The 57,671-nt window shown below is 44.8% G+C and carries 48 protein-coding genes (2 of these 48 running past the window's edge); 13 read left to right on the top strand and 35 right to left on the bottom strand.

Annotation, left to right across the window (positions count from 1 at the left end; all coding sequences use genetic code 11):
* From ACFO4O_RS00835 to ACFO4O_RS00870, 8 genes are all read right to left on the bottom strand, one after another.
* A protein-coding gene (locus tag ACFO4O_RS00835; RefSeq protein ID WP_382405336.1) for a hypothetical protein crosses the window boundary here: on the bottom strand, nt 1-479 show its 5' portion. 232 nt of this gene lie to the left of the window's left edge; the window shows 479 of its 711 coding nt (coding positions 1-479); it begins with the start codon at nt 477-479; its stop codon lies beyond the left edge, outside the window.
* Entirely contained in the window at nt 472-1,038 is a 567-nt protein-coding gene (locus ACFO4O_RS00840; protein WP_382405337.1) for an RNA polymerase sigma factor, read from the bottom strand. The genes ACFO4O_RS00835 and ACFO4O_RS00840 overlap by 8 nt, the downstream gene beginning before the upstream one ends.
* A 32-nt stretch (nt 1,039-1,070) precedes the next feature.
* Nucleotides 1,071-1,757 (bottom strand): TonB family protein, encoded by a 687-nt coding sequence (locus ACFO4O_RS00845; protein ID WP_382405338.1) that lies wholly within the window; start codon nt 1,755-1,757, stop codon nt 1,071-1,073.
* Nucleotides 1,758-1,869: 112 nt separating this feature from the next.
* Nucleotides 1,870-2,343 (bottom strand): DUF3592 domain-containing protein, encoded by a 474-nt coding sequence (locus ACFO4O_RS00850; protein ID WP_382405340.1) that lies wholly within the window; start codon nt 2,341-2,343, stop codon nt 1,870-1,872.
* A 138-nt stretch (nt 2,344-2,481) separates the two neighbouring features.
* Nucleotides 2,482-5,256, bottom strand: coding sequence for an ATP-binding protein (locus tag ACFO4O_RS00855; protein ID WP_382405342.1), 2,775 nt, complete (start codon nt 5,254-5,256; stop codon nt 2,482-2,484).
* Nucleotides 5,253-8,027, bottom strand: a complete 2,775-nt coding sequence (locus ACFO4O_RS00860; protein WP_382405343.1) for an ATP-binding protein — start codon at nt 8,025-8,027, stop codon at nt 5,253-5,255. The genes ACFO4O_RS00855 and ACFO4O_RS00860 overlap by 4 nt, the downstream gene beginning before the upstream one ends.
* A 69-nt stretch (nt 8,028-8,096) precedes the next feature.
* Entirely contained in the window at nt 8,097-9,530 is a 1,434-nt protein-coding gene (locus tag ACFO4O_RS00865; protein WP_382405344.1) for an HD domain-containing phosphohydrolase, read from the bottom strand.
* 383 nt (nt 9,531-9,913) lie between these two features.
* Nucleotides 9,914-10,681: a delta-class carbonic anhydrase gene (locus ACFO4O_RS00870; protein ID WP_382405345.1), complete on the bottom strand. Its 768-nt coding sequence runs from the start codon at nt 10,679-10,681 to the stop codon at nt 9,914-9,916.
* Nucleotides 10,682-11,549: 868 nt separating this feature from the next.
* On the opposite strand from ACFO4O_RS00870, the gene ACFO4O_RS00875 reads away from it, so the two are divergent.
* Complete coding sequence (locus ACFO4O_RS00875) at nt 11,550-13,226, top strand: amidase (protein ID WP_382405346.1); 1,677 nt, start codon at nt 11,550-11,552, stop codon at nt 13,224-13,226.
* A 152-nt stretch (nt 13,227-13,378) separates the two neighbouring features.
* Here the strand turns inward: ACFO4O_RS00875 and ACFO4O_RS00880 are convergent, their stop codons facing one another.
* The 5 genes from ACFO4O_RS00880 to ACFO4O_RS00900 form a co-directional block, all read right to left on the bottom strand.
* On the bottom strand, nt 13,379-13,669 hold the full coding sequence (locus ACFO4O_RS00880) for a high-potential iron-sulfur protein (RefSeq protein ID WP_382405347.1): 291 nt from the start codon (nt 13,667-13,669) through the stop codon (nt 13,379-13,381).
* A 227-nt stretch (nt 13,670-13,896) separates the two neighbouring features.
* Nucleotides 13,897-14,061, bottom strand: a complete 165-nt coding sequence (locus ACFO4O_RS00885; RefSeq protein WP_382405348.1) for a hypothetical protein — start codon at nt 14,059-14,061, stop codon at nt 13,897-13,899.
* On the bottom strand, nt 14,058-14,702 hold the full coding sequence (locus ACFO4O_RS00890) for a flavin reductase family protein (RefSeq protein ID WP_382405484.1): 645 nt from the start codon (nt 14,700-14,702) through the stop codon (nt 14,058-14,060). The genes ACFO4O_RS00885 and ACFO4O_RS00890 overlap by 4 nt, the downstream gene beginning before the upstream one ends.
* A gap of 21 nt (nt 14,703-14,723) precedes the next feature.
* Complete coding sequence (locus ACFO4O_RS00895; RefSeq protein ID WP_382405349.1) at nt 14,724-14,915, bottom strand: zinc ribbon domain-containing protein; 192 nt, start codon at nt 14,913-14,915, stop codon at nt 14,724-14,726.
* Between the two features lie 396 nt (nt 14,916-15,311).
* Nucleotides 15,312-15,434 carry a hypothetical protein gene (locus ACFO4O_RS00900; RefSeq protein WP_382405350.1) on the bottom strand — a complete coding sequence of 41 codons (123 nt, stop codon included), beginning with the start codon at nt 15,432-15,434 and terminating at the stop codon, nt 15,312-15,314.
* 284 nt (nt 15,435-15,718) lie between these two features.
* Between ACFO4O_RS00900 and ACFO4O_RS00905 the strand changes: the two genes are divergently transcribed.
* Nucleotides 15,719-15,985: a hypothetical protein gene (locus ACFO4O_RS00905; RefSeq protein ID WP_382405352.1), complete on the top strand. Its 267-nt coding sequence runs from the start codon at nt 15,719-15,721 to the stop codon at nt 15,983-15,985.
* On the opposite strand, the gene ACFO4O_RS00910 is transcribed toward ACFO4O_RS00905, so the two are convergent.
* The 7 genes from ACFO4O_RS00910 to ACFO4O_RS00940 all read right to left on the bottom strand — a co-directional run bounded on the left by ACFO4O_RS00910 (nt 15,982) and on the right by ACFO4O_RS00940 (nt 23,249).
* Nucleotides 15,982-16,173, bottom strand: coding sequence for a hypothetical protein (locus ACFO4O_RS00910; RefSeq protein WP_382405354.1), 192 nt, complete (start codon nt 16,171-16,173; stop codon nt 15,982-15,984). The genes ACFO4O_RS00905 and ACFO4O_RS00910 overlap by 4 nt on opposite strands.
* Before the next feature lie 38 nt (nt 16,174-16,211).
* The gene (locus ACFO4O_RS00915) at nt 16,212-16,766 is read right to left on the bottom strand and encodes a hypothetical protein (RefSeq protein WP_382405356.1); all 555 of its coding nucleotides are present in this window, start codon (nt 16,764-16,766) and stop codon (nt 16,212-16,214) included.
* A gap of 9 nt (nt 16,767-16,775) precedes the next feature.
* A complete protein-coding gene (locus ACFO4O_RS00920; RefSeq protein WP_382405357.1) occupies nt 16,776-17,276 on the bottom strand; it encodes an RNA polymerase sigma factor in 501 nt (166 codons plus the stop codon).
* Nucleotides 17,277-17,284: 8 nt separating this feature from the next.
* Nucleotides 17,285-17,992, bottom strand: coding sequence for a hypothetical protein (locus tag ACFO4O_RS00925; protein WP_382405359.1), 708 nt, complete (start codon nt 17,990-17,992; stop codon nt 17,285-17,287).
* Nucleotides 17,993-18,082: 90 nt separating this feature from the next.
* A complete protein-coding gene (locus ACFO4O_RS00930) occupies nt 18,083-18,922 on the bottom strand; it encodes a CerR family C-terminal domain-containing protein (protein WP_382405361.1) in 840 nt (279 codons plus the stop codon).
* A gap of 8 nt (nt 18,923-18,930) precedes the next feature.
* Nucleotides 18,931-22,092 carry an efflux RND transporter permease subunit gene (locus ACFO4O_RS00935; protein WP_382405362.1) on the bottom strand — a complete coding sequence of 1,054 codons (3,162 nt, stop codon included), beginning with the start codon at nt 22,090-22,092 and terminating at the stop codon, nt 18,931-18,933.
* Between the two features lie 11 nt (nt 22,093-22,103).
* Nucleotides 22,104-23,249: an efflux RND transporter periplasmic adaptor subunit gene (locus tag ACFO4O_RS00940; RefSeq protein WP_382405363.1), complete on the bottom strand. Its 1,146-nt coding sequence runs from the start codon at nt 23,247-23,249 to the stop codon at nt 22,104-22,106.
* A 556-nt stretch (nt 23,250-23,805) separates the two neighbouring features.
* Between ACFO4O_RS00940 and ACFO4O_RS00945 the strand changes: the two genes are divergently transcribed.
* From ACFO4O_RS00945 to ACFO4O_RS00960, 4 genes are all read left to right on the top strand, one after another.
* Complete coding sequence (locus ACFO4O_RS00945; protein ID WP_382405365.1) at nt 23,806-26,019, top strand: exonuclease domain-containing protein; 2,214 nt, start codon at nt 23,806-23,808, stop codon at nt 26,017-26,019.
* Between the two features lie 190 nt (nt 26,020-26,209).
* On the top strand, nt 26,210-28,075 hold the full coding sequence (locus ACFO4O_RS00950; protein WP_382405366.1) for a TonB-dependent receptor plug domain-containing protein: 1,866 nt from the start codon (nt 26,210-26,212) through the stop codon (nt 28,073-28,075).
* Between the two features lie 47 nt (nt 28,076-28,122).
* Nucleotides 28,123-29,169, top strand: a complete 1,047-nt coding sequence (locus ACFO4O_RS00955; protein ID WP_382405368.1) for a hypothetical protein — start codon at nt 28,123-28,125, stop codon at nt 29,167-29,169.
* 101 nt (nt 29,170-29,270) lie between these two features.
* Nucleotides 29,271-29,543, top strand: a complete 273-nt coding sequence (locus ACFO4O_RS00960; protein WP_382405369.1) for a TIGR03643 family protein — start codon at nt 29,271-29,273, stop codon at nt 29,541-29,543.
* Nucleotides 29,544-29,545: 2 nt separating this feature from the next.
* On the opposite strand, the gene ACFO4O_RS00965 is transcribed toward ACFO4O_RS00960, so the two are convergent.
* Complete coding sequence (locus tag ACFO4O_RS00965; protein ID WP_382405371.1) at nt 29,546-30,232, bottom strand: DUF4919 domain-containing protein; 687 nt, start codon at nt 30,230-30,232, stop codon at nt 29,546-29,548.
* 445 nt (nt 30,233-30,677) lie between these two features.
* On the opposite strand from ACFO4O_RS00965, the gene ACFO4O_RS00970 reads away from it, so the two are divergent.
* Nucleotides 30,678-30,896: a hypervirulence associated TUDOR domain-containing protein gene (locus ACFO4O_RS00970; protein ID WP_382405372.1), complete on the top strand. Its 219-nt coding sequence runs from the start codon at nt 30,678-30,680 to the stop codon at nt 30,894-30,896.
* A gap of 96 nt (nt 30,897-30,992) precedes the next feature.
* On the opposite strand, the gene ACFO4O_RS00975 is transcribed toward ACFO4O_RS00970, so the two are convergent.
* Nucleotides 30,993-31,937, bottom strand: coding sequence for an exopolyphosphatase (locus tag ACFO4O_RS00975; RefSeq protein ID WP_382405486.1), 945 nt, complete (start codon nt 31,935-31,937; stop codon nt 30,993-30,995).
* Between the two features lie 316 nt (nt 31,938-32,253).
* On the opposite strand from ACFO4O_RS00975, the gene ACFO4O_RS00980 reads away from it, so the two are divergent.
* Nucleotides 32,254-32,679, top strand: coding sequence for a glutathione S-transferase N-terminal domain-containing protein (locus tag ACFO4O_RS00980; protein WP_382405373.1), 426 nt, complete (start codon nt 32,254-32,256; stop codon nt 32,677-32,679).
* Nucleotides 32,680-32,741: 62 nt separating this feature from the next.
* On the opposite strand, the gene ACFO4O_RS00985 is transcribed toward ACFO4O_RS00980, so the two are convergent.
* A complete protein-coding gene (locus ACFO4O_RS00985) occupies nt 32,742-33,353 on the bottom strand; it encodes a fumarylacetoacetate hydrolase family protein (protein ID WP_382405374.1) in 612 nt (203 codons plus the stop codon).
* A gap of 146 nt (nt 33,354-33,499) precedes the next feature.
* Here ACFO4O_RS00985 and ACFO4O_RS00990 point away from each other — a divergent pair, with 146 nt between their 5' ends.
* Complete coding sequence (locus tag ACFO4O_RS00990) at nt 33,500-33,616, top strand: transposase domain-containing protein (RefSeq protein ID WP_382405487.1); 117 nt, start codon at nt 33,500-33,502, stop codon at nt 33,614-33,616.
* A 2-nt stretch (nt 33,617-33,618) separates the two neighbouring features.
* Here ACFO4O_RS00990 and ACFO4O_RS00995 read toward each other — a convergent pair whose 3' ends face one another.
* Nucleotides 33,619-33,837, bottom strand: a complete 219-nt coding sequence (locus ACFO4O_RS00995; RefSeq protein WP_382405375.1) for a hypothetical protein — start codon at nt 33,835-33,837, stop codon at nt 33,619-33,621.
* Nucleotides 33,838-34,394: 557 nt separating this feature from the next.
* Between ACFO4O_RS00995 and ACFO4O_RS01000 the strand changes: the two genes are divergently transcribed.
* Both ACFO4O_RS01000 and ACFO4O_RS01005 read left to right on the top strand, forming a co-directional pair.
* The gene (locus ACFO4O_RS01000) at nt 34,395-35,171 is read left to right on the top strand and encodes a hypothetical protein (RefSeq protein WP_382405376.1); all 777 of its coding nucleotides are present in this window, start codon (nt 34,395-34,397) and stop codon (nt 35,169-35,171) included.
* The gene (locus ACFO4O_RS01005) at nt 35,168-39,481 is read left to right on the top strand and encodes a COG1470 family protein (protein WP_382405377.1); all 4,314 of its coding nucleotides are present in this window, start codon (nt 35,168-35,170) and stop codon (nt 39,479-39,481) included. The genes ACFO4O_RS01000 and ACFO4O_RS01005 overlap by 4 nt, the downstream gene beginning before the upstream one ends.
* 113 nt (nt 39,482-39,594) lie before the next feature.
* On the opposite strand, the gene ACFO4O_RS01010 is transcribed toward ACFO4O_RS01005, so the two are convergent.
* Nucleotides 39,595-43,671 (bottom strand): response regulator, encoded by a 4,077-nt coding sequence (locus tag ACFO4O_RS01010; protein ID WP_382405378.1) that lies wholly within the window; start codon nt 43,669-43,671, stop codon nt 39,595-39,597.
* Nucleotides 43,672-44,993: 1,322 nt separating this feature from the next.
* Between ACFO4O_RS01010 and ACFO4O_RS01015 the strand changes: the two genes are divergently transcribed.
* Complete coding sequence (locus tag ACFO4O_RS01015) at nt 44,994-46,136, top strand: Fic family protein (RefSeq protein ID WP_382405380.1); 1,143 nt, start codon at nt 44,994-44,996, stop codon at nt 46,134-46,136.
* Between the two features lie 251 nt (nt 46,137-46,387).
* Here the strand turns inward: ACFO4O_RS01015 and zapE are convergent, their stop codons facing one another.
* Complete coding sequence (zapE, locus tag ACFO4O_RS01020; RefSeq protein WP_382405382.1) at nt 46,388-47,860, bottom strand: cell division protein ZapE; 1,473 nt, start codon at nt 47,858-47,860, stop codon at nt 46,388-46,390.
* Nucleotides 47,861-47,891: 31 nt separating this feature from the next.
* A complete protein-coding gene (locus ACFO4O_RS01025; protein ID WP_382405383.1) occupies nt 47,892-48,680 on the bottom strand; it encodes a CLCA_X family protein in 789 nt (262 codons plus the stop codon).
* Nucleotides 48,681-48,906: 226 nt separating this feature from the next.
* On the opposite strand from ACFO4O_RS01025, the gene ACFO4O_RS01030 reads away from it, so the two are divergent.
* Nucleotides 48,907-49,728 (top strand): M90 family metallopeptidase, encoded by an 822-nt coding sequence (locus ACFO4O_RS01030; RefSeq protein WP_382405384.1) that lies wholly within the window; start codon nt 48,907-48,909, stop codon nt 49,726-49,728.
* Between the two features lie 23 nt (nt 49,729-49,751).
* Here ACFO4O_RS01030 and ACFO4O_RS01035 read toward each other — a convergent pair whose 3' ends face one another.
* The 8 genes from ACFO4O_RS01035 to ACFO4O_RS01070 form a co-directional block, all read right to left on the bottom strand.
* A complete protein-coding gene (locus tag ACFO4O_RS01035; protein WP_382405386.1) occupies nt 49,752-50,762 on the bottom strand; it encodes an AgmX/PglI C-terminal domain-containing protein in 1,011 nt (336 codons plus the stop codon).
* Nucleotides 50,762-51,289 carry an ExbD/TolR family protein gene (locus ACFO4O_RS01040; protein WP_382405388.1) on the bottom strand — a complete coding sequence of 176 codons (528 nt, stop codon included), beginning with the start codon at nt 51,287-51,289 and terminating at the stop codon, nt 50,762-50,764. The genes ACFO4O_RS01035 and ACFO4O_RS01040 overlap by 1 nt, the downstream gene beginning before the upstream one ends.
* Nucleotides 51,286-51,879 (bottom strand): ExbD/TolR family protein, encoded by a 594-nt coding sequence (locus ACFO4O_RS01045; RefSeq protein ID WP_382405389.1) that lies wholly within the window; start codon nt 51,877-51,879, stop codon nt 51,286-51,288. The genes ACFO4O_RS01040 and ACFO4O_RS01045 overlap by 4 nt, the downstream gene beginning before the upstream one ends.
* A 10-nt stretch (nt 51,880-51,889) precedes the next feature.
* A complete protein-coding gene (locus ACFO4O_RS01050) occupies nt 51,890-52,555 on the bottom strand; it encodes a MotA/TolQ/ExbB proton channel family protein (protein WP_382405390.1) in 666 nt (221 codons plus the stop codon).
* Nucleotides 52,556-52,668: 113 nt separating this feature from the next.
* Nucleotides 52,669-53,100, bottom strand: a complete 432-nt coding sequence (locus tag ACFO4O_RS01055) for a hypothetical protein (RefSeq protein ID WP_382405392.1) — start codon at nt 53,098-53,100, stop codon at nt 52,669-52,671.
* Complete coding sequence (locus tag ACFO4O_RS01060) at nt 53,097-54,137, bottom strand: hypothetical protein (protein ID WP_382405393.1); 1,041 nt, start codon at nt 54,135-54,137, stop codon at nt 53,097-53,099. Before ACFO4O_RS01060 ends, ACFO4O_RS01055 begins: the two co-directional genes overlap by 4 nt.
* Nucleotides 54,127-57,660 (bottom strand): tetratricopeptide repeat protein, encoded by a 3,534-nt coding sequence (locus ACFO4O_RS01065; RefSeq protein WP_382405394.1) that lies wholly within the window; start codon nt 57,658-57,660, stop codon nt 54,127-54,129. Before ACFO4O_RS01065 ends, ACFO4O_RS01060 begins: the two co-directional genes overlap by 11 nt.
* Nucleotides 57,657-57,671 carry the 3' end of a hypothetical protein gene (locus ACFO4O_RS01070; RefSeq protein ID WP_382405395.1) on the bottom strand. Its footprint extends 2,433 nt past the window's final position, so 15 of the gene's 2,448 nt are visible here — the last part of the coding sequence; its start codon lies off the right edge, out of view; the stop codon is at nt 57,657-57,659. Before ACFO4O_RS01070 ends, ACFO4O_RS01065 begins: the two co-directional genes overlap by 4 nt.

The following is a 57,671-nucleotide window of genomic DNA, read 5'->3' on the forward strand; positions in this document are numbered from 1 at the left end:
GTGTAGTCTATTCGCGAGGCTTGCTGGCTAAGCATATCTTGCTTGGCTTTGCTGTAATTAAACGTGCGCTGACTAGTTGGTTCAGCTACTTCCGAGTCTAAGATATGCACCTGCACGCTAGTATATTTTGCCGTCATTGCAGGCTGGTTTGCTTGCACTAAATAGCTAGAATTGGGGACGTATTGATGATAACTGATCACCAATATTGCAACTGCTACAGCGGCGAAGGTAGCTGTTGTTTTTATACGGGCGCTAAGCGACTCAATCATATTGGCAAATGCATATCGGGTGGGTGAGGCAGCATTATCAAAGTGCGACTTTACACCAGCCGGTGATTTAACGCGCGCTTTGCGTGCCTGATAAAGTGCCTCAAGCGATGGCGTATTAGCTTTACTTGTGTAAGGCTCATGGTTTGTCCCGCGCTTGTTATGAGATTCCGCCTGCTCGCTATTTTGTTGTGCTGAATGTTTATCACTCATGAAGAGTCTCCAAACGGCGTTTTAAAAAACCTTTCGCATAGCGCAATCGGGTTTTGATGGTTTCTTTCGGGTCGCCACTTATTTGAGCTATTTGCTCTAAACTAAATCCCTCTTGTTGCAAGCAAAAGGCTTCTCGCTGCAAAAAAGGCAGAGCCATTAAAGCGCGGTCAAAACAAAGTTGAATATCTTGCTCCAAAATATCCTCTTGCCTTGTACCATCTTCTGTAAGGTGCTCTTCCAATAAATGACACACGCGATTTTGCTTCCTAAATTCGTCAATTAAGGCGTTGCGCCCCACCCGGAATAACCAAAACTTAAACCCGGCTTTGCCTTGGTACCGCTGAGGCTTTTCATACACCTTTAGCCATGTCTTTTGGGCGATATCTTGCGCCAAATCTTGGTCAGATAATGAAACCAAATAATGATACAAATCGTCAGCTAACTGGGCATAAAGCTGGTCAAACACTTTTTGCTTTTGCTTAATTGCATATTCGGCAATGAGCACATCAACATCATTTGTTTTGCTATCCAATAATCCTAGGCTGGTTAATAGCTTCAAATCCAAGCTCCTTAACTAGGGCTGAAAAGTGTTTACTGCTCTAGGGTAAAGTCGAGCGTTACGGCAAGGCCGCTCATGGCTACTGCCTTTCCTTGTTCTATTCTGGGCTGATACTTCCATTTACGCAATGCTCGCTTGGCCGCCTTTTCAAAAACGCCTTTGGGCTGGGCGTCTACAACAATAACATTCTCTACCTCACCTACTGCATTCACGCTAAACGAAAGCGTAACGTAACCTTCTATACCTTTGGTCGCTGCATTATTAGGATATTGCGGTGGCACCCGCACCATAGGACGAGGCTGCTTCTCAACAACAAGCCCCGGTTGAATAACCGATATTTGTACTGGCGGCACTGTCATAACTGGGTTTGTAAAGTCATTGTTGTGGCTTTCATCATCGGGCACCAATGGTTTGGACTGCGGCAGCTGTTTGGCTATGGGGGGCTCAGGCACCACGATTAAAGTGCGAATCGTTTCATCAAGTTCGGGCATCATGATATTGATCAGCGCAGCGGGTGCAGATTTAACTTGCCGCATATCGTCTTGTGCAACCATGGCCTGCATGCCAGCAAAAAGCGCAAAGGTAACAACGCCAGCGCAGACAATACTTGCCATAAAGCGCTTAACACTGCCTGTTGATTGATTAAGTAATGTATTAGACAATTTATTAGGTAAGTGATTATGTAACTGAGAAGTATGGCTAATAGAATCGATAAGCATAGGTCTTCCTTTTTGCCGCATTTACCCTACAAACGATGCAAAAAACAAAAAGGGGTGAATTATTTAGCGTGCCTCAACTAAACATTGTGTTTTGACATTAAAAACACAAAACCTAAGCCCTGCGAACAAACCGATAATACCCCATCGCGCCTGCTGCGCCCCAAAAGAGTACACACATTATTAGGCTTAACAAAAAGCTGCCCGACTTTTCAAGCACCGCATCGTTAGGCGATGCAGGGTCGTAGTGCACGGTAACGGGTTTTCCTACCGGATACTTTTGTAAATAAGCTGGAATGTCGTAAGCCCAAGCACCAAAGTCAATGTTGTTGCTAGTATAAGCCTTGCCATTTACCGCATAAGTAAATTCAATATACAAAGTATCGCTGTTCAAACGTCCGGTCTTATCTACTCTCGAGTGTACGACCACACCTGGCGTGCTCAACCAACTCCCTCCAGTAAGCATATAGCCTAGGTCTTTAGCGCTATACCAACCAATTACCAAAAAACAAATCATGACTATCACCACGCGAGAGTCTGCGCTGCCAACAGAACTACTCAAAGCAAAACGTCGGCTAGATTTCGGCATGGCTATCTCTCATGGTAAACGCTAAAAGTTCGCTTAGCAGGTTTTTGGTACTCAATATGAGTAAGGCTTTTATGATACCTGGGTCACTAAATCATTACACCATTTACAAAGACGTAAGTTTTAACATCGATAAAACGGCTAAACAGGCTTTGCGCCCTGAGGCTCCGACTTCTCACTCGTTGCAGCGATACGACGAGACGCGTCCGACAATACGCCCATAATTTCTGGTTGGCGCAAAGGCTTAGTCAAAATGTAGTCGAAATCCGCAGCCGCATCGCTTCTATTAATATCATACTCGCTGTTTGCGCTAATGCTTACAATAGTGCACTGCGCTTCGCCCTGCTGTGCAAGAAGCTCTCTTATACGCTTGCTAGCCTCAAATCCGTCCATTTCAGGCATAACAATGTCCATAAAAATAATGTCTACATGATGGGTTTTTACCATGTCTATTGCTTGTCTGCCCGATTCAGCCACCAAAATATTAGCCTTTGTTGGCATTAGCATATGGCTTAAAATTTCATGATTAATCTCGTTGTCGTCGACCACCAGTATGGTTTTACCGACCATTTGTGCCAATCCGCTTTGATTAAACTCATAGCCTTGGGCGCTTCTAAAATCGAGCACATCAATGGGCAATGATACAAAAAAGCTGCTGCCCACATTAAGCTGCGACTCCAGCGTTAAAGCGCCCTTCATTAAGCTCAGCAGTTGGCTCGATATGGTTAAGCCCAGGCCGGTGCCTTCAATTTGGCTTACATGGTTTGAGCTTGTTTGCACAAAGCGCTGAAATATCTGCACTTGGCGCTCAGGTGCAATTCCAGCGCCGGTGTCTCGTACTTCTACTTTTAACCTTGGCCGGCTCACCGCCTTTGACTCACTGATATTGGTAAGGCTCACGATTACATCTACATCGCCTAAGTCGGTAAATTTAATGGCATTGTCAATAAGATGCTGTAACACCTGTTTAATACGTGTGCTGTCTGCCGACACCCATACCTTCGCCTCAGGATTTAACAGCAACTGTAGCTTAATGCCCTTTTCCACTGCCGCAGCTTGATAAAACGCCACGGTCGAAATCAGCAGCTCTTCTAAATCAAATGGATGTTTCGCAATTTGCAGCTTATTACTTTCAATTTTAGACAAATCTAAAATATCGTTGAGAATGCGCAGTAGCCCGGTGGCCGACTTTTTAATAATGCCTGCGTATTTAGACTGAAACGCATTTAAATTACTCTGGCCGAGTAGGTCAGCGGCGCCAATCACACCATTCATGGGCGTCCGTATTTCATGGCTCATACCCGCTAAAAATTCGGTCTTTGCTCGGGTGGCCGACTCGGCGGCCTTGCGTTCAGTTTCTAGCATGCTGCGATACTCTATTTGCGTGGTAACGTCTCTCAGTGTGCCAAGTAGGCGGTCGGGTAAGTCTTTATCGTCTAAAATAACTTGTGCATGCAGGCTTAAATACCGCACATCTCCTGAAGACGACATAACGCGATACTGTATATCAACCTCGGCTTGCTTGCGGCCAATGGCGTGAACAAGGGTGCGTTCTAGCTCGCCTCTGTCATCATCGTGAACAAGGGTTAACCACGTATCAAAATTATACGAGGCACTCGTGGAGGCGAGCTGATGGTGCTCATACATCCAACGATTCCAATACATGGCTTTGCTGCCAAGCTCATACTCCCAAATTCCTAAACTCGCTGCAGATGTGGCCAGTTCAAAGCGTTCGTTTGTGGCCTGCAAACTTGCCTTGGAGGCTAATAGCTTGGCTTGATGTTTACTCAGCGCGCGGTTCCAGCGCAGCATCAGCAGCGCAACACTTACCAAAAACAGCACCAGCACCACCAAACTAATATAAGTATTCGTAAACAGGCTAAATGCACTATCAGGCTTATTAATGACGCGACTATTGTTGGGCAAAAAGGTGCGAGATATGCCAAAAGCTTCGAGTGCTTTGTAGTTGTAAACATGTTCATAAATATTGCGGTTTTGCAAAATGAGATTGCGCCCGTTTAATACATTGATGCCTGCTAACGCCACCTGCTCGGCCACTTTAGAGGCCGATACCACATAACCGCCCACTACCTTGCCGGTGATTAAGGTGTCCCAATGTACAAAAATAGGCACATCTGAGGTGTTTGAAATCTGCGTAACAATGTCTCTCGGATAAGCCGCGTTTTGCCCATACGACAACTGGAACGGCAGAATCACCACAACGCTGTTCTCCGGTAGGCGTTTAATTTTGTTTTGCGCTTCGTAAATTGACGTAACCGGCATGTATTCAATATTGGCAGAGTATCGACGAGCGCCAATGTCTTCGCGTACTTTGTCTAAATCTTCTAATGTGTTACTGGCCAGCGCATGATGCATGATTGCGATGGTGCTTGGCGCTTTGGTGCGCACAATTGACTGAATTAATTGAGAATAGCTTGGCGCTACGTTAAACACTTTGCGCAGCGGGTCTTCTCGCAGCGCGTTAGTTTGATCCCAGCGCATAATCACTTTAGGGGTTTTGGGTAAAAGCGAAAATGCATGCCCCTCAAAATTGGCATTGCCGTTTCCGTCTATCACCGCAAAGTCAAAATGGGTTTTGTTGTATTTAAGCTTTAGCTGAGCAAACTTTGCATCAAGATAATCAGGATGACTAAAGTTAATCGAATCAACATATTCGTTATACACTTTTGCGTTTGGATAACGCGCTTTGAGATTGTCGCTAAACGACGCTTTAAACTTCTGATTCCAAGGCAGTTCGCCGTTTTCGTTAGTGACCAATAAAATGGTAGGCGAGATTGAAAATTCAGAATAGGCATTTTGCGCGTTGAGCGAACAGCTGAACAATAAGGTCCATGCAAGCACCGCGCATAACACTGGGGCATAACAACAAGATACAGCCTTATTTTTAAGCATCATGCCGTACACTCCTTTTCAAGCAAATATTTGCTCAGGCATGTGTATAGGGCTTGGCGGTTGATGGGCTTGGTTAAATAGTCGTTCATGCCTACCGCTAGGCACTTCTCTTTGTCGCCTTTAAGGGCATGAGCCGTTAAAGCCACAATGAGCGATGGCTCTAACCCTTGCAGCCTCTCTTTTTTGCGAATGGCGAGAGTCGTCTCGTAGCCGTCCATTTCTGGCATTAAAATATCCATTAAAATAATGTCAAAACTGTGTTTTTCGAGGACCTCTAAGGCATACAAACCATTGCTGGCAAAAATGTACTGTGCGCCGGTGTCTTTAAGCATTTGGCCCACAATTTCTTGATTAATTTCAATATCGTCAACCACTAAAATACGCTTTGACCCAAAGTCAGGCGTCGCAGTCTGTTCTTTATCAACGGGCTTGTGCTCTTCGTTAATCAGCGCTACCTTAGGTAAGGTCAATAAAAAGGCGCTTCCCTCACCGAGTTTGCTCTTTACGCTTATATCACCGTTCATTAGCTTGGCTAATTTTTTGGAAATACTCAAACCAAGTCCGGTGCCGCCGAACTTTCGAACCGTCGACACATCGTCTTGCTCAAAGCTTTTAAATATACGCGACTGACCTTCTTCACTTATGCCAACACCGGTATCTTTTACTTCAATGGTAAGCTGCCCTTCTTGGCTTGAATTAGGCACGTTAAAGGCAAAATCTACCTCAATCTGGATATAACCCTCTTCGGTAAACTTCACAGCATTACCCACAAGATTAAATAACACCTGCTTCAAACGCTGTTGGTCGAGCAGTAAATTACTCGGCACATGCTGAGGAAAGAGAATCTTGAGCTTTAACTGTTTTCGTTTTATTTCTAAAGCAAAACTCGACATAACCTGCTGAACAACTTTGCGCAGTTCAGTGGCTTGCTCGTTGATATTCAGCTCACCATGCTCAATCTTAGATAAGTCGAGTATATCGTCCAATATATATAGCAGCCCTGTTGCCGACGACTTGATCATATTGGTGTAGGTGCTTTGCTTTGGGTTTAATTCTGAGCGCGACAAAATGTCGGCCGCACCTAATACGCCGTTTAGCGGGGTGCGAATTTCGTGACTCATATTGGCTAAAAAGGCAGTTTTTGCGGCTCTAGCGCTATTTGCTCTGTCATGCTCTTCGCGCAGATGCTTTTCGTTTTCAATCTCATCCGACACATCCATAACCGTGCCAACGAGCCTCTCCAACTCATTTTGCTCATTAAAAATACGCTCACCGCGAATGCGGTGATAACGAGTATTCATTTTAGGGTCAATGCATCGATAGTCGTGAACAAACACCGGATTATCTGCATCATAGGATGCCAAAATTTGCATTACCGCGAGCTGGTCGTCTTTATGCAAAAAATTCATCCAGCCTTCCATTGAAAACGATTCGCCAAACTCTTCGATTCCATGGAGCTGATACATCACCGAATTCCATGCAAGACGGCCGTTTGAAAACACATATTCCCACACGCCAATATGTGCTGAATTCGTTGCCAACTCAGTTCTTTTGTTCAGTAATTGCAACTGATGCTGTGAGCGCAACTCTTTGCGTTTTTGTTTATTAAGTTTGCGATACCGCGATAAGTTCAGGTTTACCACCACCATTAATATCGCCACTACAATACCTACTGCAATGAGCTCTTGGTAAAACATCTCAAATATAGAGGGGGGCTGATTAAGTATGAGCGTATCTGCTGGGAAATTCTTAGACGACATATTATTAATACGCATCGCGCTATGGTTTACCTGCCACTGGTAGCTATTGGTGGTATCGGCCAGTGTTTGCTGACCAGCAAGAAGGGCCAAGGCATTACTTGCCAACTGCTGGCCAATTGATTCAGACGTGACTACGTAACCACCATAAATGTCATGGCTGATCATCGCACTGTATGGCACAGCAATAGGCACCGGAATTAACTTAGCTAGCTGGTCGGCTACTTCTTTGGGGCTGAACACTACATCACGTATTTTTGCGGTAATGGGCGTAATAAACACTAGAGATGTTGGGTCGAGGGCTCTAAGGACATCAATACTTTGGCCCAAGCTGGTAAATTCAACCAGCTCAATGTGTATCTTGGCGTCTTCTTGCGCCTCAAAAGCTTGTTTAAGCTTTATAAATGCCTCAGCGCGTGAGGCATCTACCAATATATAAATGTGTTTACGACCGCTATAATCTGCAATGGCGCTAAGCTGCATGTCGTAGTCGGGGGCTATGGAGTATGCAAATACATTTTGATAAGCGCCGCTAGGTGTTTCGTTGTCTCGCAAGAGCACTATTTTAGCTGCCGATCTGGCGATGTTATTCGCGTAATCAAGCGAGTCTGCGAGGGTTTGGCTGTCAAAGATGATGAGGTCGAACACGGTGTCTCGATACTTTGCGCCAAGCACCTTTGCCGTACTCGCGATGTTTTCTGGTGAATCGAAGCGCTTAAAATCGAGGAATTCGTCGAACAGCGCTATTTTGTTAGTGGCGGCATTAGTGGCGGCATTAGTGACAACATTAGAGGCGGCGTTTTCAGAGGCGCCGTTTTCAGAAACACTAAATAAATGCTTTGAAAAGCTCTGCATAATGGCTGTATCAAAGCTATTGTCGGCGCTTCCTGAAGACAAAAACAATACGCGAGTAGGCTCACCAGAGCCAGAAGCCGAACCACTGGTCGAATCTTGGGCATGAGAGAGGGACGTTACGCAAAAAGCAATTACACATGCAGAGATGACGTAAGCAGACATTACACTAACGCTTTGCATGATGAACATGTTTGTAACTAGTCTGACTAATCTGCTAATGCAGTCCATGGGCTAAAAGGTCACTCGCTCGAGGTCGAGGCGATGATGCTCTGCAAGCGTTGGCTTCAAAATGGTGAGCTTGCTGTTTGTCTTTGATAAATCGAGATTAACCGGCTCAATGTAGTCGTTTGTGTCAATCGAATAAAACACCTTAAGCTTTGGTTTGAGTGCGTTACTTTCGTAGTTTTTAACCACCAGCGCAATTTGCTGATTGCTCAATATAACCAAGCTCCCCACTGGGTATACACCAATGCATCGCACAAACTGCAGTGCCAATTTCAGGTCGTATCCATAGGCTTTATTGGTGATAAGTTTGAGCGCTGCCGCGGGGCTCGATTTTTTTTGAAATGGGCGGTTTGTGGTCATCGCATCGTAGCAGTCAACAATGGCTAACATGCGCGCAAATTTATGGATATCTTCGCCCTGTAGTTGATTTGGATAACCACTGCCATCAAGTCTTTCGTGATGCTGCTCTATAGCGAGCACTAACTCGCTGTCTAATTCGAGGGGTGCGAGTAAGTCTAAAGATTTTTGCACGTGCGACTGAATAATTTTCTGCTCGTTCGGACTCGGTACACCTTGTTTATGCAAAATTTCTTTGGGTACTTGCAGCATCCCAATATCGAAAAAGAATCCTAATAGCGCGAGGCGCTTACAATCGTATGCCGACATCCCCAAAAACTTCGCAAAATGACACAATAAAACCGACGTGTGCATAGCATGATTGCTCAAATACTCACCGTCATTACGTATCATACTCAGGCACAGCAATACCTCTGGGTCTTCCATCAAATTAGCGTGCAAATTAGACACAATGGTTTTTGATTCACTCAAATCTACCGGCGCTTTTTTCTCGATATTGAGTTTTAGCTTGTTATGCAATCGCTTACAGTCAATCACTAGCTGCTCAATTTTTTCGTGTTCGCGTTTGCTGTTGGCTTTATCGTTTAGTTTAGGCGGTGCTTGCTCTTTTTTAACCGATGGCGCTTGCTCGGCAGATGGTTTGTGTGCGGGTGTTGTCTGGGCGTGGCCTTTGCCCGCGTCATCAATGCTATCATCGGCCACTTCACCAGCACTGTGAAAGTCATCTAATTCAATGGTTTCAAAGTCGTCTTCTGGCACTAAAATGTCAGACAATAAAAGTTTAGGCGGTGGCGCGTGCAGATCAATCGCGGGCTTTTGTTCGACCTTGTCGTCATTAGCGGCTTCAAAGCGCTTAGCTAAATTTTGCGTGGTGACTTTGCCTGCCTTTGAGGGTTTTTCATCGGCCAGCTCAATTTTGACCGACTTTACGCCGCTTGCGATGAGCTGTTCAATTACGCCTTTATGACGAATTTTGCCCTTACTTTTCACCTCAAGCCTACCGGTTTGCTTGACGATGCTGTGCAAAACCATGCCCGGCTTTAAATGCTTTACAGAAAGGGTTTGAAGTTTAACTGCCGCCATAAAAATACAATCAAATATCCATAGTTGGTCTATCTCAATAGATTTGTATCGGCAAAGCAGATAAAAACTACACGGTAAAATGGTATAAAAAAACAGGTAAATCGGGGCTTAGAGAGGCTATTTAGCTCAAATTTATAGTTTATTTGGATGAATCGTAAAACTGAACTTAAATGGGATGCTAAGTGTGATGCTAGATGGGATGTGCTCGTACCTACAAATTGCTAACTTACCAATACCGGCGTGATGCCGAGTTTCAGGGCCTTGCTGGTTTTTGCTAGCGGCGCTGGCTCTTGAAGAAAGCTGCTCACACAAAAACGCCGAGACGAGCTCGGCGTTTGGTACAAACTAATTAACTATCAACTTAGCAAAATGCTAATCTGCAATTAGTTAATAACTGAAAGCAAGCGCTTGTCGGTAACTAACTGACGAACACCATGACCTTCTTTTTCGTCAAACTCATTGCTCTCACACCATTTAGCGATGCTGTTGATATCTAGTTTTGCGCACTGCGGACGTACCGACCAGCTTACCTGTAGCGGTGAACACACCTGCTCAGTATAAGAAGGGCCAGTAGTGGAGCCTAAAAACTCAACTGGAGCGCCTGTTGTCATAGGTAGCGCTTTTGGTTGATGGTAGCCATTCACCATGTTGCCATCGTAGTCCATGTCGTTGAAATCCATCGCGCTCGAATCATTTACCAATGTAAATACTTGGGTTTCTACGCGTAAGTCTGGGTTTGCACACTTGTCAGATAAACAGCTTCCCAAGCCAGGACCCGGTGCTACGTCACACGAAGTGTGTACCCAGTGCATTTCAATAGTGTCACCTGGTTTTAAATCACCGCATACTTTACCTGCTGGCGCTTTTAGCTCTGCAGCAGTAAGGTTCTGACTCATGCCGCACATAAAGCCTGCATTACCAGGAGCGGGCACTGAAAAGTCTTTTGCCTTGTGCTCTGCATTTTTATGAAAGTGAATGTTGCACAAATTCATTTGTGTAGACGGTGGTGCCATAGAAAAAACAACTTTGTTTGTTCCTTCTCGCTGGTCAATATCGCGACCTGTCTGCGGACCGTAGCCTTCACAAACGTCAGCGGCGAATACTGCGGTACTCGCTAGTGTTAATAAACCACCCATCATAAGTTTTTTCATGTACTGTCTTCCTTACCTAAATGTTAAAAATTCAACAGAGACAATCTGTGTTGAAATGATTACGCGAAATATAGGCGAAAGATTGGATAAATCTATAACATGAAAGCATAAAAATCGTGTTTAACCGTGTTTTTTGGAATATTGCACACGTGCGAGCTTGCTCCGCAAGATACATGTAAGAACGAAAATAATGCATATTTATTAATAACTTAGATTTAAAACATCAGGCAAAGCTGAGCTTATGGCGCTAATTGTAAGATAATTTCGTGCATTATTGTCGGATAAAGCGATCCTCAAAATCACGCTTTATGACCCCTTATGTCACCGCATGTCTCATGAATATTCCTTTTAATAAAAACCAATTAGGAAACGTTTTGCGCGGCTTTGTGTACACAAGGCGGTGCGTTTTAACCCTTGAATGAAAGATTCTGCGTGCTTTGGTTTGTGTGCTCTAGTTTAGTTCTTTATTTGGAGGCCTTGGTTTGGGTTCGTAACTAAAGGTTATTTACTCAAGGTGCGTAACTCAAGGCTCTTTACTAGAATTTCTTTACTAAGATTTCTTTACTTTGAGATGCTTTGCTTGAGGGGACTTTGGTGAGAGAGGCCCTACTTTGAATGCTCGGCTTGCTTAAGGCGCATAAGTTGATTAATGTCATAGCATTAAGATGCACCATGGCGCTATGAAAGCACTACCGGTTATGCCTATTGAATTATCGCAATTGATACCATTCGCCGCACTCGCTACATTGATTACAACTGAAAGAAGAGCCCAAACAGCGGTATTATTTATTGCGACAATTAAAGCAACAATAAAAGCATCAACATAACGACGACCACATCAACAATAAATACTTAAAAAGGAATACATATGCGACAAACTTCGCGGGTTTCTCAGCTCACAGCCTTTTCATTTTCTCTTTGCGCTGCGCTTGTGCTTGCAATAACAATGGGCTCAGTCAAACTGGCTTTCGCAGACGCACCAGCAAAGGATTCGGCAAACCAAGCGACAACTAAAATTATTGACATGTCGGCCCATGCACTGGCTGCCAAAATTGCTACTCAAGAGATAAGGGCAGAGCAAGCAGTAGAGGCTTATTTGGCGCGCATTGAAGCGCTCGACCGACAAGGACCTCGTATTCAAGCGGTGCTAAACATAAATGCACAGGCGCTAAACATTGCCAAAGAGCGAGACAAGCAAGTTAAAGCCGGCAACATTGTTGGGCCGCTACACGGCGTGCCCGTGCTGGTAAAAGACAATGTAGAAACCAGCACAATGCCAACCACTGCCGGCAGTCTTGCCCTCATTAACAACAACACCGGGCGCGATGCGCCTATTATTGCTCGCTTAAAAGAGGCCGGCGCCATCATATTAGGCAAAACCAATTTATCGGAATGGGCAAATTTTAGAGACGGCGATTCGGTATCAGGCTGGAGCGCAGTGGGCGGTCAAACCCGTAACCCACATAGTTTAGATCGCACGCCTTGTGGTTCATCGTCGGGCACAGGCGCGGCCATTGCTGCCCAGTATGCGCCTTTAGGGATTGGTACCGAAACTAACGGCAGTATTATTTGCCCAACGGCGATGAACGGCATTGTGGGTGTTAAGCCCAGCGTTGGCCTGCTGTCGCGCACGCACATTGTGCCCATTTCAGTGACGCAAGATACCGCTGGCCCCATGACTCGCTCGGTTAAAGACGCGGCCATTATGCTCAGCGTAATGGCAGGAACCGACCCGCGAGACTCCGCAACCGCCGATGCTGACCGCTATAAAAAAGACTATGCCGCAGAACTTGAGCAGCCAATTAAAGGCAAGCGAATAGGCGTGTTCCGTGCCGTTCAGTCAGAACACCCTGAGATCATTGCCGCCTTTGATGAAGCTATTGCCGCACTAGTCGCGCAAGGTGTTGAGGTAGTGGATATTGAAGAATTTGAAACGCCAGACGAGTTTTGGGGAAAAGCTCTTCAGGTATTGTTAATTGAGTTTAAGCACGAACTAAACGCCTACCTTGCCAATGCGGCGCCTGAAGTGACAAGCAAAAACCTAGCAGACCTCATTGCATTTAATGCCCAGTCTGACCGAGAGCTTGCTATTTTTGGCCAATCTTTGTTTGTAGATGCCCAGGCCACAGAGGGCTATAACGAAGAGTATCAAGAGGCGCTCGCTTTTTTACGAGAGGCAACACAAGCCAAGGGCATCGATAAACTGCTTAGCGACTATAAAGTGGAAGCAATCATGATGCCTTCACAAACACCTGCATTTTTAATTGACCCTGTTTACGGAGACAGCTTTGCAGGCGGGTTTGCAGGAGCCGGATGGATGGCAGCAATCGCCGGATACCCACAAGTGTCGGTACCTATGGGCACGATGCGCGGTTTGCCTATTAATTTGAGCTTTATGGGAAAAAAATGGGATGAAGCGTTTCTGCTTAATCTTGCATATAAGTACGAGCAAGCGAGTCAGAAGTTAACCAAGCCAGAATTGGCGCAAAGCGCAATTGAACAAAGCCACTTTAATGAGGCGATGGCTCCGTTTACGTCCCAATAGGACGTGACCCATAGAAACTTGCCCGCAGAACATCGCCCATAAAACATGACCCATAGATAATGGCCACTGAGAATATGGCCCTGCAAACAAAAAGCCCGCTGACTAGCGGGCTTTTTAATGTTTAATTTGAGTCTAGCATTTGACTGACTTATTTATGCCTTTTTCATCCAAGCAGAGCACCATCCGTCAGCGGCAACTACTTTGCCCGGGAAGATACCACAACCGCGCCACTCGGCACCGTCTTCACCCTGAATGTACATGCAGTTTTTGCAATATGCACCTTCTACTTCTGACTTATGGGTGTATTTCAATGCGATCGCAGTTGGATCGTCCAAAGCCAGCTTCTCTTGGGCATTAGCACGAAGCGCCACTCCACCAAGAGTCATACCAATTAAGGTGCTACCTGATAGTTTTAAAAAATCACGACGGTCAAGTTTTTTCATAGTGCTTCCTTCATCTCTAATAAAAATGATAATTATTCTTTTTTAGGCTAGGCCAATACAACAAAGGCCCACCGCGAGGGTGAGCCTTTGAAAATAAATCGTACGTAACTGTTTTTGTTTAGCTAATAGTTATACTTATACACTAAAGCTTTGGATTCACCAAATATGAATTAGTTCAAGGCTACTGTGTAAAGCGCCCTCACACTCCGCTCATTGTAAATCGTTTCTTACTCTTTCGACTGCTCATCTGGCAAACCACTGTGCTGACTAGGCTTTGTTTGCTCAGGCTCACCGTCGTCCACTGGCAATTTAATTAATAGCCATACGATGCCGGCCACAAACGCCAGTGCAATTCCGCAGACTATTAAAAGCTGGTCTAAATTTGGGATCATGATTGCGTCTTCCATATCGAGCGTAATGGTTCGTCGGGTTTTGCATAGCTGTAGCGGTCAATTCGCTCAGTGCGATGATAGCTGTCTAAGCTCGATACCGCGATGGAGCCCGCTGCTTGTATATCAACATACCCGTCTTCTAAGCAATAATCTTTGTTGCTCAGCACGCCCACTATCTCGCCAATGACCAACTCTGTTTGATTTAGCTGTAGTACCTGTATTTCTCTTACCTCAACAGCAAACTTGATGTTGCTTTGTGCTACAAAAGGCGCCGCAAAATCATTGAAATATTGCTCCTCCAAGCCAGTAGCCTCAAACTCGCTTTTGTCGCTGTCGTAACGAGCGGAACACTGGTGCGCTTGCTCTACCATTGCCTCGTTTACATGGTTAATGGTGTATACGCCGCTGTCTTTAATATTTTGTAAAGTGTCTCTTACCACCGTGTGTGGCCGCATCAACATGCCAACGAGCGGCGGGTTTGCACCCACATGAAACACAGAGCTCACTAAGGCTAAGTTAGTTACGCCGTGCTCGCTCTTTGTGCCAATTAAATTTGCGCTTTTCATGCCCGACAGGCTGTTGATAAAATTTGCCCGCTCAAACTTGCCCATGCCGGCAATTTGCTCTTTAGTTACGTGTATGGTCATATGCCCTTACCCATTTTATTCATCGTCTCGGGTGGCAATTATTTCTAAGCCAAAGCCGTTGTCGGTAATGAGCACCTCTATTGGCGAACAACAAATTTGGCAATCCACAATTTGCTGCTGACCCACATCGTTCTCTTCATCAATTTCGATATCGTTGTAAGTCATGCAGTACGGACACTCAAATTTTTCAGCGCGAGTAAGACTCATAACATCCTTAAATTATTAGGTATGTAGTGATTACTGAAAAAGCTCGCCGCTGGTTTACAACATTGGGAGTAAAAGCTTCAATTTGGTATATAACAATGGAAAGTGCTGGTTTGGTACTGCTTTGGGTTATGGAATAAGTTATGGATTTAGATATGGTGTTAGCCACGGATTTACTTAATGGCATGATGATAGAATGAACCAAGCTCTTTTCGGCATAGAAATACGCGATTCTGTTCTTGTGTGGTCGGAGTATAAGGACAGCGCTTTTGGCCAGGCAGCTTCGTGTGCATTTTGTTTACAATTTCTTTACAAAACACCTCTCAGCCTACTAAAGATAATTGGAGCGAGCGTTTTAGCGCTCCATATTCTAGGAGCGTGCTTGCATGTTATCTGACCTTAGTAACCTAGGCTAACCAACACTGAAAGCATTAAACACACAATACCAACTTGACCGAGCTTTGCAGACACATCAACCACTATATCCATGATTTCTGTAGAAGTTTTTTGATTCTCTTTCATGATTGCCTCCGTAGAGTGAGTTTATTTCACGCCATCCCTGCATGAACATTACAACGGCCATATTAATGAAAACCTAAGGCTTAGCAATCTTAAAAGCTCACTTTTTGGGCAAGCCTTTGTCTATAAAAGAAATTTAATTAATGTTAATTTTTTGCGATGTTTTGTGCAATTTAGCCTTGTAAAAACGAACTAAACCACATTATAAAAAGCTACGTTTAAAGCATATGCAGACAATACAAGCACTTACTCATAATCACCCAAGACGAACCCGGCACGGTACCTGTATGCTGTGCAATAGAGTGCTGCATTTAACCTTCCACCACCTCATTCCAAAAAAGATGCACAGGCGTACATTTTTTAAGAAACATTATAAGAAAAGTGAGTTAGCGCAGGGCATCGATATTTGCAGACAATGCCATGACGGCATCCATAAAACTTACACTGAAATGGAGCTAGCAAAACACTTGAATACCTTTGAGGCCATTAAAGATGATGAAAAGCTAAGCAGCTATTTTGCATGGGTGGCAAAACAAAAGGTGAGCCGGTATTAATTGCGCTTCTTTTGCTTCCATGTGCCGCCATATTGATAGTCTGGGAGCTGCTTACAATGCTTTTGACAGTCTGAACACAAAAACAGCCAGTCGCCCTGCGCCTGTGTTTTTACTCTATACAGCACAGATTGTTCAAGCTTACATTGACTGCATTCTCGCGGCTCTCTGCTTCGCTGTGCCTTGCCCATTAGTCAATCACTCTTTACTTTTCTGTTATTAGCATTGCTTATGTAAGCGACTCAATGTCTTGCAAGCGCGCAGTTAGCGCTTTTTGCAGCTGCAGGTATCTATACAGCGTGATGGTTACCACAATGGCGTTAATCGCCGTTAAACCCAGCCAGGGCTGTAAGCTCCCAGTAAGCACAAACATCACTACGCTAGTACATAACAACACCAGCCATAATGCGCTGACCACAAGGGCCGACATTCGCCAATAACGCACCTTATCAATTTCGTGCTGGCGTTTAATATCCAGCAACTCACGAGTGCTGTAACTTGCTTGGCGCCACCGTTTTTTTGTTAAACTAAACGCCCATAAAGCAAAGCCAACGGGGGCTGGACTCAAGCACAGGTAAATTACCTTCTCTGTTGCACTTTGAGCAAAATATAGCGCGCTCACTACACAAAATACGCTTATTACCAGTCCGAACACAAGCTCTGACCACGCTTTGAGCCGCTCTTTAGATTGCAGCTTTGCAACTTGCTTGGCTAACTTTCCCACATCAACGCTCGGCGTGTTTTGATGATACTGCTGTTGCCATTTTTCAAAATTATCGTTCATGTTTGCGCCTTATAACATGCTTTCTAGTTGAGTGCGTGCGCGGCTGGCGCGCTTAGCGACGGCTGCCTCGTTAATACCCAGCACGCCTGCAATTTCAGCTTGAGTAAAACCCTCTAGCTGCATCGTAATGACCTGACGATAGCCTAGGTTCAGTCTGTGCAGGGCGGTCATAAAATCGAGCTTGGCATCGCGCTTATTATCATTTAAGTGTTCATTTTGCTGAGCTTGAGCGGCAAGGGTATCGTCAATATCTTGGTTAGTGTCGATAGACTTGCTGTAACGCATTTCACGCAATACATGATCAACACAGCGGTTATGCGCCACCTTTGCTATAAAGGTTTTAACGCTTGCCTCTCCCCTAAAATTCGACAAGCCTCGCCATACCGCTAAGCTTATATCTTGAATTAAGTCTTCTCTGAGCGAGGGGTTTACTTCGTGGGTCGACGCAATACGCGCCATCAGCGGCGCGTACTCATTTAAAAGACTCTTAATATCAGGGTGTTGAGGCATCAAAGGTCCTATTTTTCGGCCCGTAGATAGTGAAACGCTTGATAATTGAGGCATAACATTAGCGGAGCAACTAACAGCGCACTAAGTGCAAAGGTATGCGGCGCAAAAAACAAGCTCAGCATTTGGATTGCTAGCACAATCAGCATCGGTTTATGCGCCTTCGCAAACATTTGCAGTCCCTTACAAGTCGCGTCAACCATAGTCTGATTGCCCAACATAATAAGCGGTGCTACAAAGCTTAACAGCACCAAGGGTATCGCACCAGACGCAAATATTAAGCCCATTTGCGTTGCGCTAACATTGGCGATGTTGCCGTTAAACATTAGGTCCATCGCCGAATCACCCAAGATCATGCTTGCTGTTAGCACGTTCACAGCAAACGGCAACATAAACAGCAATGCCATGATTGGCATGTATTTCCAGCCTGAATAATGGCCTAAGTTTTTAAACGATAGGCGCTTAGTGCGCTTAATTTGATCAAGCATTGGCCACATTACAAATATCAGCATGGCGCCAACATACTTAGATACCAATATGCCTAAAGCGCCGGGAATGGCTTGAAACACACCTGAAATGATCATGCTTGCGATGACTAAAACAATTAGCGTAAAAGGCGCTTGTTTAAATAAAGTCCAAGCGTTTGTTAGCCACTGGCCAAATATGGATGTTGAGTTACACGTGCTTGAATGAGCGGTCACTGTTGTCGTAGGGGTCATAGGTTTTACTCTTTTTTGATTGATTTACCTACCTAGTCGATGGGTAAACGCAAAACCTGACAAAATAAATTTTATTTATTATTACGGCTACTAGCGATGCATATTCACACTGGCCAATACATTTTGCTTAACGACATCGCGTATGAGCTGCACCGCCTCACCCGAGAGGTCTTTCACACCTAAGCCACGCAGTAACGACTCCCGCGCAATCAAAAATCCTAAGACCTGCCCAAACAGAGCGTGCGACAGTATCTTAATACCATCATCATCTTCGCTGCCACCCAAAATACAGGCCAGTAGCTTCACCTTAATGCGCTGAGCATGCCGATAGTAGCGCTCGTAAAAAATTTCGTAGGCCTCGGTGGGAGTAGCATGTTCGCGCATAATAAACTGTGCCCATCGCTGGGTATCAGGGTCTTTTAAAAAAAATACGCAAAAGGTGTCCATAATATTCAGATAGGCCTGCAGAGACTGCTCTTTAAGCGTGTTGTTATCTTGCCCAGATTGGGCGGTTTCGTTTACCGATGAGCCGCTTGCTGATGAGCCACTTACTGATAACCCGGCTACTGGCGATTCGTTTGCCGTCGAGTCTGCTGCATTCGAGTCTATAGCAGGCTTATTCGAATCTACCGCGGCATCGCAAAGTAAAGCCTCATCTAGCGCTTCAATAAGCAAGTGAGAGCTGCTTAACTGTTTACCAAGCTCAACCCATATCTCGTCTACAATGTAGTGCATACATGCGCGGTACAACCCGTTTTTGTTTCTAAAGTAGTATGGAATAGCGGCGATATTCGCCTTGGCCTGCTCAACCACATTGCGCGTAGTAGCCTTCTGCCCATACAAACCAAACTGGTCTATACCGGCTTCAATGAGCGCAATGGCCGTTGGGCTGTTGCGAATATCATCATCTATTTGTCTTGAGGCAATCATAATCTTTCCTACGCCTTGCTTTGACTTTGTGCAGCTTGCGTTTGCACTTTTGATGAAGGCTTGTTTTCATCACCGCTTTGATTTTGCTCAGAGCGAATACCAAAAAATAGCGCATACAAAACCGGCACCACGCCTAAGGTCAGCACCGTACCAATGGCCAAGCCAAATGCTATCGCGCCGGCCATCGCATAAAACAGTGGGTCTTGACTTATGATAAGGGGCATTAAGCCTAATATCGTTGTGCTGGTCGACATAATAATAGGGCGCAGGCGACGCACGCAAGCGCTCACCATAGCGTCAAACTGTGCTTGACCGCTGCTGTTCTCTTCAAGGTCGTTAATCTCAATATCAATGCGGTCTATCAGTACAATGGCATTGTTAATAATAATACCTGCCAATGCATAAAGGCCGAGTATTACCATAAAACCAAAGTCGCCCTGCAGCACTAGCAAGCCCAAAGCGGCACCAATAATAATAAGTGGGATGGTGGTTATGATAATCGCCGTGCGCCTAAACGATTTAAACTGAGCAATTAGCAGTAGCAGAATTATCGCGATACACATCGGCAGGTTTTTGTTCAGTGATGCCTGCGAGTTTTTAGAGTCCTCAATTACGCCGTCGTACTCTATGGTATATCCAAAGGGAAGTGACTCACGCAATTCGTTGAGCGGTCCTTCCATTAAGGGCACCATATCTTCTGCATTCATCATGGCATTTTTTGCTTCAACCGTGACGGTACGAAACATATTTTCACGTGCGATACGGGCAAAGCCGGTGTCGTATTGTAAGGTGGCTACCTGCATAAGCGGAATGTTGCGCTCTAAACCCGATGAAAACACGGTCACAGTTTCTAAGCGGTTTAAGTCAAAGCGCTCGCTAGCCGGAGCGCGAATAATCACCGGTAGAATATCGTCGCCCTCTCGATATTCAGTCACCACTAGGCCACTAAAATAACTTTGTAAGGACTGCGCAATATCTTGTGAGCTCACGCCAGCGCGTCTTGCCTGCTGCTGATTCACGTTAATTTTAATTTCGGTAACGCGGTTTTCCCAGTCATTACGAATGTCGTAAGTACCGTCGAGCCCTCGCAATATCGCTTCTATTTGCTGCGCTTTGGCAAAAATAAACTCAGCGTCGGGGCCCTTAATTTGCACGTCAATTTTACTGGAATCCGACGGTCCTAAAAACATCTTTGTCACGCGTGCCGCAACGTGCGGGTACTGCTCGGCAAACATCGCTCGCAGGCTCTCTATGGTTGGGTCAGTGTTCTCTCTGTCGCCTACGTCTATCATAAAAAATGCCTTGTGAGGCTCAGTATCAATAGGCGTGAGCGACAACACAAAGCGAGGGCCGCCAAAGCCGCCATAGGCCACATGCTGCTCAATATGCTCAAAGCGTGTTTTATCCTCAAGGTCATTCATGACCTGGCGCATCACTTCGTCAGTTTCGCGCATGGAACTACCGGCAGGCAAATCCATATAAATCAGCACTTGTGACCTGTCAGAACTTGGGAAGAATTTAACCGGCACCTGCGTCATGCCAAAGCCGCCCAAGAAAAACAAACAAACCATGCCCACAATGAACAACGCGCGGTGTTTGAGCACCACCCTAAGCGCCACCTCGTAACTAGGATTGAGTTTATCGAATATCGCATTAATTTTTTTGCGCACTCGGCCTTGCTGTTCTTCGGTTTTAATTTTCACAAAGTGGTAGCACAACAAAGGCGTAACCGAGAGTGATAAAAACCATGAGACCAATAGCGAAATTAAAATCACCAGCGACACCGAGCGGGTGTATTCGCCCGAAGCGCTCTCAGCTAGCATCAAGGGTAAAAACACTAAAATCGTGGTTAAAGAAGAGGTAAGTAAAGGAATGGCTAGGGTTTTACCGCACTGAACCACTGCATCACGGCGCGACTCGCCCTCTTCTAATCGACGCTTAAAGTCCTCCGCAACCACAATACCGTTATCAACTAAAACACCTAGGGCGATAATCAAGGTTGCCAGTGACATACGCTCTAGCGCCATGCCCGAAAAGGCCATGACCGAAATGGTGATCAAAATAACTGACGGCACAATAGAGCCAACAATAACGCCCGTGCGCAAACCCAAAAACAAAATAACCACTGCTGAAACAATACTCAGCGTTTGTATAACGTTGGCGCTCACCCCTTCAACAGCCGCCTCAACCACATCGGCCTGCCGAGTTACCGACTGCAGTCTAAACCCAGCAGGAATAGACGCTTGCAGTTGTTCGATAACCTGCTCTACTTTAGGCGTAAAGCTCAATACATCGGTTTCTTCATCTTTTGCAATCGCAAAAATAACCGCAGGCTCACCTTTGTAGTATGCAGTGCGCACGGGAGGGTCGATAGCTCGCCTGTTTACCTCAGCAATATCTTTTAGCTGAATAGACTGCTCTAATCCGGGCACCGAGATTAAGGTATTAGCAATATCTTCTATCGACTGATAATTACCGGTAGGTTGCAGCGTTAAATTGGTGCCGTTAGCGTCAATAGTGCCGCCAGGGCGAATGATGTTTTGCTGCTGAAGTGCCTGAATAATCAAGTTAGGCGCAACACCAAGCTGTGCCAATTTAGCATTAGCTACCTCAATGACGACCTGCTCGGGCTGTATGCCTAGAATATCAACACGCTTTGCACCCGGTACGGTAAACAGAAAATCGCGAATATGCTGGGCAACATCAAACCGGTCGCCCCACGATATGCCCTCATCTGCCAGAAGCGCTACAGTAATCACCGCTACATCACCAAAGTTATCGTTTACCCGCACCGCGCTGGTGCCTTGCGGCAGCTGATTAACGACCAAATCAATTTCTTGACGCATATCGTCCCAAATTTGGTCAAGCTCGTTAAAACGGTCCTCAATTTGCACATGAATGATCGACTGGCCCACCAAGGAAATTGAGCGAATCTCTTTAACCTCGGGCAGATTTTGAATGGCTTCTTCTAGGGTTTTAGTAATAAGTAGCTCAACACGTTGGGCCGGAAAACCTTCAAGAGTGGTGGTGACCACCGCCTCGCGCACCGTGACCTTCGGGTCTTCTTGTGCGGGCAAATTAAAGTAGCTATAAGCGCCAAACAACATGAGTGATAGCACCACCGCCATTAATAAACGGTTATATGTAAGGCTTAAGGCTGAAATATTCATCTTCCCAACCTCTATTGGTTAATGGTACGCGGATATTCATCAGCTATGCGTACCTGCTGACCGTCACGCACAAAATCTACACCGGTTCTAACAATGCTTGTTAGCTCTTGGGAGGGCGTAAAAATAGCGTATTCAGATGAAAACTCATGCACAGTCACCGCAACTTTTCTAACCGTTGCAAGCGACTCATTCGGTGCAGGCGCTCGCTCTAATGCCATCACAAAATGGGTATTTTGATTGTCTGCTGCCACACTTGAAAGCGGCGCTCGAATGCTATTGCTTGGGACATTACCCGCTCGCCCTGTAAATGTGACCTCCGCCGACATGCCAGATTGCAGGGCACCGCTTTGTTTGGCGCTTTGGGCTGATTGCGCATCAAGTGAAATGGTCACCGGAAATGCATTCGCCCGTTGGGCCTGATTGCCGCGTTCAAACACCTTTCCTCTTAAAGACTGGCGCTTGCGATTAATAATCACGTCTACCGCCACTTCATCGCCGGTTTGGATTTGCGATATCATCGATTCAGGCACCAACACCGAGACCTCAAGGGCATCAGAGCCTTGGATCGTAAAAATGGGAGAAGAGGGCGATATTTGCTGCGAAGGTTCAACGTGGCGAATAGCCACGCTACCCTCATACGGAGCGACGAGTTTGGTATCTGCCAAATCTTCATACGCAATGGCCACTTGCGTTTGCGCAATTTCGACTTGGTCTAACAAAGATTGATAGCGTGCTTTAGCAATATCTACTTCGGCTTGTGATACCGCACCTTGGCTTACCAACTGCGCTTTTCGCGTGTAGTCAAGTTCAGCCTCGGTGAGACGCGCTTGGGCCTCGGAAAGTTGGCCCTCGCGCTGACGCACGGCTAAATCAAATAGCTTTTTGTCGATAGTTGCCAAGACCTGCCCCGCCTCAAATCGGTCTCCTAAATTAACGTTGACCGTTTGTATCACGCCCGGAATTTCAAAACTCAGCACGCTCTCATCTACTGGATGCAGCACACCCGACAAGGTACGTTTTTCAAGATCGCTTGCCGGCTGAACATTACTCGCCAGCACTGTTTTGACTATGGGTTCGTATTCAACCTGTTCACTGCATCCGGCGAGCACTAAGCAAAAAAATAAGCCTGAAACAGGCAAGTATTGTGTGAATTTCATGGGTATAAACACTCATCGCAATCTAATTACGGCAGGATACTAGCAAATTAAATCAAAAGATTAAATCATTTGATTTAATTCTTACCAATTTTTAATGTTGGCTCTTCTAGGTCTTTTGTTAGCGTCTCCATGGAATACAGAATGCTGTTCGTTTGATGCGTGAATTGTCAAAGTGAGGGGGGATGTGTTCATTTAAAAGCGTACGTGCACATGGATGTGCACGTCTGAGCGGCCAGGATGGCGAAAAGCGACTTTTAAATGAACACATCCCCCCTCACCAGATTCACTCATTAAACAAACAGCATTGATTGAAAGTACGTATCGCAATATTGGCATCTGAGCTGTCAAAGCGTAGTAACAAGTTAGCTAAGCCAGTCTTAATTTTTACCTGTATTTTTAACCAGTTGTTTTGTAGACTCTCACACATAGAAAATGAGGTGAGCTTTAAGTGATAGTAACAATCTTTGCCCTGACGCTTGCGCGACGAATGCAACGCAAACAGCACGACGCTCTTCACTCTGCACATTGCACACTTCACTAAACAGACATTAATCCTATGCGACAGCTTCCAACCTACTACTATTTGACGCACTTTCATGAGTTTTTAAGCTTTGTTGAGGGGCCCTGCGCAGACCTGCTTCACTCCCAGCATACTGAGTTTTTACGCGCCTTCCACAACGCCAGTAAAGACGAGCAATGTGCCTTGGTTCGCTGTATAAACCGCAAACATACTGCGGTAAAAATAAGCTCATTACGCTTTGCAGAGCTGCCTAATATCAAGTCACTCATTGAACAACTCATTCAGCGGGGTTGGTTGGCTCACCCACAGGCGCAAGACATGGATGACTGGCTCGCCTGCTTAACAAAAGATGAGCTTTTTGAGGTGTATCAGTGCTGTGCAGATGCAAACGCGCCCACGGTTAACAAAAGCGCTGCAAAATCGGTGTTGTTTGATGCTTGTTCTTCTATTTCGGCTCAGTCTTTACTGAAGTGTGAGGCAAGGCTTGATTATGTAATACGGCTAACCGATCCCATCATCGACTATTTTTTGTTTCTTTACTTTGGCAACACCAAGTCTCGTCTTAATCAGTTTTCGCTGCGCGATTTAGGCATTATGAACACCCGAGAGGAGCGTGCTCAAATGCAGTCTCGTTTTGATTGCAAAGAAGCCGCTCTGAGCAGCTTTTTACTCAGCAAATACTTATCAAAAGTGCGCCGGCATCCACTTGGCAATGAAGACAGCATTCGTGAACTGCTGCTAAATATTCCAGAAGTACAAGGCATTCAGGCGCAAGATAAATACAACAATATTGTGTTTGAGCTAGCAAAAGCACTCTTAGAATTTGATACACAGCACGCATTAGATTTACTGCTTAAAACTGACTCCCCGCTTGCCCAAGAAAAGTGGTGCAGAGAGGCTTACAAAGCAGGTCACACAAGCGCTGTAAAGAGCCAACTAGAAGCGATTATCGACAATCCCCTTTCAGACGGCCTGCTGCATTTTGCTGAAGACTTTTTAGCGCGTAAATTTAAGCAAAAGCGCACTAGCGTACTTACTGACATGCTGCGCGAAGGTAATCAGCACCTGTATCTCGATGAAATTTATAAAGGGAGCGTAGAGCGTGGCGTGGTGGCGCATTATCAGCAACAGAATACGCATCAACAAAAAATGCACCAACAAAACGAGCAGCAGCAAAATGAGCACCCGCAAAAAAAACAGGCCTTTCGCACTGAAAACGTGCTCTGGCGCAGTCTGTTCGGTTTGGTGTTTTGGCAGGAGCTATTTGAAATACCCGGGCTAGGCCTCGCAACTCAGTTTGATTTTATGCCCACGTGCCTTAAACAAAACACTTTTTTTGAATCTGCCGAACAAGCCATCAACGATAAGCTTGCGCAGTTTAATAGCGCCGATGCACTCATGCAGCTATTGAGCAAACAAGCCGCCCGATACTATGGCAAGGGCCAAGGTATTTTTCATTGGCGCAGTAACTTACTTGAGCTTTTAGGGGTTTTTGTAAAGACTGCGCCTATGAGCGGTATTAAAACGCAGCTGCTGAGAATGGCAAAAGACTGGCAAAGCTGTCACGACGGCTTTCCTGATATCATGGTGCTAGAACAAGGCAAGCTGCATTTTGAAGAAATTAAAAGCGAAGGCGATGTACTCAGGCGAAATCAGCTTGCGTGCATCAAGTCACTACGCGACAGCGGCTTTGATGTGCGCATAACAACCGTCGATTTTATTATTGATCCGAACCAAACCTATGTTGTGGTAGACATTGAAACTACTGGCGGACGGGCAGCGCAACATAAAATCACCGAAATAGGCATGGTAAAAATGCGCTGCGGTGAAATTATTGACCGCTGGCAAAGCCTCATTAATCCTCAGCGCCGAATTCCAGCAAACATAACGGCACTTACCGGCATTGACGATACCATGGTGCAAGACGCGCCTATTTTTGCAGAGCTTGCCGAGCAAATAGATGCCTTCACCGAAGGCTGTATCTTTGTGGCGCATAATGTGAATTTTGACTATGGCTTTATTAAAGAAGAGTTTTCACGAATAGAGCGTTTCTGGCGACGCCCAAAACTTTGCACTGTGCAGCAAATGCGTCGATATTACAAAGGCTTGCCCTCATACTCTTTAGCTAATCTAACGCGACATTTTGACATTGGTATGCAGCGCCATCACCGCGCGATGTCAGATGCTGTTGCCGCCAGTGAGTTACTCAAACTCATTAATGAGAAACGTTTTACGACTTCTGCTGAATAGATGCATACAATTGGTGTGTACAATGACTTCGAGCAATTAATAAGCGTATATAAATTTATATGTGCGGAAACTAAAAATCATAACTGATTGTCATAAACGGGATTGTTAAGTTCCTGTCTGAATTTGTAAATAGCTTTCACACAACATGTAAGCTGAATTAATGAGTTTTTTCATCTTCCAAGGATCATTGATGAACGTTAAGTTTTCAGTTATCGCGACCTTAGTCGCCACCTCTTTTTTAAGTACCAGTCTTTTATCACAAGCGGCATATGCGCAAGATATTGAAGAAATTAAAGTCACTGGCACACGCTTGTCTGACGAACCCGTTGGCGCGCTGTCGGTAATCACTCGCGCTGAAATCGAACAAATTAATCCTGCCTCCACTATCGATTTACTGCGCCGCGTTCCACATTTAGATATTGCTGAGAATGGCAACGCCGGCGGCTTCTCGTATGTCTCGGTGCGCGGCGGTGAGTTTAACTTTACGTTGGTACTGATTGATGGCGTTGCCGTGAATGACTCGACTAACAGTCGCGGCGGCGGCTTTGACTTTAATCAGGTCAACCCGTCTGCCATTGAGCGCGTGGAAGTCTATCGCGGCGGCATAAATACCATTTACGGCGGTGAAGCCATTAGCGGCGTCATCAACATCATCACACGCAAAGACACGTCGCCCACGTTAAGTTTAGAAGTGGGCACAGACGAACAGCTTAACGCCAGCGCCACTGGCTCAACGGCGCTTGCGAGCAATATATCCCTGCTCGGTTCGGTATCGACCCAAAACAAAAAAGTGTCGGCGTTTGAACAAGTAAATAGCCACCAAGGCCTTGCCAAGCTCTCAATTGACCAAAAACGCGCCTCGTACAGCGCGCTTGTTACCTATAACAACAGCGATGTTAAAGGCTTTGCAGAAGATTCAGGCGGCGAACTTTTTGCACTCCCGCAAACGGCCGAAGAGCGCGACTCCGAACAATGGTTAATCAGTGCCTCTGGTAATTGGGAGTTAAGCAATACGCTTGAGCTTCATGGCAATGTATCGTGGGTAAATCGAGAAGAAACATCTGAGCACCCCGGCATCGCAGATGGCGTATTTTCTGGCATCCCTGCCAGCGATATCACCTCAGAATATGAACGTGCAGAACTAGACGCGTATGTAGATTGGCAAGTGCAACGCGACACCTTGCTGGTATTAGGGGCTAACTTAAGACAACAAGACGGCAAAAACAGAGGCTTTTTAGATTTTGGCTTTCCGCTGCCGGTAGATTACGACTTTTCACAAGACACGCAGTCGGCTTTTGTTGAAGCCCAGCATAGTTTCTCAAATGTAACCGTTGAGGGAAGCGTACGCTACGACTCACCTGATGATTTTGACAATGAAACATCATTCAGGCTTGGCGCCTCGCTCGACATAAACGACGATACTCAAGTTTTCGCAGTGTTTAATCAAGGCTATAAATTGCCAAGCTTTTTTGCGTTGGCGCATCCTTTGGTTGGCAATAGCGAACTTCAACCAGAGCGCAGTGACAACTTTGAAGTCGGATTTAAGAGCGCCATCAGCAAAGATTTGTCGTTTGCGATTGTGTATTTTGCTAATCAGTTTGAGGATTTAGTCGATTTTGATGCCGAGTTATTCACCAACGTAAACCGCAATAGCGTTGACACCTCCGGTTTAGAATTTGATTTACAGGCAAACATCAATCGCTTCTTGCGCTTTAGCGGCAATGTGCGCTATTTAGACATTGATGCTGAGCAGGGCGTTACTTTGCGTAAACGCCCAAATGTAAGCGGCAATCTCCAGCTTGATATTAACTATGAAGCGCTTACCACCAGTATTTTTGTTGATTTTAGAGATGACTTTTTAGACAGCGCTATACCAACAGGCTATGTAGTACTCGGTGGATATGCCACGGTAGGTGTGAGTGCAAGTTATGACTTAAATGACCATACTATGCTAACGCTTAATGTTGAAAATGCTCTGGGTAAAAACTATCAAGACGCCGTTGGCTTTATTAAAGATGATGCAGAGGCAAGGGTGGGTATTCGCTATCAATTTTAGCGATACAACTTTTAAACAATATTGAGGGCACTATGAGGCGTTATCAGTTGAATATCCGTACAAAAACCAATCGCTTATGTTGGTTAAGTTTACCTGTAGCGCTGCTAGGTGCCTTGCTTTGTTTTCAGGCGCATGCGGATCTTATTATTAGGGACCTAGGCAAAGATTACACGGTTGAACCAAATAAGGTGGTGAGCGGCTTATATCTTCACGTAGAAAACGATGATGACGTAATTGGTGGCAATACCAGTGTGCGCAATGAAACCGCAGACACGCTGAAATGGAAAGGTAAGCAAAGCAGCAACGGTTTTGGTTATTTTCAGCGCAACCGTGACTTAGGCCAAGTATTTAACGTACCCCCGGGCAAAGATATCGTTATCGACGCCATTGTGCTGCGCACGAGTCGTGGCAACAACGCTATTATGTCTGGCACGCCCGGCTCGCTGATGTATTTGCAGTTTTTTGAAGTTGATGAAATAGACGGCGAACGCTTAACAATTAACGATGCCGGCACACGTAAAGGAGACCGCGCACTACATGGTTTTGATCATCAGTTTAATCGGGCCGATGATTATATAGAAGGCGCTAAGTACACGCCCTTTAAACGCGTCACAGGCGGTACTTTTCCTGATATACCTCACACAACGCAGTATGTTTATGAACATCGCGCAGGCGAGCCTTATGGTGAGCAAGAAGGGCACCTTCGATACATCCGATTTGATTTAACTGGCGACGACGAAATTACCTTAAAAGCAAATAAGCGCTACGGATTTTTACTGGGGTTCGAATCGCCGGGTAAGCATCGCGGCCTTGCGCTCGCCATTCAAACCGATGTGCATACGAAAGAAGACGCCACCTTTTCGGTAGATGCAAACGGCATGATCCATTGGGGTATACGCAGAGAGGGCGATGGCGGAATATTTCCAAGCATTGTTAGCCTACCTGAGCCACCCACCGACGAGGCAACCCTAATTAAATTAACGAACGAATCGATGTTTCCCAAAAATCATTGGGACAGCATTCCTCCTGCCACAAAGGGCTTCCCAGATGTAGATACCTACCGGACCTTGCAGTACTACATTGAAGTAAAATAAGCGCGCACATCAAAACGCGCCGTCATAGAAGTAATCTGAATCGTGGTAGCTTCGTAGTAATCGGTATTGCAATGGTACAAAGCAGGAACCTTCGAGACGAGATGGCAAACAAGTACAAATTAGATGATGCCGATAAATCAAGAGTAATCGAAATGGCGTGGGAAGACCGCACCCCCTTTGAGGCAATTGAACGCTTGTATGGTTTAAGTGAGCCTCAGGTGATAGAACTTATGAGAGCGAGCATTAATCGCAAAACGTTTAATAACTGGCGTGCCCGCGTGTCTGGACGTAAAACCAAGCATATCAAATTACGCAGTCCTGATGTGTCTCGCGGCTACTGCGCGACGCAATATAAACCTGCACGCAAGCGCTAAGGCTAATTCTTTAACTCTGCCTTATCCAAAAAGCTGCGCCTAAACTGTGGCGTCGCGTTAAAGTACCACGTAGAAGAACGCATATTCTCAGGTGTTTGCACTAAAATTTTTTGAACCGGCATGCCTTGCTCATACACTAGGTCTTGCCCTACAGCCACAAGCTGATGCAGTTGAATAAACGCATATAAATCGTGGGTAGAGTTAATCAAAAACGCTGTGCCCGGCGCTCGCCCATCACCTGTACGCCATATCGCTTCAATAAGATTATCTAGCACCCAAGTATGAAAATCAGATTGGCGTGCATCACCCATCAGCCGGCTGCATTCGGCCATAGCAAAATGCCCAGTTAATGAAGTGTAATTTACCTCAAGCAATCTTTGGGCAGCCTCGATGCACGCGGCATAATTGCCCTCAGAAATGTAAGTCTCAGTCAATAGCTTGGTCGATGGCTCTAAATCGTCTGTAGGATTATAAAAAGAGCTAAGCGAATACGTTAGCCAAATGCGGTCGAAGGTAGTGCTATCTGCTACTCGATTAACAATCGTTTGCTTGAGCGCCAGATAGTCTTTGTCGGCCTTTTCGTAATTAAGCACAGGAGACGAAGGGTTCTGACTCGCGCAGGCTGTTAGTAGCAATACGCATATTAAAAATATTAAGTACGTAACTGGTGGTTTAGATATGTCGTTCACTGCGCGTGCCCTCTGTCATATTCTCCGTCATGCTCTCGGTCATCTCTTCTGTCGTGCTCTCCATCATCATGCTTTCATTTGATACACACTGCGTCACATACACTGCGTTCAAAAACCTGTCTAGCGCTTCCCAAGCGAGCTTACTTACTCAGCCGTCGCTTTTACATTCGTTATCAATCACGTTCACAGTATACCGTGGCTTGAGTATTGTCAGAAGCCCGATCGAATTCTCATACTCTAGAGTAAGCTAGTCTGACTTTACTTCAAAATTACTCAACCATTGTGTAAGCGTTTCACATTTTATGGAAATGGCGATTCACTAATTAAATAAAAAACCAATAAATCATAAGCTTATCAGCTTTTGAGTTTGGCACAAATTTCGCTTTTTAACGATGATTGATGATCAGGTGAAGTGCGAATATGCTTCTCAAAATAAGGACAAAATATGAAAAACTATGCAGTAAATACCGAAGTAAAATGGAAATGGGCGAACGGTGAGGCTACCGGTAAGATTCGTGAAAAATTCACAAGTAAGGTGACTAAAACCCTCAAAGGAAGCGAGGTGACCCGCGATGCAAGTGACGAAGACCCAGCCTATTTAATCGAACAAGATGACGGTGATGAAGTGCTGAAATCGCACTCAGAGATTGAGAAAACGAACTAAGCCGCAAAGCCATATTCAAATGGGTGCACCACACCAACAAAGTTAGATATAAGTGCGCCCATTTACTCTCTCAATCCCCGATGAATTTGCCGTCAACTATCCGTCTTGAGTAATTGACTTAACAAGCTCAGCTTTAACAGTCTCTGCAGTATCGTTATCAACCTGACACGTACCTGCGGCATGATGTCCGCCACCGCCATAACGCAAGCACAACTCACCTACATTGGTATTTGAACTTCTGTCTAGTATCGACTTGCCAATAGCAAATACGGTGTTTTGTTTCTGAAAGCCCCACATCTGGTGAATTGAAATATTACATTGTGGATAAAGTGCGTAAATCATAAAGCGATTTCCGGCATATATGGTTTCTTCATTTTGAAGATTTAACACGACTAAGTTGTTGTGTACCGTTGCACAGTCGAGCAGCTGTTGCTTAAATTTGTCGGCATGCTCGTTGTACATCTCTACGCGCTCTTGCACATCTGGCAGAGCAATGATTTCGTCAATCGTGTGATTACGGCAATAATCAATGAGCGCCATCATCAACTGGTAATTCGAAATTCTAAAATCTCTAAATCGCCCTAAACCGGTTCTGCTATCCATCAGATAATTTAGTAGGACCCAACCTTCTGGATTTAGGATCTCTTCTTTAGAAAATTGAGCAGAATCTGCCTTGTCTACCGCTTCCATCATATCGTCCCAGGCATTCGGGAAGATGCTTCTGCCGCCGTAGTAATCATACACAACTCGGGCGGCCGATGGCGCTTGCGGGTCGATAATATGGTTAGATTTTCCCTTGTCGCCTCTTCTTGTCATCTCGCTGGCGTGATGATCAAAGGCAATGTGACACCCGGGCACGTAGGGTAAGTTTGTTGTAATGTCGTTTGGTGTAATTTCAATTGTGCCATCTTGCATGTCTTTAGGATGCACAAACTTGATGTCGTCAATCAGGCCAATTTCTTTAAGCAGTACCGCACATACTAAACCATCAAAATCGCTGCGGGTTACGAGTCTGAACTTTCCTTCAACGGGCTGGAGCATAGAAGACAAAATATTTCTCCGAAAACATGGTGAATTTACGAGCTCAAGAGTAAAGCAATCTTGGGGTTATCGGGGTATTAAACCGTATACGCATGTTTATGAAGGGATACTGCCGCGGCTATTTAAGCTAAGCTGTGGACAAGCAGCCGCGCAAATAATTAACAGTAAGTACTAATCTCAATTGTCACATCCGATGGTGCTAAAAACGCCAAGCAAAGCGTTATTGGGACGACTCCGCGCCTGTTATATCTGTCGTTTAAATGAATAAACAGATACAATGCGCGCCGTCATATTTTTCAGTGAATCAACGAATATCATGCGTGCTAGTTTTCGCCTTGTTTTAAGCAATATTTTTCGCCCTATTTTCCATTTAATTGTGCGCCTTGTGCGCAACCTACTTGGTGCCCTGATTGCTTTGCTTGACGTGCTGACTCGCGGCTCGAAGTTAACGCGCCAGCCGCAAGCACAAAAAGAGGCTGAAGAAGCGGTAAAGGCGCTCACGCTATATCAATTTTTTGCCTGCCCATTTTGCATCAAAACGCGTCGGGCAATGTATAAAATGAACTTACCAATTGCCAAGCGCAGCGTATCGGAAGGCTCGCCATACCGCGAAGAACTGCTGCTGGGCGGCGGTAAAATTCAAACTCCCTGCCTTAGGATAGAAAGCGCAGAGGGCACAAAATGGCTTTACGAATCGTCTCAAATCATTGCTTACCTTGAGCAGCGATTTGCGCAGCGGTAAATTGGATTGAGTAAGGGCATTACTTATAAATCATCCAACTAACAATCTGACTTACTGCCTAACTAATTGACTATCCATTGATGTTCAATTAGCAACTGCCTGCCGCCATAAAGTGCCACTTTAAAGACATCGCCACTATGGACAAAACCAACCCCCTTCGGCGTGCCGGTCATAATAATGTCGCCGTTTTCAGTGCTCATAAACGAATGAATTTCTTTGAGCACGTTTTGCGGTTTATGCAGCATCAATTCGTAACTGCCTTGTTGAGTAAGCTGCTCGTTAATATGCAAAGTAAAGTGCAGGTTTGTGAGAGAATCCGGAAGGCTAACAAAGTCGGTAAACAGTGCCGAATGGTCAAAGGCTTTTGCTCGCTCCCATGGAAGCCCCTTTTCTTTTAGCTTGTCTTGTACGGCGCGCTTAGTTAAATCGAGGCCTAAACCAATGCCTGCAAACTGATTGTTTTCAATTAAAAAGCACAGCTCGGTTTCAAAATGAATGTCGTCTTGAGCATGAGTGTTCAGCTCTGCACTTATTGCTGAGTTAGGTTTTATAAAAATCACAGGCTCACTGGGCACGTCATTGCTCAACTCGGCAATGTGCGCCGCATAGTTGCGCCCGATACAAATGACTTTACTTGGCTGTATTGCCGTGTTCTTAAAATTTACGCAGTTCATACTCGTTCTCTTTTTGACTTTTTGTGTTCAAGTGTTGGAATTTGATAGATGTTGGTTAGCAACAAATATTAGCATTTGGTTGAAGATTAATATCTGAGTTTTATTGAAGTGGTGCTTTTGGGACAAAAGCGGTAATTGAGAGTATTATCGAAACGGCAAAGGCGAATGGGCTGACGCCGTTCGAGTATGTTTTGCACTTGCTAGCGCAAATCGCCATTCAAAACACTGACGTCGAAAAGCTGCTACCATGGCGGTTTATTTAAAACTAAGTGGGATTGCGAGACGCTCTCTCTTTACTTATCGAAATTTCGCTAATTTCGTCTACGTAGTAGCCGTAGAATCTTAATGGGTTTGATTTAGTATCAATCCATAAGCGATCGTAATCGTTGGCAACCACATCGTGCACCATTTCATTGTTTAGTTTTGAATGGTCTATCTTAACTAGCTGATGGTCTGTTAAAGCCGCTGCCCAGACGCTATGCATTGAAAGTGCTAGGCACGCAAGGTGCATGAATGGCATAGTGAAACTCTTATTTTTATCGAACATTTAATTGTATTATAAGCGTTGACCAAACTTCCTTTTTTGCGAGTTCGTTCATACTTCCGGTTTCGCTAGCATGTAAAAACAAAAAAATAGTGGTTTGTCTTGATATTACAATTGAATGGCTGGTGATTTCAATGTTTTGGCGGGTGGTTAGAAGTGATTGATAAAATATGCTATCGCTTCGCTTAAACTCTACGGATGATAAACTCGAAGCTAGTCGTTAATCAAAATCTGCAACCTTTATTCTGGTTAAGCTCGACGCATTATTTGCTGTTATGTTTGAATTAAGGTGCGAGGTGGCGCTAGGCGAATTGTCAGAAGTTATAGCAATCACAAACTATTGCTGCGCCCTATATTTTAATCAAAAACAGTATCAAGAATTTATATCATTTGTCCCTCAGTTAATACCCACCAATTTTGAATGTAAGACATCCTTCGTAGCATCATTTGCAATGTCTGCAAATGCATACACTCGTAAATTATGAAGGAAGTATCTTATGAACATAGCAGTATCTCGAACGTTGTTATTGGCAAGTATCATGGCAATTTCAATAGCATTATTGCCACAAGCAAATGCTAATTTAATACAAAACGGAAACTTTGAATCTTGCGACTTTACAGATTGGAGCAAAGACACAGACGGTTTTGGCGATGTGTCTACCGGAACAGATTTTCGCATTGATAGGTCTGTAAATGACTGCAGAGCAGTGCTAAATGTAGATGAATTTGACATAGCTGGCGATCCTTTAAGCACGCCGGCAAGCGAAGCGTTCTTTGCTAATACTCTTTTTCAAGAATTGGATTTTAGTGGGAATGCCGACGCTGAGTTTGAGCTGTCATTTAGCTTAGAATCAAGCTCACAAATATTATCAGACGACCCTAGTTTTATCGCTGACGAATTCTTGGTTTTACTAAACGACGGGAATGGAAATAGCTACAACGCACAAGGTGATTTGGGTGGGTTTTTAGTTAACCCAATGCCTATCGATGGGCTTTTTCAAAATACCTACACTTTTTTACTTGACTCATTTTTTACAAATACATCCGGTTGGTTTTTGGATTTTCAACTGGCAATTGGCTGGGATGGTTCAACTGGACTATCTGACGGTTTTGCCTCCTCGTTGTTTGTGTCGAATGTGTCATTGCTTGATGTTAGCAAAGATGTAGTAGATGCTTCAGCACCTTCTGTTTTTATATTGGTTAGTTTCGTTATGGCCTTGACAGCAGTTGCTCGGCCTTCACGCCTAAACGGATACAGAGGAAGCAAATTATGAAACATATATTTTTAATATTTGTCTTGGTAGCGAGCGCGACAATAACTGCAAAAGCACAGTCTCAAGAAGTATTAGAGCCAACAGTTCTCGAGTTAAGAATAAACATCGATGGCACAGGTTACCTTATTCCCTTTTTTGTAATTGATTGGGAAGCCAATAATAATCAAGGAACAGAGCGTGCTGTTCGTTTAGACGAATTTTACATTAATGATTTAAGTGGTAGCGATATTACTAGTGATTTAGATTCAGATACGCGCTCTCTGCTGTTTGCCTCCGCTCAATCACTCGCAAAATATCGAACATTCAACATAAGTAGTTATCATTCCCAATGGTTCGAAATACAGCAGAGATTGGAGCAAGAGGGTCGACGGTATACAGCTACAAGGAACGTTCGGCTAGGTGGTGCAATTGCCACTGACGCTGCACTTGCATGCGCTGCCGCCGGTACTGTAGGCGCTATCGCATGCTCGCCTACAGGACCTGGCGCATTAGCTTGTGCAGGCGCCGCTTGCAAGGCAGCATTGCTTATTGAATCGATTGACTTTGCAATACCTGTTTTAGTCGATATGTTGCAAAGAGGTAATGCTCAGCAAGTAAGAGATGATTTATTTAGTAATGCGAAAGACAGAATTGACTCTGCTTTTATACTAGAAACTGAGCTCTACCAAAAACTGCAAAAAGCAACAAACTTGGATCAAGGGTTGGATCTAAGAGAAGCAGGCATCTCTACTCTTGAACTACACCAAGCCATTCTTATCTATGAGCATGCGCTTGCTGTTTTATTGGGAATTTCAGAAAGCTTTACAGCTGAAGAAAAAGAAGCATATTTTACTCAATTGGCCGCGATCAACGCGTTCGAGCTTGGTATTAACCTAGCGGTCGATAAAGTTGGCTTAATAAAAGGTTTTTCTATTGACTCGATTTCAGCCACAATTAATTTACTGTTAGCCGAACCCCAAAATGCTACCGAGCAAATTAATTCTTATGCAGAAATATTGCTTGACAGTTTAACTGAGCTGCAACTTTTGTATGAAGTACTTGATCCGTTTTCAGTCAATAATATTGCGGAAACGAAGAGTTATTTTTTAGGGCAAATACCCACAACCATCAATAGAGTGTCGATTTCGAACAGTCCAGAACTTTGGCGAAATGAATCGACACGCTCTTCTATTGATATTATGCGCGACAACGAATTTCGCTCAGGGTTAGAGGTTACATTAAGCATACAAAATGACACTAAGCAGGTAATCCAAGTTGTTCAATTGTCTGAGGATTTTGTAAACGAGGAGTATGCTGGTCAGTGGGTATTGCCAAATACCAGAGGTTGGTATACGGGCACCGTTGAAGCTAGGGATACACAAAACAACATTGTGAGTAGGGCCGTCCGCTATTTCTTTGTAGCAGCAAAACAAACGGGTCGAGATTTAGCTGTGTTTTCTGACTTTAATCGCACCAGAATAGATGCTGGGGACAGACTCAGAGTTCCAGTAGAAATAAGAAACCAAGGTGACTTTCCGGAGCGCCCATTAGTTAGCTTAGCAATTGAAGGAAGCAATGGTATTTTGTTCCAAGAGAGTGCTAGTGTTGGAGAGTTGGCGTCACAAAGCTCATATAGCAATACTGACTTCTTTGAATGGATAGTGCCGTCAGACATTCAAGATGGTAACTATACTCTGTCTGTTTCAGTTGAAAATGAACTGGGCGAAGAGTCACTATTAAACAATACGTTACTACGTTCATTATATGTTGGCAAACTCAATCCTAAACCTGCTCCAAACGCACTTATAGGTCAAGTGTTTATTGTTGAGGAAGACGATAGTGTAAAAGAGTCAATCTGTAGCGGCTTTAGCAATTCTCAAAGAAGAAGGTACTGCAGAGAAGCGGGGCAAGGTTTTGGCTGGATTGACTATAGTGTAGGCGGCAGTCGATATAGAATAGGCATCGTTTTTGACGAAGACAAAGGTGATCGAGAGAATGATGAGTTCAGCTTTCGTGTATTGAAAAACAATAGCGAAATTGATTCAAGCCGACTACTAGAGGATGAACCGAATGATCGCATTCATTGGGTAGACAATGGTACCGTGGGCTTTACGGCAGTTAGAAATAGTTCAGATGAAATAACGCTTATTGTTGTAGAAGAATTCGTAGGCGCTGGCGTTGTGAATAGAGAGCGCACCACTATCCCTAATGATTATGTTTCTTATCAAAGTGATGTAAATTCCCTTACAATCGAGTGCAATGATAAAGAAAATCAAGTCCACTTAGCTACCTTAAGAAATGGTAGAGAGTGGAGTGCAGATCTGTTTTTCCGAAATACCGATGTAAGAGCAATTGACATTAGAGCATCGGATGCTTGCAGTAATGAATTTGTAGAAATAGAAATGACCTCCTCAAATACTGGAGAATATGAGCTATTACTCGAGCACCGGTTATCACGGGACTTTTCTCTGCCAGGGTACAACCCAAACGCTAGTGGGTACAAAGAAATAGAAGATACAATTGTATTATTGCCAACTAAACTAACCGTGGTCGATGATGTTGATTTAGAGATTGCGAACAGAAATATGAGCGAGCAGTTAGCCAGAGTATTGACAGCGCACCATGGTATCTCCAATAAAACGAATGTCGCTACAGGTGAGGCTAGTATTACGCTTGTCAATAATGGTTCTAAAGCCCCAACTGGCACTGCTTTAAGTCTAGAGTTAACAAATCAAACGGGGGATACACTCGTTCAACTAAACGATATTGACGTTTCGCTTGGAAACATTGATTTAACTGAACAGCTCAGTCACTTGCCGTTTGGTGAGTATAACATAGGGGTGAGAGTAAGAGCCCTTGAAGAGCGTTCTTTTGGTGACTTGCAAGACACTCAAACAATTTCAATTGTGGAAACAGAGCAACTTAGTATAAATGTCAGCAGTTTTGTTAATCGCACTTATTTTCAAGGGCAGGCAATAACGATTGGCTTACAACTTAGTTCAGATATCACTGAATGCCCAGTCGATGCAGTTGTACAAGCAGTCGAAAAAGACAGTGACGATTTTATTATTGAGCAAGGGTTCGCAGCTATCGATCCTTCAACTTGCCTGTTTACCTATGAAACAGACGCAAACATCAATGTCAGCTTGATTGAATTTCAAGCGCAAACAAGTAATAGTTATCCAGTGACGGTTGGTGTTGATATTTCGTCAGCTCGATATCAATTTTCTGATTATTCAGTGGTGGGTTCGTTTGAAATTCCGTCTGGTCAGATGGGTAGCTATGGGATTGAGAATGAAATCGATGACGGCAGTGCTGTTGTATGGCAGTTGTTCAGAAATGGGCGAATAATAGAAACCAGAACGAGTGACACCTTTGAGTATGAGTTTGTTAGACAAGGCGACTATATACTCCGTACATATAAAACATTTGAAGGTGCCATAGATACGACTTTGAAGGTGAATAACATCACCATATTGGAAAACGTTGAAGCAAGACTAACTCCCCCAGAAAGTATTGAAGTAGCGGCGCTCAATGCTAATGGCACTCCTAAACAAGATGCGTCAATTGCACAGTTTTTAGCCAGTGCTATGGCTGTTAATGACGATGGACAAGAGATTGAAGATATTTCAAATGATGCCCCAGACATATTCTCATTGGGAGACACACTAGTGACATTTACGGTGGATACCCTCGAATCGGGAAGCTTGTCTGCTAGCTCAACGATTACGGTTACTGACCAGACACCGCCGACAATTTATCTTTCGCAAGAGCTTGTTTATCTTGTTAACGAAGATACAGCAGTTAGTGCCGCAGACCTTCAATCGTTGTTTTCCACAGTGTTTGCGGTTGACAACGTTGATGGTGATATTTCAGCGAACGCGATTAATCTAAAAGAGAGTTATGCAGTTGGTGAGCACCAAATAACATTTAGTGCAACCGACGATGCTGGCAACAATACTGAGTCGATTAAAACACTCACAATCGAGTTGCAAGTGTCTGAGCCGCGCTCTATTACCGACATTACTGACCGTTTATCTGTGAACAAAGGTCGAGGATATTTCAATCGTAACGCTCGGTCAATTTCATCAGCAATTGACATTGTTAATGGAACTAATGACATTTTCGAAGGTGAACTATTGCTGGAGCTTATTAATTCGAACATTCCAGTAAAACTTACACCAGATGGTATACTTGAAAATGGCAATCCATATTGGGTATTGTCAAGCGATGGTATGGCGAATGAGCAAAGCATTTCATTCAGAATGGATTTTGAGCAGAGACGTGGTCGCTTAAGTTATGACATAAAGGTATTGTTGAAGACAGAATAACTATCGAACTTTCAGTCTGATCTGACGGGGCACCCAAAAATTTGGTAATCGTCAGATCAGATCTGAGCTAGCGCAATTTAGGGACAGAATGTATAAAAGCTTAATTTTTGGAACTAGACCTGCCCAGGTGTCACACCAAACCGCTCTTTAAAGAGCTTTCCGAAGTATGCTGCTGAGCCAAAGCCGCAATCAAAGGCAACATGCTTTGCAGGGTGCCCAGCTTTGAGCATCAAATGGGCTTGCTTGAGCCGATACTCTTTGAGAATTTGACTAAAAGTGAGCGCATAAAATGACTTAAGACGCCGATTAAGGGTTTTTTCTGAGATATGTAGTTCGCTTGCCATGTCAGATAGGCAAAAGCCTTCGTTTTGGAAATAGCTTGCCAATACCGCTTGCACTTTATCCTTAAACTCATCCTCTACTGACGCATATTCGTTTGGCGCAACAAATAGCTCAGATTGGTTCGCCAAGCGAGTATTCGTTATAAATACAAGGATATTGTTGATTTTTCTGAGCAGTAAATCACTGCTAAACGGTTTACTGATGTAGTCTATAGCACCTGCCTTCATGCCTCTTCGTTGGTTGCTGATATCGCTAAGAGCAGTTAAAAATAATACCGGTATATGATTGAATTGTTTGCTTTTTTTAAGCTCCTCACAAAAACTGAATCCGTCCATGAAGGGCATGTTAACATCGGTAACAATAATGTCTGGCTCGATGTCGTCAAGAATATCAAGCGCCTCTAGGCCACTTTCAGCTAAATATAGCTTAACGTTATTAGGCAGTATGCTAACAAAGTGCTGTTGTAGCTCTAGGTCGTCTTCCACCAATAAAATATCGCAATCAGGTAGCGGTGATTCGTGACTGCGTTCATCGGTAAATGTTTGCGGCTCAAAAGCGACTGATTCAGCGGGTAGTTGCGCGCAAACTTTAGCGCCTCCGCTTTCTACATTACTGATAAATACTTTACCACCATTGGCCTTTGTCATTCGATGCACAATGGATAATCCTAATCCAGTGCCTTCTATTTTGCTCTCTTCACGACTAAACCTATCAAAAGCTGACTCTGGGGAATTAAAGCCTTTTCCATTATCTTGCACGCACAAGTCAAGGTGTGCATTCTCGTAGTTTAAACTGACGTGAATTTGCCCACCAATTTGAGTGTATTTAATCGCATTGCTAAGAAGGTTGCCAAGAATTAAGTCTATACTTTCCTCTATGAGTTCTAGACATAAGTTGCTAGCCACGCCTTTCATCGAAAGTTCAACATCAATGCCTTTTATGTCTGCCATCATCCGCATATTGTTGACTACAAGTTCAACCTGAGTAGCAACAACCGTGTTAACTCGATGTTTCTTTATAGCTTGTATTTCCGCGAGTTTAAGCAGTTTATTTACCATGGCGTACATTTTTTGCGCGTTTGCTTTTATCACCCTAATGTAGTCGTTGTTATATGTCCTCTCCAGTTGCTCACTTTTTCCAAGAATTAGCGTCAGCGGTGTTCTAAATTCATGAGATATTTCTTCAAACATGGCCTCTTTTTCGCCAATAACACGCTGTAAGTCCTGAGTGGCGAGCGCTATTTGCGATTCAAGCTCTCTATTCCTGCTTTCAATGACTCGCTGGCGATTTTTGATTAATAGAAAAATGACAATTAACAACCCAAGTGAGTAGCACACCAACGCACTAGTTGAAATATACCAAGGTGGGATTACTTTTAAATGGTACACCTTGGGTTCTTCTGACCAAACACCATCATTGTTGGCAACGTCAAAACTAATTTTATATTTTCCACTCTTTAGTTGTGGGAATCTAAGCGTTCCATTTTCAATAAGCGACCATTCATCATCATCAATTTTATAACGATATTGCTGTTTATTCGGCATGAGGTAATCAAACGAAGCAAACTGAAGAATAACCTCGTCGGTGCTCTCGGGTACCTCAATCAAGCTTGCTTGTGGGCTAACAAAGCGCGTGTTGTTGAGAGCAGTTATTGACACGAGTCTGCCGCTGCTTATTGCGTCTTTATTCATCTTTATGTCGTTAGCTGGACTAAATTTTGTAACACCACCGTAACCACTGAAAATGATTTCGCCTTTAGGCGTAATTGAATTCGATTCACTGTCGAAGCTGTTAGTTAATAAGCCATCTTCTTGTGTAAAGTTTCTGATGTTTTCAATAGTTAACGTACCATTCGCGGCATGTGCAAATGTAAGTTTCGACATCCCTAGAGGGCCTGATGCCCAAACCTCTATCCTACCGTCGACCTCTTGGGCTTCTAATGCGAATACAACATCAGATATTAGGCCATTGTGTTGAGATATCTGAAATTGCTTACCGTTCTCGTCGAAACCAAGTACTCCCTCTCCCCATGTAGCCGCAATAATTTCCCCGCTGGGCAAATATTCAATGTCAAATACATAGCTTTTAGTAAGGTGCGTTGCTTTAAGTTTAAGCTGCTGATCAAGGTGCAAAATGTTGGGGTGATGATTTGTATGAGTGCCTAAAATGACTTCGTTATGTTCTGTGACTTCAATCGCTCGAATTCGACCTATTCGAACATCAACACCCTCATGCTCGATGTTCGTAATGTGCTGAACAATTCTCTCTTCGACAGTATTTATTAGCACCAAACCGTCGGAATTTAAGCTGATAAGCAGATGGTCCTGCTTGAAGCTGGCAAACTCAAATCCTTGGGTAAAGTGCGCTAAATATTTAGGTTGATGCAATTGTGAGGAGGCTAAGTCAAAGTAAAAAATTCCGCCTCCTTCAGAGCCAATCCATAACCTATTGTGGTCTAGAAAAACATCTCGTATTTGAAAATTTTCCAGCCATTTTTGTTTGACTTGCCACTCTTGTTCTACAAACGCTAATTGAAAAAGCCCTTTATCTTGAGTGGCTACAAATAGCTCGCTCTCTTTTGTTTGAAGTACCTTTCTCAGGCGCTGCGTTCCCAGTAGTGTATTTATTTGATGGGCGGGCATTCCCCCGAAGCGACTTACATATTCAGAGAGCAGGGAGAGTTCAGGCATTTCATTAGAGAGCCAAAGTAAACCTTGTTTTTCAAACCATCTGGCAGAGTGCCTAACGCCTTCTTGCATACGACGAGGAATTTGTTGTAACTCTAAGTTTTCGAGATTAAGAATATAGGTAAAGTGTAATGTGAAAAAAAAACGAAAAGAATGCTCTGTTGAATACCGCGCTCTTCTGGGGGAGTTGACACTAATATGCTGGCTTTCTTCGGGCGTAAAGGCCAGTAGTTGGCGAATGGATTGCTGATTGCGGTTAAGCGCATAAATACCACACTTGTTCACATAAGCCTTATTTGGTTTGGACACCAACCATTTAGTAAAAGGAACTTGCCGTTGGCTAATACGCTCACATTTAGGCAGTACGATTGAAGGTGTAAGCTCAAGCGTGTCAGGGTTGACCTTACTAATAGCGTATTGCTTGAGAAGGAGCAGCTCGCCATCAAGTTCAGTAAAGCGGTCATAATTAGACAACGAGACCTTGTAAGCCTGCTGATTAATATTCGACACAACTTGGGGCTCAAGAGTATCCCGTGCGAGTTTCACTAATTCGTTAGCGTTGTTTAGCAAATAAATGGCATCTTTATAAACATGCACGCCTTCAATTGACTTAAGATACATCTCTCGCTCAGCTAAAAGCACCTTATTCTTTGAATCGTATAGATACAGTTTGCGGTGGCTATAAAACAAGACTTTGTCATCTAATCTCAAAGAATTGGCGATATAGGATTGATTTTGGTTGAAAAACGACAAGTCTGAATAGCGATTTTTAACAATATTAAAAACGCGTGTGCTGCTTGGAGCAAAATTGATTGCGATAAGTTCGTCATCAAGAGCATGTACGCCATAAGCTCCACCCACTGGGTGCTCATAACCATCAAAGCCGAATGTCTCATCAATTGCTTGCAACTGAGCACCATCAAACCGATAGATGCCAAGCTCGGTGCTGATCCACATGTAATTCATGCGGTCGATATAGACGTCATTGATCACCTGATTGGCGATTTTTGGATGCTTAATTGTAGATTTGCTCAGATTTTGAAAGTCTAATGTTTTTGAATTGGCGCAAAAACTAAAACAGAATATTAGCAACACTGCAATAACCATTCGAAGGTCACTACTGCCTAAATAAGCTGATTTATTAAACGGAAGTATATGCATCCTGCAAAAACGCTGCTTAAACAACACGAGTATTTACAATATATATAAAAAAACTGTTTCATAGCAACTGTGGTTAGACGGCCGCGCTATCATTTTATTTTCTTGGAATTAGTTTTTACCCCAAAATTGAAAAGGCCTCAGAAAGGAATACGAGTATTGCTACAAGGCCTAATTTTTTAGAAATCCATACATAGCGTCAAAGCAACTGCCAAATGTAACAGTATAATTTTTCAATAAATCAGAAACTCAATAAACATGTTGATTCTCTGAGTATGAACATTTCACACCTCGACCTGAAAAAATTGCTGGCTCCCGCATATAGAATATTGAAATACCTCGTTAAAAAAACTTTAAACTTGGCATAAATTACCCTCGGCAAGTGAGTTCAGGTGCAGTTAAACGCAAGTAAAAAATTAGCCGAAAGATAGCTGTACTTGTTTTCCATTTAACTAGCTAAGTTTGAACAAGGACACTATTTATGAGCGAATCTAGAACTGTGTTAATCACCGGCACATCCAGCGGCATAGGAAAGCCACCGCCCAAAAACTTGTACAAAACCGGTTTCAGGTCGCACTAACGGCTCGAAGCGTAGACAAGCTAAAAGATTTTGTGAGTTAACTAGGTAATAAATCGGCTATCGCCATTCCTACCGATGCAAGCCAATTAGATTAATTACGTAAAGCATTTCAAGAAACTATTGAGCGATTTGGAAATATAGATGCGGTGTTCGCCAATTCAGGCATGGGTGTTGACACTCCAGGTATTGAAAATGGCAAACCTGAAGAGTGGGATTAGATGATAAAGGTGAACATAAACGCGCTCACTTATACCGCCAAGCTTGCATTGCCGTATTTGAGAGATACTAAGGGTCACTTTGTGAAAACAAGCAGGATTGGAAACTTTAAAAAAAAATGAACAGCTACCATCATAATGTACTTGGAAGCAAATATTTAGGTACTAATGAAATTGTGCTTTTGATAGGCGGAAATTGAGAATATTTCTAAGTTTAACGATCTTTCAAAGGCTCTTAGGTCTGGTTTGTAAGTTAAGCGGAAGTTGAATACCAAAAAACGAGAATGCTTACTTCGAAGAATCGTCATCGTAGTCAAACTCATTTCGACCGCCTTGCGAACAAACCAGCCGCTTAAATTCGCTTTTTTGATGTTGTTCGGACCAAAACCCTCTCGTAAATTGGACGCAGGATATCTACTGAAAAGAACCAAAGATTCTTAAAGTTCACAATATGAATCGAATACAACTTGCTATTCGGCTCATAAATTGATTCGATAAATCAATGCTAATCGGCTCATTTGTGTTCATTGTTGTATATTTGGGAATTAGAAAACTGGCCTTTTTTCTGTTATCAGCAAGATCAAATAGTAACTTTACTCAAAGAGTTAGACCTGCTGCATTCAAAGTTAAAAGAACAAATATTATCAATGCCTAAAGGGCTAGATTCTGAAGCTCAGCTTAATGCGCTAATTCAAAATGCAATAAAAACATCAGAGATAGAAGGCGAACAACTTGATGTAGGCTCTGTTCGCTCATCGGTAGCCAAACATTTAGGACTAAACCAAGCAGGATTAGTTTCGGGTACTAAACAAACCGACAACTTAGTTAATATGTTATTGCAAGCGACCGCGAATTTATCGGAACCACTTTCTTTAGATACACTTCTTAAGTGGCAATCCATGTTGTTTACTGACGAAGACGCATTAAAACCAGTAATTACAGGTAAGTTGAGAGGGGACCAACCAATGCAGGTCGTTTCTCAACGAGGCCGATTTTCTAAAGTGCATTTTGAAGCTCCTCCCAAGCAAACACTGGTTGATGAAATGAACGCGTTTTTATCTTGGTTTAATGAAAATAACCGAGAGCATTTTGTTGTTAAAGCGGCAATATCACACTTATGGTTTTTGACACTTCATCCGTTTGACGACGGTAACGGACGGATAGCCAGAGCAATCACTGACAGACTGCTTGCTAAAGATGAGCAGTCCTCTGTGCGTTTTTATTCATTGAGCGCCGCCATTGAACAGAATAAAAATAGTTACTACGATATGTTAGAAACAACGCAAAATTTAAGGTCCGCTTCACAACAACAAAATCAGTTAGACATTACTGATTGGCTCATTTGGTTCTGTGAAGTATTAAAGCAAGCATTACTTCAAGGGCAATATCGAATCAAACGAGTATTGGCAAAATCGCAGTTTTGGTATGCTCACGCACAAACAGTTCTTAGTGAACGCCAAATTAAAGTGTTAAATCGTTTGTTAGATAATTTTGGTGATGAGTTTATTGAAGGTATCAATGCATCAAAATACAAAGGTATAGCAGGAGTGAGTAAAGCAACCGCGACAAGAGATCTAAGCGACCTGTTAAATAAAAATTGTATAATTCAACTTGATGGAGGAGGCCGAAGCACCCGCTACCAAGTCAATATTCAACTAAGTGCTGACCAATGAAACACCAACTCCGAGTATTACGTGATTCGTATACTGCTTTTTGAAACTTTTCTTGTGCAGTAAACGCAAAAGGATATTGGTCAGGCGAGTTTGTCATGACGTTAAGGACAGACAGTAATCCTTCATAAAATTGAATTGCAGTTACAAAGAATCTGTTACAGGCTCCTGAAGCCTGCCACTTTCGAGGCGTAGCCTAACTCAAGCTTCTGCTCTGCCGAAGGGGCAATAATTTGCAAAATAAATACCTTTCGTCATTGCCGTCCCCATTCTTTTCCACCCATTTCTACCAATCGAGACGCGGCTCGTTTAAAGGAAAAGGCGAGATCGTTGGCGGACGAAAATTGTGCCAGTGACACACCAATTCGACCCGTCGCCGACCACTCATAATATTCTCCCGTTTTGGTGCGGATCATGGTCGTCGCAAAGGAACTCGAGTTTCCCCCCTTGTCATTAACAATTAATTCTTCATCGCCATCAGTGCTTTCGACCTGCGCTTCAAAATCAACAAACAATTCGTTGAGCGGGACTTGTGCCGCCAGCACCAAGCGGGTGCGAGCCTCATAACACGCATCTATGAGGGTCACGAACCGTCGCGCTTCGTTGAGGTGATTGGCGTCCAATTGGGGAACGCGTTCTATGATGAGGACCGGAAATCGGCGGCAGAGTGAAATATAATCGGCCGCCCCGAGCGGTTGGTAACACAACTCGGAAAAATCAAACCAAGCGCAGCGATCATTCAATCGGGCGACCTGTACGGTGCGACCAAAGAGGACGGAAATGATTTCGGCCTCAGTTGTGGATGCAGTGCCACCAAATATTTCTTCCAACTGCGTCTTTATGTTGTTGTCCCCATGAAAATCCTTGTTTGACCAAAAATAGGATTGACCACCCGGTAGAGTTTCGAGTCGATAATCCTTGTTGGAATTCTCCATGGAAATAATGTCGGACGTGTGTTTCAGCACGTCGATGAATGGCAAAAAGAGGGATCGGTTGATGCCACCCTCATATAAGGCATCGGGGGAGCGATTCGAGGTGGTCACCACTACAACATTCCGTTCCAGTAAATGTAAAAACAATTGCTTCAAAATCATAGCATCGGCAATGTCTGTTACTTGAAATTCATCGAAACACAGGAGTTGGGCTTCTTGTGCCAATTGTTGCGCAATGATGGGGATCGCATCAGCTTTTGAGTGCTTTTGTTTGTAAACAAAGATTCGATGATGAACGTCCAGCATAAATTCATGAAAGTGGACGCGGCGTTTGGTTATTTTTGCTTGTTTGTGAGTGTAAGTGTGACTGTGAGTGTTATTGTGGTTATCATCATTACAGAGAGAATTATCATCAGGAGCAGTAACCGACGCGAAAAACAGATCCATTAGAAAACTCTTGCCGACCCCAACCGGTCCGTGAATGTATAAGCCTCGTGGTGGCGGACCAAAAAACCACAAATGTAACTTCTTTCGAAAAAAGGACTGGGCTGATGCCAAAGAGCGCGCAAGTAACAGTGAACTGGTGCTTGTACAACTGCTCTGAGTCGGTTCTTGTATTCGCACTGGTACTGGTGGGAGTGAGGCAAGAGACTCATGGAGCGCATCGAGTTTTGCTGCCAAAGTAACTTGCGCATCATCTCGTTGCACTTCTCCCGCATTCACCTTGCGTTCATACGCCGCTGTCACCGGGCCTGCAGGGAGGGACCGACGAGTTACGCGATGTTGTGCCGTCATATTCTTCATCCCGCCTACATCATGTTACTACTTAAGATAGAGCGCGCCCTAGGAGTGCAAAATAAGTATAAAACTCACTGCCAATACGCTGCAATGTCTCGCCCCTTGGGTATAGGCCAAGCTTAGCCTCTTCAGTCTCTTTTGTGCCCTGCACTAAAAATGCATTTTTGATTGCGTGATCTTGAATCACACTTTCAAATGCTCTAGCGCCGAGCTCTTGTGGTCTTGCATAATAATATACGTTTTGCATCTTATCGGCGCGAATACCGCTTTGCACAAATTCACTGGGAAGCGCTCGTTCTTGGTCTAAGAATATGCTTTGAAACGCGCTTGCCAGCTGCTCATTTAGCGCGTGATTATGCATAGGATGCAGCTCGTTTAACCATAGCTCAGTGGCGAACTGATTAGGCCCGCTTACATCATACATTTTATTGGAAATGTAATGGTCAAAGGCATGAAACCACTCATGCGCGAGTGAGCCTCCGCCAGCGTTTTTGGCAAGCGCGAGCTGACGCTTACTGCTATTATAGTGAGCGCTTGCAAACTTCTGACCACCAGCGCCAAAGGCTAAAGCTAAGGTGCCTCTTAAAGATATTACCTCACTGGGTACTTGCAAAATATCCATTAAGTCGCTCAAGGCATCAAAAAATAAGTTAGCCGCTATTTGCTGCTCTTCTTTACTCACCCACTTGCCAATTTCAACACCACGAAACCCGAAGAGTTTGACAATATCGGCAAACGACACATCTGCGCCGCCGCGATGATTTTCGCCATTTCTGAAATACGCTTTGTATAAGCGGCTTTTGTTAAACACAGTCAATCGCTAGCACCTTTTCCATAAATGAGCATGGTTTTTTTAACCTAACGCCAAATACCACTATACCAAGTAGCCCTGCACTAAGTTGCATCGCACCAAGTAGCAATGTACATATTGCAGTATTTGAAGATATTTGTAAGGCCTTAAGATATTATTCTTTAAAAACACTTTGTTCTGCAAGGCAAGCCAGCCTGTAGGCTAAGCCCTGACAACTTCACCAAGGATACTCATGGCACACTATATTGCCCTTGCTGTACTCGCCTTTGCCATTATTGCCTATATTGTTGGCAAACCCGTTTATCGAGACCACAAGCGCAAAAAAATTGCCGCTCAGCCGTTTAAAAAAGAATGGCGTAAAATCATCCAAAAAAGAATGCCTTATTTTAGAGGCATGCCTACCGACTTGCAGTTGCAACTCAAGCGACATATTCAAGTGTTTTTGTCAGAAAAAACGTTTTATGGCTACAACGGTATTGTGATTAACGACGAAATTCGCGTAACCATAGCAGCACAAGCGTGTTTATTGTTGCTGAATAGACGCACAGACTATTACCCAAAGCTTAAAAGTATCTTGGTGTACCCGCGAGCTTTTGTTAAGGAACATGAAGTTACCGGCAGCGACGGCGTAAAATCAATGCAGCATGCGCACTTAGCGGGAGAGTCGTGGGGCCATGGAAGCATCGTACTGTCTTGGCAAGACACCCTAGACGGCGCTTATTTACCTGACGACGGACACAACGTGGTTATTCATGAGTTTGCGCATCAGCTTGACCAAGAAGACGGAGCCGCAAACGGAGCGCCTATCTTGAGTAAAGATCAAAGCTATACGTGCTGGGCTGACGTATTCTCCGCGCAGTATTCTTTGCTAGTAAAACAAGCACAAACCGGTGAGCCGTCTATATTTGATTACTACGGCGCCACCAACCCGGCAGAATTTTTTGCTGTGGCCAGCGAAGTATTCTTTGAAAAGTCAGCGCAACTGCGCCACGAACATCCAAAGCTCTATGAGCAGCTGTCGCAATATTATCGCGTTGACCCAAGCGCGTGGTGATGAGCTCTTGCCCTCTCCTACTGCTAGAACGGCAAAAAGTTAAAAGCATATTCAAGCTCGGTTTGCTCAACGTTTTGCGCGCCAAAATTTATAAGTGCTATACGAGCCAACAGTTTCTCAACTAAGTCTGGGGCATTTAACTCTGAATCAATAAGCGTCACCGATGACAACGAGCCATCTGGTGCAATCACAAGCTTAACGGTTAGTTTGCCCTCAATACTTGGGTCGGCCCTTAATGCTCGACGATATAATGAATACACAGCGCCTTTATTAGCGTCTAGTATTTGCCTTATTTGGTCGAGGTCTCGGTTGCCAACCACCTGCGTTTGGGTTTCTATACGCTTGGTCGCGAGTGCAACCTCGCCCTCGCTTGCAGCGACAAATTCGGTATTTCTTCGGCCTTCGAGCTCACCGGCCGCGCCTACGTCAGACGACAACTCACTGGTTTGAATACCGCCGCTTGTACTTATAGTTTGCGCGCTGATTACATTTCGAGCGGTCACATTCGCCTGACCGCCACCTTGACTGAGGTCGGTATTCGCCAAATTTTGCAAATTTGCTTGCTCGCGCATACTTGCCAACTGATCGGCAAAGGCCATCACGCCTTTACTTTTAGCAGTCTCGCGAGCTTTCACCACTTTCTCTTGCTCCGTGAGTACTTCGGGCGGCGTTTGCTCTGGCACCACCTCGTTAGGTGTTTCCACAGGCGCTTCTTGCACGAGCTCAGGCTCGATGGGTTCAGGCTCAGGCTCGAGCACTTCTGGTTCTGGCAATGGCTCTGGCTCAATCGGAATCGGCGGGGGCGGCGGTGTTTTTGCCTCAAGTATTTTAGCTAACTGCGGCGGAAGCTTTTCTTGCTCTGCGCGCGGCAGTTCTGCGACTTCGGTCATGCTTACCGCCGCTGCCAACAAGAGCGTGATGACCAAAACCGCCACACAAATGTAAAAAAAGCGACCGTTTTCTTTAACGCTAGAACTCCACGGCAACTGACTATCAAAATAAGGCAGGGTCATTGTCATATCAGCACTGCTCATTAGCGCATCCCTCCCGACGACAATGCACTGCCACTGTCTTGCTTGTTTTCTACAGCAAGTGCAATATTTGTATAGCCTTGTGCTGCGCACGCCTGCATGATTTGCTTTAACACAGCGTAAGGAGTGCTGGCATCGCCCATAATGGTAATTGAGAGCGTTTGTTTATCATCTTCACTTAAATCGTCGCGCCGCTGCGTATGATAATCAAGCTCCGCTTTTAAGGCGTCAATTGCCTGCTGGTTTTGCTCGGCAAGCGCCTGCGTATTACTCAGAGCCTTGCCCTGCAATAGCACTTGGTCTTTGGTCACCATGAGCAAAAGTGTTTCGCTGGCAGGTGTATCGGCAAGCGATTCGGGCAGGCTAACGCGGTCACTCGACTGCAAAACCTGTACGTCGGAAGCGTTGAGCATTAAAAAAAACACCAAGATTGTAAATATATCCATCAATGACACTAGGCTGAGTTTGGCGCTTTTTTGATTGCGCTTGTGGTGCCTTGCCATGCGCTTTGCACGTACCGACTGTTTCATAATGCACCTCCCTCAGGCGGCGTCCACGCATCTCGGGTGTCGCTTGGTGCATCGGCTAGCGACACGTCAGGAAACAGCTCGGCGTCTACAACAGAGGCCGCAACAACATCTTTATATGAGCGCGTAGCGTCTATTAAGGTGACTATCGTTTGATAATCAGTGTCTGGCTGCATGAGCAGACTTATGTTTCTTTTCTCAACGCCTTGGCCGAGTAAGGTTTGTTTAATTTGCTTTAATAACTGCTGTAAGCCTTCAGTGTCATGCACTGCAGCATTGCTGTTAATACCAGCATCTGAGCTTTGCGCCGCCTCGGGCGATGTGATTTTAGGTAGCTGTGCCAGCAAATAGCCTTGCGGAAAAAACACCTCTAGGCCTTGCTCATACACATGCACCTCTAAGACTTGCTCTTCAATGCTCTGCTCGTCTGACAGCGCGGCAAGCCCGGGCAATTGAAGCTCTACCACCGTGATGCGAGAAAATACCATCATCATTAGCAGCACCGGCACCAGCACAATCATTAAATTCATAAATGACGTGATATCGAGCTCTGCTTCTGCTTTTGGGACGCGTGCGCGCCGATTAGCTAACATCGTTTTTTGCCTACATGTCGCTTTGACGAGTGTGCGGCTTAAGCTGTTGCAGCGCGATTAAGGTGTTTAAACACTTCACGCCAGCCATCTCCATGCTGTCGATAATTTCAGTGGTTTTAGTTTGTAAAAGTGCATGAAAGCCCAGCAGCGGAATCGCTGAAATCAAACCGAAGGCAGTGGTGTTCATGGCAACAGAGATAGACTGCGACAGCAGGCTAGCCTTTTCAGAGGGGTCTGCGTTTGCCACCGCTGAGAATGCGGCTATCAAGCCGATTATGGTACCCAAAAGACCAAGCAAGGTGGCGATATTGGCGAGCGTGCCCAAGTAAGAGGTGCGTTTTTCTAAACGCGGCACGGTTTCCATTAGGCCTTCTTCCATCGCGTATTCTATATCTTCGCGTCGTGGGCTAAGCGATAACCGCGTGATGCCGGCGCCAATGACGCGGCTAATAGGCGCCGTTGACGATTTAGTTAATGACAAGAGCTGATCAAACTGCTGCTGCGCTAACAAGGGTTCAATTTCAAGAAAAGCACGTTTATTAGTAGATTTTGCAAAACTCAAAAATACATAGCGTTCAATGGTAATCGCAATGCCAAGGGCTAAAACGATGGCGATAGGCAGCATAAACGAGCCACCCTCTTGGAAAAACCGTGCGATTGTGTCAAAAATATCCATAGTCTTGCTCTCTTTATAAAATATTAAATTTAATGTGTTTACCCTACGCTAATAAACTGTTAGCGAAGGTATATTTATGCGTTTAAATTACACTAGCCTCATACCTTAATACGCTAGTATTGGTCACTATTGCTGTTCGGATTTGTCTGCGCTTGCGTGTTTGCCTCGCGCGTTGGCAGTGCGAGAATATCGTCAACCACGGCTAAATCTCGTAAAAACTGATTGCGCTCAATACTCGGTAGCTGCGTAACAGCGCTTTGCCATGTTTGCGTTTCATCAATGCGCTGATGACTGGGCAATTGCCATGGCACAATGGTCAGTACTTGCGGCTGCTCTCGATTAGCACGGATGGTTTGCTCTAAGCGCAGTACGCCATCTTCACCGCGCACTAACTCATCAGGCGTATCGCTAGTTGTTTGCGCAGGCACTTGTGCATCGTTGTTCTGAAGCGGTGACCCCTGCTGGGCGTGAGTTGTCGCTGCAAACAATAGGGACGCACACAATAACACCGTGCAGGCGGCATGCTCTAGCGATAAAAGCCTCATTTTGTTTCTCCTGTGAACGCAAGGTCTTTAGCCTTGAGCTGTCGCTGTAAATCAACTCGCCACCCTTTTAGCTTCTTAAGCTCTTGTCGCAGGGCGCTTTCGTCAGCAAATGCATGACTTGCCTGTGCGCTGCTTGCTGCAAACAATTGACTGTTTTGTAATAAATCTGGGTCGTCAATCAAGGCAACGTTGAAATCAAGGTAGCTAATGTACAAAGAATAGTCTTGCAGCGCGTCCACTTTGTTGCCCAAATATAAGTCCTGCAGTAAGCCTCTGTTGCGATAGCTAACAAAATAACCCGGGTAGGAGGCAATGGCCTGATTGTAAAGTGCCAATGCTTGTGCAAACTCTCCCTGCATGCGGTGCAGTTTTGCTCTGCGGTTAGCCGCCTTGTAATTATGCGTATTGACGATAAGCGCGGCGTCGAAGTGTTCTCTTGCCAATGACCAGTTTGTTGCGCTGTTCGTTGTTGTGTTTTTCATGGCGTTTAAAGCTTGCCCATCAGAAACACTAGCGTCTGGTTTACTCGGTATATCTTCGCCGCTTAGCTGCCAAAGCTTAAAATAGATATCACCGGCTAGCACGTGCGCGTTACTTGAAAACGATGCCCTTGGCGCGCCCTTCATGGCTTGTTCAATGTAGCTTTTAGCTTCAATGGCTTGGTTATTTTGTAAGGCATCTAAGGCCATAGTCAGCAGCTGTTTATCAGACGATTTGTTACTGCGCTTGTTTTGTTCAAAAAGATTCGTGGCGCCAATTCTAGCTAACACCGCGGCGTATTTTGCGCTAGCCTCTTCGGCCGCGACATTTTCTTTGGTGGCTTGCTCGGCGGGCGTTTGAGCTAATTGGCTGTCGTTAGTTAATGGAGATACCTGTGCACGCTCTGGTGCATCATCAGGGCTTGGCTCGCTGCCTAACATGCTGTTCATCGTGGCGCAGCCACCTAGCCACAAGCTACACAGCATCCACGCCATTAAGCGCAGCTTGCCGCTTGCTGTTGAGCGCTGGTTTGTATGAAGCTTACCCTTATAAGTCATCAGCAGACACTCCAACACTTAGCTCTTGTTTACCATAACGGGCAGGCAGGGTTGTTTTAAGTACATCAAAACTTTGTTTTACAAAACTATCGTAAAGGCCACTGTGAGCGCGAGCCGCGTTGTTTTCATGCAGTTCTATCGCAGTTTCTTCAAAGGGGTAGGCTTGTTCTTCTAGCAGCAATTCGTATTGGCTTAGCTCCAGCGCGCTTAAGTCTTTCGGGCGGCTCGAATTCATCAAATCGCCGGCTAACTGCATGTACAAATTGGCGAGATGGTAATTGGCTTGTGTGACATAGTCGGCAACCGCAAATGACATAACTTCATCATACGCATTTATCGCACTGGTGAGTGCGTTTTGCTTTTTACTCAAGCTTTGATTGAGCGGCGGCGTGAGCTTAATTTTACTAAACGCCGCATCGGCGTCTTTGGCAAATACCATGGCCGACATAGCGGCCAAATAACGGGAGCGAGGTGTGCCCGCTTCGGCCACGCTTTGTCCTTGTTGGCTTGCCACACTTAGCTGGGCTTGACGCAGTTTGTTGAGCCAAAAGCGCCGCTTGCTATCTTCCCCAGAAGCAAGATAAAACTCGCTCATTTTAAAGCGCGCCTCATTTGCTAAATCCATAGGCTGAGGGTAGGCATGCGCATAGGAACGAAAGCTGTTGAGCGCCTTAGCTTTGTTGTTCGCACGCTCGTAATATACTGCCGCCTGATACAAAGCGTCTTGTGCGTTTAACAAGCCCTCTGCTTGAGCCTCATTTGCAAGCGCGCTATTTTGGGCCTTTTGCCAAGTGGCATACAAAATATCAGCCGCCTGCTCCCAGTCCTCTGTTTGCTGATAGGCAAACAATAGTTGGCTTTGAATATTCTTACTTAATTCATGATTTGGATATCGCTTGGCAAAATCGAGCCACGTATCAATTGCCTGCTGCCAGTTGCCAATAAGGGCATAGTAGCTTGCGCTGTCGTACTGCGCTGCGATACGAAAGCTTGAGCTTGGCGTATCGCTAATGATGGTCTGCCATTTACCAATGGCATCTAAAATGATGTCACGCTGTAGCGAGCTTATGTTCAAGTCATACACATTGGTTTGCAAAGAGAGCTGAGCGGGGGTAAGCGCAATCGCACTTAAGCCCTCTTCTGCCTGCATGTATAGGCTGGCAGCAAGGCGATCAATCAGGCCTTGAGTGCTAGAATCTTGATTAAGTGCAGTGGTTTGTGATGTTCTTGGCGCATTGGCAAGAGCCGGGTTGCTCTTATACGCATCGCTCAGCAAGGTGCGATAGTATTGCTCGGCGCTGGCAAAACGCTGCAAAGCAAAATCACTATGGGCCATCACCAACAGCGCCGAGCGCTCGCGCTCTGGATTGCTGGCATGTATTGTAGGGGCCTCTTCTAACAACCATTTTGCCCAGCGCTGCGCCTGTATATACGATTCACTGTTAAACAAGCTTTGCATCAAGGTTAGGGCCACCGAAGGACTGCGCCTGTCAGTCGCAAAGCTCAAAACAAACTGCTGTTGAGAAAACTGCTCGGCACTTAAATTGCCGCCCTGCGATGTTTGCATTGCTGTATCGATGGCGTCGGGTAGTTCCTTGTGCGCCAGTATAGCGGCGTAAGCCGCTTCAACCGCCATAGGGTTTGGCGTATCTTGATAGGCATAGATTTCAAAAGCCTCAATCGCTTTTTGATATTGCGCCAGTGCATAATAAGCCTCTGCTAGATAAAACCTGCGCTCTGGTACATCTGCCTCTACACGCCCGCCGTCATAGCTAAAGGTGCGAATATGGTCTTCATAATAAAAAACAGCCTGTTGGTAAGCCTCTGTGCGCAAGCTCAATAAATCTTGTGTATCGGCGCTCGCCAAGGCTTGTGTTTGCGCATCGCTCAACGAACTTGTGCTAAAACCTTGCGAAAACTCCTGATTATTGAGGTCGGTAAGTTCTGTTGAATCATCGCCTTGCGCTTGGCTGTTTTGCCGAGCACGCAAAATTGCATCAATACTTTGCGCGATGCTGTGTTCGCTTTGGGCCAGCTCACTCAAATACGTTTTTAAATAAGGTGAGGCGGCTTCACCGAGTGGCGAGTCTAAGCGTTTTAGCACCAAACCTCCCAGTGCATATGTTTCAACAAAACGCTGCTTGGCTAGTAATACTTTGTCAGCAAACCCTCCCAAAATATAGGCGTCTATGTGACGAACGTAAAACTCTACGGCGCGGCTATGGTACGGATAGCGGCTGGCAAAGCTAAGCAAGGCATCTGCGCTATCATTGTAACGGTCTTCATCGAGGTATTGCTGTGCCAGTTCTTCAAACACCAAGTGCTGATAGGCGGCATCGCTACGCTGTGCGTAAAAATCCACAATGGCATCGCCACTGCCTTGATAGGAAAAGGTGAGCGCCATCACCCGGATGCTGTCGCTGACCAAACGCATTTCGCCTTTCGACAGGCTATCGATTTGCGCCAAACTGGCTTGCTCTAGTCGGCTAGCGGGCATACCGGTTTTGTCAAAGGTGTGTTTTAACATCTTGTCAAAGGCTTCTAAGGCCGCTTGATATTGGTCTTGTTTAAACTCACTCCAGCCCAGCATATATGCTGATATGCCATAAAAATCTGCAGTATTTTGCGTCGCCACCATATTGCCTTGCACTTGGCCATGGCGCTCAAGGGAGCTACTACTATTGCTGAGTACTTGCTCGTAGTAAGACGCGGCTTGAGCATACCGCTGACGGTTAAAATAGTACTCGCCGATCCTAAAAAAGAGCTCAATATGTTGTTCACTTATTCCAAAGCCCGACTCCGGGAAGCTCTGTAAAAACAACTTCGCCACCTCCACACTGCGCTCTTTTTGTCCTGAAAGGTCTAAGGCGCGAGAAAGTTGGTACATCGCATCCATTTGCTTTCGATTGAGCGCTTGCTGTTCTTCAGTTAGGGGCGCCATAGGTTTGGGTATAAAAATATCATGCTGGTCGAGCACATTTTGATAGGCCTCAATAGCCTGTGCAAACCCTACTAATGAATCACTTTGATTACCGGCTCTGAGTTGTTCAGTATCGCTACCTTGTTCAAGCGCTTGCTCGGCTAGCAGCATTTTTATGTCGGCCAAGCGAAACGCCACCTGCCTGCGCTGCTTTTCGTCGGTGATCAGCGGCAACAATGCTTCATATTCCGCGCGTTTTTCTTCAAGGCTCAAGCGCGGTATGTCTTGTGGTCCGGCGCCAGCAGGCAGCGCATCGCTACTAGCCATAACATCCGGTTCGTTGATAGCCTGCATAGCCGCGTCACGCCCTTGTGGCATTAAATTTAAACTGGCTAAACTCGCTCTGCTGCTTTTTCCGCTCAGTAAACGCTCTAGCTCAGCCCTTTCAATTTCAGAGAGCTCGTTGCTTTGAAGGGACGCTTGCTCTGAGGCATCCTCATCTTCAAATACGCCGGTAATCGAATTTATTGAGCCACAAGCGCTAAGCAAGAGGGCGCAAAGCAGTGCACAAGATATAAGCAACCACCCTCTATATGTTTTCATAGCGCCTCCGG

The sequence above is a fragment of the Glaciecola siphonariae genome (assembly GCF_042652645.1).
Lineage (GTDB): Bacteria > Pseudomonadota > Gammaproteobacteria > Enterobacterales > Alteromonadaceae > Glaciecola > Glaciecola siphonariae.

What these genes read in the sequence shown, in the direction of transcription:
- ACFO4O_RS00930 (WP_382405361.1), bottom strand. Translation starts at nt 18,922, where the DNA reads ATGATTGCCTCAAGACAAATAGATGATGATATTCGCAACAGCCCAACG.
- ACFO4O_RS00875 (WP_382405346.1), top strand. Translation starts at nt 11,550, where the DNA reads ATGCGACAAACTTCGCGGGTTTCTCAGCTCACAGCCTTTTCATTTTCT.
- ACFO4O_RS00915 (WP_382405356.1), bottom strand. Translation starts at nt 16,766, where the DNA reads ATGAACGATAATTTTGAAAAATGGCAACAGCAGTATCATCAAAACACG.
- ACFO4O_RS00900 (WP_382405350.1), bottom strand. Translation starts at nt 15,434, where the DNA reads ATGAAAGAGAATCAAAAAACTTCTACAGAAATCATGGATATAGTGGTT.
- ACFO4O_RS00870 (WP_382405345.1), bottom strand. Translation starts at nt 10,681, where the DNA reads ATGAAAAAACTTATGATGGGTGGTTTATTAACACTAGCGAGTACCGCA.
- ACFO4O_RS01055 (WP_382405392.1), bottom strand. Translation starts at nt 53,100, where the DNA reads ATGAGGCTTTTATCGCTAGAGCATGCCGCCTGCACGGTGTTATTGTGT.
- ACFO4O_RS01035 (WP_382405386.1), bottom strand. Translation starts at nt 50,762, where the DNA reads ATGAGCAGTGCTGATATGACAATGACCCTGCCTTATTTTGATAGTCAG.
- zapE (WP_382405382.1), bottom strand. Translation starts at nt 47,860, where the DNA reads ATGACGGCACAACATCGCGTAACTCGTCGGTCCCTCCCTGCAGGCCCG.
- ACFO4O_RS01000 (WP_382405376.1), top strand. Translation starts at nt 34,395, where the DNA reads ATGAACATAGCAGTATCTCGAACGTTGTTATTGGCAAGTATCATGGCA.
- ACFO4O_RS00960 (WP_382405369.1), top strand. Translation starts at nt 29,271, where the DNA reads ATGGCAAACAAGTACAAATTAGATGATGCCGATAAATCAAGAGTAATC.
- ACFO4O_RS00940 (WP_382405363.1), bottom strand. Translation starts at nt 23,249, where the DNA reads ATGAAATTCACACAATACTTGCCTGTTTCAGGCTTATTTTTTTGCTTA.
- ACFO4O_RS00885 (WP_382405348.1), bottom strand. Translation starts at nt 14,061, where the DNA reads ATGATCCCAAATTTAGACCAGCTTTTAATAGTCTGCGGAATTGCACTG.
- ACFO4O_RS00920 (WP_382405357.1), bottom strand. Translation starts at nt 17,276, where the DNA reads ATGCCTCAACACCCTGATATTAAGAGTCTTTTAAATGAGTACGCGCCG.
- ACFO4O_RS00845 (WP_382405338.1), bottom strand. Translation starts at nt 1,757, where the DNA reads ATGCTTATCGATTCTATTAGCCATACTTCTCAGTTACATAATCACTTA.
- ACFO4O_RS01040 (WP_382405388.1), bottom strand. Translation starts at nt 51,289, where the DNA reads ATGAAACAGTCGGTACGTGCAAAGCGCATGGCAAGGCACCACAAGCGC.
- ACFO4O_RS00880 (WP_382405347.1), bottom strand. Translation starts at nt 13,669, where the DNA reads ATGAAAAAACTTGACCGTCGTGATTTTTTAAAACTATCAGGTAGCACC.
- ACFO4O_RS00975 (WP_382405486.1), bottom strand. Translation starts at nt 31,937, where the DNA reads ATGCTCCAGCCCGTTGAAGGAAAGTTCAGACTCGTAACCCGCAGCGAT.
- ACFO4O_RS00910 (WP_382405354.1), bottom strand. Translation starts at nt 16,173, where the DNA reads ATGGGCAAGGCACAGCGAAGCAGAGAGCCGCGAGAATGCAGTCAATGT.
- ACFO4O_RS00860 (WP_382405343.1), bottom strand. Translation starts at nt 8,027, where the DNA reads ATGTCTGCTTACGTCATCTCTGCATGTGTAATTGCTTTTTGCGTAACG.
- ACFO4O_RS01050 (WP_382405390.1), bottom strand. Translation starts at nt 52,555, where the DNA reads ATGGATATTTTTGACACAATCGCACGGTTTTTCCAAGAGGGTGGCTCG.
- ACFO4O_RS00995 (WP_382405375.1), bottom strand. Translation starts at nt 33,837, where the DNA reads ATGCATAGCGTCTGGGCAGCGGCTTTAACAGACCATCAGCTAGTTAAG.
- ACFO4O_RS00895 (WP_382405349.1), bottom strand. Translation starts at nt 14,915, where the DNA reads ATGAGTCTTACTCGCGCTGAAAAATTTGAGTGTCCGTACTGCATGACT.
- ACFO4O_RS00945 (WP_382405365.1), top strand. Translation starts at nt 23,806, where the DNA reads ATGCGACAGCTTCCAACCTACTACTATTTGACGCACTTTCATGAGTTT.
- ACFO4O_RS00950 (WP_382405366.1), top strand. Translation starts at nt 26,210, where the DNA reads ATGAACGTTAAGTTTTCAGTTATCGCGACCTTAGTCGCCACCTCTTTT.
- ACFO4O_RS00980 (WP_382405373.1), top strand. Translation starts at nt 32,254, where the DNA reads ATGCGTGCTAGTTTTCGCCTTGTTTTAAGCAATATTTTTCGCCCTATT.
- ACFO4O_RS01065 (WP_382405394.1), bottom strand. Translation starts at nt 57,660, where the DNA reads ATGAAAACATATAGAGGGTGGTTGCTTATATCTTGTGCACTGCTTTGC.
- ACFO4O_RS01030 (WP_382405384.1), top strand. Translation starts at nt 48,907, where the DNA reads ATGGCACACTATATTGCCCTTGCTGTACTCGCCTTTGCCATTATTGCC.
- ACFO4O_RS00985 (WP_382405374.1), bottom strand. Translation starts at nt 33,353, where the DNA reads ATGAACTGCGTAAATTTTAAGAACACGGCAATACAGCCAAGTAAAGTC.
- ACFO4O_RS01005 (WP_382405377.1), top strand. Translation starts at nt 35,168, where the DNA reads ATGAAACATATATTTTTAATATTTGTCTTGGTAGCGAGCGCGACAATA.
- ACFO4O_RS00935 (WP_382405362.1), bottom strand. Translation starts at nt 22,092, where the DNA reads ATGAATATTTCAGCCTTAAGCCTTACATATAACCGTTTATTAATGGCG.
- ACFO4O_RS00865 (WP_382405344.1), bottom strand. Translation starts at nt 9,530, where the DNA reads ATGGCGGCAGTTAAACTTCAAACCCTTTCTGTAAAGCATTTAAAGCCG.
- ACFO4O_RS01060 (WP_382405393.1), bottom strand. Translation starts at nt 54,137, where the DNA reads ATGACTTATAAGGGTAAGCTTCATACAAACCAGCGCTCAACAGCAAGC.
- ACFO4O_RS00855 (WP_382405342.1), bottom strand. Translation starts at nt 5,256, where the DNA reads ATGATGCTTAAAAATAAGGCTGTATCTTGTTGTTATGCCCCAGTGTTA.
- ACFO4O_RS00905 (WP_382405352.1), top strand. Translation starts at nt 15,719, where the DNA reads ATGCTGTGCAATAGAGTGCTGCATTTAACCTTCCACCACCTCATTCCA.
- ACFO4O_RS00970 (WP_382405372.1), top strand. Translation starts at nt 30,678, where the DNA reads ATGAAAAACTATGCAGTAAATACCGAAGTAAAATGGAAATGGGCGAAC.
- ACFO4O_RS01045 (WP_382405389.1), bottom strand. Translation starts at nt 51,879, where the DNA reads ATGTTAGCTAATCGGCGCGCACGCGTCCCAAAAGCAGAAGCAGAGCTC.
- ACFO4O_RS00925 (WP_382405359.1), bottom strand. Translation starts at nt 17,992, where the DNA reads ATGACCCCTACGACAACAGTGACCGCTCATTCAAGCACGTGTAACTCA.
- ACFO4O_RS01010 (WP_382405378.1), bottom strand. Translation starts at nt 43,671, where the DNA reads ATGCATATACTTCCGTTTAATAAATCAGCTTATTTAGGCAGTAGTGAC.
- ACFO4O_RS00850 (WP_382405340.1), bottom strand. Translation starts at nt 2,343, where the DNA reads ATGCCGAAATCTAGCCGACGTTTTGCTTTGAGTAGTTCTGTTGGCAGC.